General features: G+C 50.7%; 54 protein-coding genes and 1 tRNA gene (1 of these 55 running past the window's edge). 24 read left to right on the top strand and 31 right to left on the bottom strand.

What is annotated here, in order from left to right; genetic code table 11:
* The 5 genes in view from cobM to AB1611_05565 are tightly spaced (at most 12 nt apart) and all read left to right on the top strand, a layout consistent with a single transcriptional unit that may run on beyond the window.
* A protein-coding gene (gene cobM / locus AB1611_05585) for a precorrin-4 C(11)-methyltransferase (GenBank protein ID MEW6379062.1) crosses the window boundary here: on the top strand, positions 1–539 show its 3' portion. 283 nt of this gene lie to the left of the window's left edge; 539 of the gene's 822 nt are visible here — the last part of the coding sequence; the start codon falls outside the window, past its left edge; it ends in the stop codon at positions 537–539.
* Positions 529–1,596, top strand: coding sequence for a cobalt-precorrin 5A hydrolase (locus AB1611_05580; protein MEW6379061.1), 1,068 nt, complete (start codon positions 529–531; stop codon positions 1,594–1,596). Before cobM ends, AB1611_05580 begins: the two co-directional genes overlap by 11 nt.
* 5 nt (positions 1,597–1,601) lie before the next feature.
* On the top strand, positions 1,602–2,351 hold the full coding sequence (cobJ, locus tag AB1611_05575) for a precorrin-3B C(17)-methyltransferase (GenBank protein ID MEW6379060.1): 750 nt from the start codon (positions 1,602–1,604) through the stop codon (positions 2,349–2,351).
* Positions 2,326–3,729 carry a cobyrinate a,c-diamide synthase gene (locus tag AB1611_05570; GenBank protein ID MEW6379059.1) on the top strand — a complete coding sequence of 468 codons (1,404 nt, stop codon included), beginning with the start codon at positions 2,326–2,328 and terminating at the stop codon, positions 3,727–3,729. Before cobJ ends, AB1611_05570 begins: the two co-directional genes overlap by 26 nt.
* A gap of 12 nt (positions 3,730–3,741) precedes the next feature.
* On the top strand, positions 3,742–5,256 hold the full coding sequence (locus AB1611_05565; protein ID MEW6379058.1) for a cobyric acid synthase: 1,515 nt from the start codon (positions 3,742–3,744) through the stop codon (positions 5,254–5,256).
* A gap of 287 nt (positions 5,257–5,543) precedes the next feature.
* On the opposite strand, the gene AB1611_05560 is transcribed toward AB1611_05565, so the two are convergent.
* Genes AB1611_05560 through AB1611_05530 form a run of 7 tightly spaced genes read right to left on the bottom strand, consistent with a single transcriptional unit; the run spans position 5,544 to position 14,137 of the window.
* A complete protein-coding gene (locus AB1611_05560) occupies positions 5,544–6,653 on the bottom strand; it encodes a Wzz/FepE/Etk N-terminal domain-containing protein (GenBank protein MEW6379057.1) in 1,110 nt (369 codons plus the stop codon).
* The gene (locus tag AB1611_05555) at positions 6,640–8,091 is read right to left on the bottom strand and encodes a hypothetical protein (GenBank protein MEW6379056.1); all 1,452 of its coding nucleotides are present in this window, start codon (positions 8,089–8,091) and stop codon (positions 6,640–6,642) included. Before AB1611_05555 ends, AB1611_05560 begins: the two co-directional genes overlap by 14 nt.
* Positions 8,082–8,939, bottom strand: a complete 858-nt coding sequence (locus tag AB1611_05550; GenBank protein ID MEW6379055.1) for a glycosyltransferase family 2 protein — start codon at positions 8,937–8,939, stop codon at positions 8,082–8,084. Before AB1611_05550 ends, AB1611_05555 begins: the two co-directional genes overlap by 10 nt.
* 2 nt (positions 8,940–8,941) lie before the next feature.
* Positions 8,942–10,105 (bottom strand): glycosyltransferase family 1 protein, encoded by a 1,164-nt coding sequence (locus AB1611_05545; protein MEW6379054.1) that lies wholly within the window; start codon positions 10,103–10,105, stop codon positions 8,942–8,944.
* A 9-nt stretch (positions 10,106–10,114) separates the two neighbouring features.
* Positions 10,115–11,317: a glycosyltransferase gene (locus tag AB1611_05540; GenBank protein MEW6379053.1), complete on the bottom strand. Its 1,203-nt coding sequence runs from the start codon at positions 11,315–11,317 to the stop codon at positions 10,115–10,117.
* Positions 11,286–12,851, bottom strand: coding sequence for a lipopolysaccharide biosynthesis protein (locus AB1611_05535; GenBank protein ID MEW6379052.1), 1,566 nt, complete (start codon positions 12,849–12,851; stop codon positions 11,286–11,288). Before AB1611_05535 ends, AB1611_05540 begins: the two co-directional genes overlap by 32 nt.
* Positions 12,788–14,137: a flippase gene (locus tag AB1611_05530; protein ID MEW6379051.1), complete on the bottom strand. Its 1,350-nt coding sequence runs from the start codon at positions 14,135–14,137 to the stop codon at positions 12,788–12,790. The genes AB1611_05535 and AB1611_05530 overlap by 64 nt, the downstream gene beginning before the upstream one ends.
* Positions 14,138–14,737: 600 nt before the next feature.
* On the opposite strand from AB1611_05530, the gene AB1611_05525 reads away from it, so the two are divergent.
* Positions 14,738–15,187, top strand: a complete 450-nt coding sequence (locus AB1611_05525; GenBank protein ID MEW6379050.1) for a ferritin-like domain-containing protein — start codon at positions 14,738–14,740, stop codon at positions 15,185–15,187.
* Here AB1611_05525 and AB1611_05520 read toward each other — a convergent pair.
* On the bottom strand, positions 15,171–17,336 hold the full coding sequence (locus AB1611_05520; protein MEW6379049.1) for a penicillin-binding protein activator: 2,166 nt from the start codon (positions 17,334–17,336) through the stop codon (positions 15,171–15,173). The two genes, AB1611_05525 and AB1611_05520, sit on opposite strands and share 17 nt — an antisense overlap.
* A 163-nt stretch (positions 17,337–17,499) precedes the next feature.
* Positions 17,500–18,759, bottom strand: a complete 1,260-nt coding sequence (locus AB1611_05515; GenBank protein ID MEW6379048.1) for a serine hydrolase domain-containing protein — start codon at positions 18,757–18,759, stop codon at positions 17,500–17,502.
* 395 nt (positions 18,760–19,154) lie between these two features.
* Between AB1611_05515 and AB1611_05510 the strand changes: the two genes are divergently transcribed.
* The 12 genes from AB1611_05510 to AB1611_05455 all read left to right on the top strand — a co-directional run bounded on the left by AB1611_05510 (position 19,155) and on the right by AB1611_05455 (position 31,283).
* Positions 19,155–19,640: a prepilin-type N-terminal cleavage/methylation domain-containing protein gene (locus AB1611_05510; protein MEW6379047.1), complete on the top strand. Its 486-nt coding sequence runs from the start codon at positions 19,155–19,157 to the stop codon at positions 19,638–19,640.
* Positions 19,641–19,725: 85 nt separating this feature from the next.
* Positions 19,726–20,088, top strand: a complete 363-nt coding sequence (locus AB1611_05505; GenBank protein ID MEW6379046.1) for a hypothetical protein — start codon at positions 19,726–19,728, stop codon at positions 20,086–20,088.
* A gap of 8 nt (positions 20,089–20,096) precedes the next feature.
* A complete protein-coding gene (locus AB1611_05500; GenBank protein ID MEW6379045.1) occupies positions 20,097–20,711 on the top strand; it encodes a prepilin-type N-terminal cleavage/methylation domain-containing protein in 615 nt (204 codons plus the stop codon).
* Between the two features lie 245 nt (positions 20,712–20,956).
* Positions 20,957–21,871 (top strand): AAA family ATPase, encoded by a 915-nt coding sequence (locus AB1611_05495; GenBank protein MEW6379044.1) that lies wholly within the window; start codon positions 20,957–20,959, stop codon positions 21,869–21,871.
* A 6-nt stretch (positions 21,872–21,877) separates the two neighbouring features.
* Positions 21,878–23,371: a type IV pilus assembly protein PilM gene (pilM, locus tag AB1611_05490; protein ID MEW6379043.1), complete on the top strand. Its 1,494-nt coding sequence runs from the start codon at positions 21,878–21,880 to the stop codon at positions 23,369–23,371.
* A 3-nt stretch (positions 23,372–23,374) separates the two neighbouring features.
* A complete protein-coding gene (locus tag AB1611_05485; protein ID MEW6379042.1) occupies positions 23,375–23,983 on the top strand; it encodes a hypothetical protein in 609 nt (202 codons plus the stop codon).
* A 1-nt stretch (position 23,984) separates the two neighbouring features.
* Positions 23,985–25,019, top strand: coding sequence for a type 4a pilus biogenesis protein PilO (gene pilO / locus AB1611_05480; protein ID MEW6379041.1), 1,035 nt, complete (start codon positions 23,985–23,987; stop codon positions 25,017–25,019).
* 9 nt (positions 25,020–25,028) lie between these two features.
* Positions 25,029–26,642 carry a secretin N-terminal domain-containing protein gene (locus AB1611_05475; GenBank protein ID MEW6379040.1) on the top strand — a complete coding sequence of 538 codons (1,614 nt, stop codon included), beginning with the start codon at positions 25,029–25,031 and terminating at the stop codon, positions 26,640–26,642.
* 65 nt (positions 26,643–26,707) lie between these two features.
* Positions 26,708–28,438 carry a type II secretion system ATPase GspE gene (gene gspE / locus AB1611_05470; protein MEW6379039.1) on the top strand — a complete coding sequence of 577 codons (1,731 nt, stop codon included), beginning with the start codon at positions 26,708–26,710 and terminating at the stop codon, positions 28,436–28,438.
* A gap of 6 nt (positions 28,439–28,444) precedes the next feature.
* Positions 28,445–29,692: a type II secretion system F family protein gene (locus tag AB1611_05465; protein ID MEW6379038.1), complete on the top strand. Its 1,248-nt coding sequence runs from the start codon at positions 28,445–28,447 to the stop codon at positions 29,690–29,692.
* A gap of 74 nt (positions 29,693–29,766) precedes the next feature.
* Complete coding sequence (locus tag AB1611_05460; protein MEW6379037.1) at positions 29,767–30,063, top strand: hypothetical protein; 297 nt, start codon at positions 29,767–29,769, stop codon at positions 30,061–30,063.
* A gap of 128 nt (positions 30,064–30,191) precedes the next feature.
* On the top strand, positions 30,192–31,283 hold the full coding sequence (locus AB1611_05455; GenBank protein MEW6379036.1) for a LysM peptidoglycan-binding domain-containing protein: 1,092 nt from the start codon (positions 30,192–30,194) through the stop codon (positions 31,281–31,283).
* A gap of 68 nt (positions 31,284–31,351) precedes the next feature.
* Here AB1611_05455 and AB1611_05450 read toward each other — a convergent pair whose 3' ends face one another.
* The 8 genes from AB1611_05450 to AB1611_05415 form a co-directional block, all read right to left on the bottom strand.
* Entirely contained in the window at positions 31,352–33,364 is a 2,013-nt protein-coding gene (locus tag AB1611_05450; GenBank protein MEW6379035.1) for an HD domain-containing phosphohydrolase, read from the bottom strand.
* Between the two features lie 143 nt (positions 33,365–33,507).
* Positions 33,508–35,580, bottom strand: a complete 2,073-nt coding sequence (locus tag AB1611_05445; protein MEW6379034.1) for an ABC transporter ATP-binding protein — start codon at positions 35,578–35,580, stop codon at positions 33,508–33,510.
* 39 nt (positions 35,581–35,619) lie between these two features.
* Positions 35,620–36,591, bottom strand: coding sequence for an ABC transporter permease (locus AB1611_05440; GenBank protein ID MEW6379033.1), 972 nt, complete (start codon positions 36,589–36,591; stop codon positions 35,620–35,622).
* Positions 36,592–36,605: 14 nt separating this feature from the next.
* On the bottom strand, positions 36,606–37,583 hold the full coding sequence (locus tag AB1611_05435; GenBank protein ID MEW6379032.1) for an ABC transporter permease: 978 nt from the start codon (positions 37,581–37,583) through the stop codon (positions 36,606–36,608).
* A 21-nt stretch (positions 37,584–37,604) separates the two neighbouring features.
* Positions 37,605–39,755: an ABC transporter substrate-binding protein gene (locus tag AB1611_05430; GenBank protein ID MEW6379031.1), complete on the bottom strand. Its 2,151-nt coding sequence runs from the start codon at positions 39,753–39,755 to the stop codon at positions 37,605–37,607.
* Between the two features lie 139 nt (positions 39,756–39,894).
* Complete coding sequence (gene secG / locus AB1611_05425; protein ID MEW6379030.1) at positions 39,895–40,305, bottom strand: preprotein translocase subunit SecG; 411 nt, start codon at positions 40,303–40,305, stop codon at positions 39,895–39,897.
* A gap of 165 nt (positions 40,306–40,470) precedes the next feature.
* Positions 40,471–40,944 (bottom strand): hypothetical protein, encoded by a 474-nt coding sequence (locus tag AB1611_05420; protein MEW6379029.1) that lies wholly within the window; start codon positions 40,942–40,944, stop codon positions 40,471–40,473.
* The gene (locus AB1611_05415) at positions 40,913–41,293 is read right to left on the bottom strand and encodes a nucleotidyltransferase domain-containing protein (GenBank protein ID MEW6379028.1); all 381 of its coding nucleotides are present in this window, start codon (positions 41,291–41,293) and stop codon (positions 40,913–40,915) included. Before AB1611_05415 ends, AB1611_05420 begins: the two co-directional genes overlap by 32 nt.
* A 236-nt stretch (positions 41,294–41,529) precedes the next feature.
* Here AB1611_05415 and AB1611_05410 point away from each other — a divergent pair, with 236 nt between their 5' ends.
* A complete protein-coding gene (locus AB1611_05410) occupies positions 41,530–42,078 on the top strand; it encodes an epoxyqueuosine reductase QueH (GenBank protein ID MEW6379027.1) in 549 nt (182 codons plus the stop codon).
* Between the two features lie 18 nt (positions 42,079–42,096).
* On the top strand, positions 42,097–43,119 hold the full coding sequence (gene queA, locus AB1611_05405) for a tRNA preQ1(34) S-adenosylmethionine ribosyltransferase-isomerase QueA (protein MEW6379026.1): 1,023 nt from the start codon (positions 42,097–42,099) through the stop codon (positions 43,117–43,119).
* A 78-nt stretch (positions 43,120–43,197) separates the two neighbouring features.
* On the opposite strand, the gene AB1611_05400 is transcribed toward queA, so the two are convergent.
* From AB1611_05400 to AB1611_05345, 12 genes are all read right to left on the bottom strand, one after another.
* The gene (locus AB1611_05400; protein ID MEW6379025.1) at positions 43,198–43,599 is read right to left on the bottom strand and encodes a nucleotidyltransferase substrate binding protein; all 402 of its coding nucleotides are present in this window, start codon (positions 43,597–43,599) and stop codon (positions 43,198–43,200) included.
* Positions 43,565–43,897: a nucleotidyltransferase domain-containing protein gene (locus AB1611_05395; GenBank protein ID MEW6379024.1), complete on the bottom strand. Its 333-nt coding sequence runs from the start codon at positions 43,895–43,897 to the stop codon at positions 43,565–43,567. Before AB1611_05395 ends, AB1611_05400 begins: the two co-directional genes overlap by 35 nt.
* A 49-nt stretch (positions 43,898–43,946) precedes the next feature.
* On the bottom strand, positions 43,947–44,780 hold the full coding sequence (locus tag AB1611_05390) for a prepilin peptidase (protein MEW6379023.1): 834 nt from the start codon (positions 44,778–44,780) through the stop codon (positions 43,947–43,949).
* Entirely contained in the window at positions 44,744–45,220 is a 477-nt protein-coding gene (locus AB1611_05385) for a phosphatidylglycerophosphatase A (protein MEW6379022.1), read from the bottom strand. Before AB1611_05385 ends, AB1611_05390 begins: the two co-directional genes overlap by 37 nt.
* Positions 45,221–45,252: 32 nt before the next feature.
* Positions 45,253–45,750, bottom strand: coding sequence for a 3-isopropylmalate dehydratase (locus AB1611_05380; protein MEW6379021.1), 498 nt, complete (start codon positions 45,748–45,750; stop codon positions 45,253–45,255).
* A 21-nt stretch (positions 45,751–45,771) separates the two neighbouring features.
* Positions 45,772–47,028 (bottom strand): 3-isopropylmalate dehydratase large subunit, encoded by a 1,257-nt coding sequence (locus AB1611_05375; GenBank protein MEW6379020.1) that lies wholly within the window; start codon positions 47,026–47,028, stop codon positions 45,772–45,774.
* A 132-nt stretch (positions 47,029–47,160) separates the two neighbouring features.
* A tRNA-Met gene (locus AB1611_05370) sits at positions 47,161–47,237 on the bottom strand.
* 187 nt (positions 47,238–47,424) lie between these two features.
* A complete protein-coding gene (locus tag AB1611_05365; GenBank protein ID MEW6379019.1) occupies positions 47,425–47,640 on the bottom strand; it encodes a cold-shock protein in 216 nt (71 codons plus the stop codon).
* Positions 47,641–47,670: 30 nt separating this feature from the next.
* The gene (locus AB1611_05360) at positions 47,671–47,823 is read right to left on the bottom strand and encodes a hypothetical protein (GenBank protein MEW6379018.1); all 153 of its coding nucleotides are present in this window, start codon (positions 47,821–47,823) and stop codon (positions 47,671–47,673) included.
* A 130-nt stretch (positions 47,824–47,953) separates the two neighbouring features.
* Positions 47,954–48,550 carry a PilZ domain-containing protein gene (locus AB1611_05355; GenBank protein ID MEW6379017.1) on the bottom strand — a complete coding sequence of 199 codons (597 nt, stop codon included), beginning with the start codon at positions 48,548–48,550 and terminating at the stop codon, positions 47,954–47,956.
* 31 nt (positions 48,551–48,581) lie between these two features.
* A complete protein-coding gene (locus AB1611_05350; GenBank protein ID MEW6379016.1) occupies positions 48,582–49,598 on the bottom strand; it encodes an HD domain-containing phosphohydrolase in 1,017 nt (338 codons plus the stop codon).
* 11 nt (positions 49,599–49,609) lie between these two features.
* Entirely contained in the window at positions 49,610–49,882 is a 273-nt protein-coding gene (locus tag AB1611_05345; GenBank protein ID MEW6379015.1) for a hypothetical protein, read from the bottom strand.
* 487 nt (positions 49,883–50,369) lie between these two features.
* Between AB1611_05345 and AB1611_05340 the strand changes: the two genes are divergently transcribed.
* The 4 genes from AB1611_05340 to AB1611_05325 all read left to right on the top strand — a co-directional run bounded on the left by AB1611_05340 (position 50,370) and on the right by AB1611_05325 (position 56,592).
* On the top strand, positions 50,370–51,986 hold the full coding sequence (locus AB1611_05340) for a flagellin (protein MEW6379014.1): 1,617 nt from the start codon (positions 50,370–50,372) through the stop codon (positions 51,984–51,986).
* A gap of 138 nt (positions 51,987–52,124) precedes the next feature.
* Positions 52,125–52,499 (top strand): flagellar export chaperone FliS, encoded by a 375-nt coding sequence (fliS, locus tag AB1611_05335; protein MEW6379013.1) that lies wholly within the window; start codon positions 52,125–52,127, stop codon positions 52,497–52,499.
* Positions 52,483–55,470, top strand: a complete 2,988-nt coding sequence (locus AB1611_05330) for a 6-hydroxymethylpterin diphosphokinase MptE-like protein (protein ID MEW6379012.1) — start codon at positions 52,483–52,485, stop codon at positions 55,468–55,470. Before fliS ends, AB1611_05330 begins: the two co-directional genes overlap by 17 nt.
* 84 nt (positions 55,471–55,554) lie before the next feature.
* Positions 55,555–56,592 (top strand): Gfo/Idh/MocA family oxidoreductase, encoded by a 1,038-nt coding sequence (locus AB1611_05325; GenBank protein ID MEW6379011.1) that lies wholly within the window; start codon positions 55,555–55,557, stop codon positions 56,590–56,592.
* A 289-nt stretch (positions 56,593–56,881) separates the two neighbouring features.
* On the opposite strand, the gene AB1611_05320 is transcribed toward AB1611_05325, so the two are convergent.
* The gene (locus tag AB1611_05320; GenBank protein MEW6379010.1) at positions 56,882–57,289 is read right to left on the bottom strand and encodes a hypothetical protein; all 408 of its coding nucleotides are present in this window, start codon (positions 57,287–57,289) and stop codon (positions 56,882–56,884) included.
* A gap of 4 nt (positions 57,290–57,293) precedes the next feature.
* The gene (locus AB1611_05315; protein ID MEW6379009.1) at positions 57,294–57,587 is read right to left on the bottom strand and encodes a hypothetical protein; all 294 of its coding nucleotides are present in this window, start codon (positions 57,585–57,587) and stop codon (positions 57,294–57,296) included.
* Between the last annotated feature and the right edge of the window lie 84 nt (positions 57,588–57,671).

Here is a 57,671-nt window from a genome sequence, read left to right as displayed (position 1 = left end):
AGCAGATGGCGCCTTTGGTCAGGGCAGGGATTCCTTTTGAGGTCGTACCGGGGGTAAGCTCGGTTTTTGGCAGTGCCGCTTCCCTGCGGCAGGAGCTGACCTTGCCTGAAGTCTCCCAAACCCTCATCCTGACCCGCAGAGGTGGCCGCACGAAAGTGCCTGCCTCGGAATCCCTGTCAAACCTGGCCAGGGCGGGAGCGACAATGGCTGTTTTTTTAAGCATTTCAGCTATCCGGGAGGTGGTGGATGAGCTCCTGGCCGGAGGATACCGGAAAGAAACACCGGCAGCCGTAGTTCAAAGAGCTACCTTTCCCGATGAAAAAATAGTGCGCGGCAGGCTGGAGAATATCGCCGACCTGGTCCAGGCTGCCGGTATTCAAAGTACAGCCCTGATCCTGGTGGGAGATGTATTAAAAGCCACAATCAGTCTGCAAGATGAGACGACTCCCTCTCAGCTCTATAATCCTGCGTTCAGCCATGAATACAGGAAGGGGATTCGCACGGAACCCGAAGAAGGTGAAGATGAAGGTGGAAGGTAGAAAGGAGCTTGCTCTCTATGCGCTCACTCCCGGAGGCAGGGATCTGGCTCTGCGCCTGGCCGGGGCATTCCCCCAGGCCGAGGTTTTTCTTGACGAAAAAATCGCAGCCACCTGGAGTGGCAAATGCCGAATACATCTCTTTTCCGAAGGGATCGGGAAGGTAGTAGCCCGCAATTTTCACCTTTTCCGGGCTCACGTTTTTATCATGGCTACCGGGATAGTGGTAAGAAGCATAGCTTCTCTTCTTACGGATAAGTGGCATGATCCGGCGGTGGTGGTTTTGGATGAACGGGGGACCTGGGCCATCAGTCTTCTATCCGGGCATTGGGGAGGTGCCCACGATCTTGCCAGGGAGGTTGCCCATAAGATCGGAGCACTGCCTGTTATCACGACGGCTACCGATGTCGGCAACAAGACGGCCATAGAGGTATGGGCCAAAAGGGAGGGGCTTCGCCTTGAGAATGTTTCTCAGGTCACGGCCTTTAACGCTGCTCTGGTGAAGAATATCCCGCTGTTTTGCTGGAGCGAATACCCACACTACCTCAGCAGGCTCCCGGAGGGCATGAGCGCATGGAATGGCGAAGCATCTCATCCTGTGGATTTTCTGGCAGTCGTCTCTCCCCGCACGGATCTGCCCCGGTGGCCAGCTCAGCACTTTTTACTCCTGCGGCCCCCGGTTCTCTACCTTGGCCTTGGCTGCAACCGAGGTACTTCAGAGGAGGAGATTTATGTCAGTGTTAAGGAGATACTGGAGGAACATGGATACTCGATGCTCTCTCTGGCCGGGGTGGGCACGATCGACCTTAAGGCTGATGAGCCGGGGTTGCAGGGCTTTGCCAGCAGGTTTGGGCTGGAAGTTCACCTTTTTAGCCGCGAAGAACTAAATCGTCTTGATCCTCCCAGCTCACCATCGGACTATGTAAAGAATATACTCGGAGTAAAAGGAGTTGCAGAATGTGCAGCCATGCTTCTTTCGGGCCACCAGGATCTTGTGATAACCAAGGTCAAACGGGGCAATGTAACCGTAGCCCTGGCCTCCCGAAAAAAGGAAGATTAGCGGTTATCGGCCTTGGGCCGGGGAAAAGAGAGTATTTTACCCTTCGGGCACTGCAGGTGCTGGAAGAGTCTGAGGTTATTATCGGTTATGAACGATACCTCGCTCTGGTCAAGGATTTTTGGCCAGGGAGGAGGGTGCTGGCTTCGGGGATGAGAAAGGAGCTGGCACGATGCCGGGAGGCAATATCACTGGCCATGCAGGGGCAGCGGGTGGCTCTGATCTCCGGCGGCGATTCGGGGATTTATGGCCTGGCTGGCCCTGCCCTGGAGCTTTTCCTGAAAGAACAGGGACTGGATGCGATCGAAGTTGAGATCGTTCCCGGCCTCTCGGCGATGTGTGCGGCAGCCTCGGTCCTGGGAGCGCCACTCATGAACGACATAGCCATAATCAGCCTCAGTGATCTCCTGATACCCTGGTCAGTGATTAAAAAGCGTCTTCAGGCTGCGGCTTCGGCGGATTTTGTCACTGCCCTGTATAATCCCAAAAGTAAAAAACGCACTTCTCAAATCTTAGAGACTCAGGCTATTTTCCTGCAATTCCGGCCCCCCGGTACCCCGGTGGGAATAGTGCATAATGCTCTGCGGGATGATGAAGAGAAAAAAATCATAACCACGTTGGAAGACTTTACCAGAGAGGAGATCACCATGCTCTCTCTGGTGATCATCGGTAACTCGCAAACCCATATCCTCAAGGGGAAAATCATCACTCCCCGGGGATATGAAAGGGTCTATGAGCAGGGAAAACTCTCAGAATAATACGCCCAAAATCCCCCGCATCCTGATTGCAGGCACTAACAGCGGTTCGGGCAAGACCACCCTGACTCTTGGTCTGCTCCACCTTTTGAAAGAGCAGGGCCTTACGGTGTCGCCGTTTAAGGTCGGCCCGGATTTTATCGATCCAGGCCATCACAGCCGCATCAGCGGCCTGGCCTCACGAAATCTCGATGGCTGGATGCTTTCCAGGGAATATAATCTCAAGACCTTTGCTCAACATGCCCAGGGAGTGGACCTGGCCCTCATTGAAGGGGTTATGGGCCTTTTTGACGGGCTCAGCGGCCTGAGTGAGGATGGAAGCTCGGCTCAGATAGCCAGGTGGCTCAACTGCCCGGTAATCCTGATCGTTAACTGCCGCAGTATGGCCCGCAGTGCAGCAGCGCTGATTCAAGGGTATGAGCGCTTTGACCCCGAAGTTCCTCTGGCTGGTGTCATCCTTAACCAGGTGGGCAGTCCCAGACATTTTGCCTACCTGAAAGAGGCTATTGAGACCTATTGCCACACCGAGGTACTGGGCTGCCTCCCCCGTGATGAGTCGCTGATTATCCCTGAGCGGCATCTTGGGCTGGTCACAGCAGAGGAAGACCCTCTCCCGCAGCCCTTCCTGAGCAGGCTTTCCTCTCTGCTGGAAGAGCAGGTAAATATTGAGCGGCTGCTTGCCATTGCGCGGAGCGCTCAAGATATAGGGCTATCTGGAGAAATATCTCAGATTCCGGCACTCTCCCCTCCTCAAAGGAAGATCAGAACCGTGGGCATAGCCAAAGACGAGGCGTTTTGTTTCTATTACCAGGATAATTTTGATCTTCTCAGGCAGGCCGGGGCAGAACTGGTCTTTTTCAGCCCCCTGCGGGACCGCTCGATACCTGCCTCCTGCGAGGCTCTCTATCTTGGCGGGGGATACCCTGAGCTGTATGGCTTGCAGCTTTCCCAAAACCTGAGCATGCTCGACTCGATTCGAAGTTTTATTGAGGATGGAGGACAGGTCCTGGCCGAGTGCGGCGGATTTGTCTATCTGAGCAGGGGCATTCAAACCTTTGATCACCAGTTTTTTCCCCTGGCTGGCATATTTCCGGTCTGCCCGCGCATGGGAAAAAAGGTTCACCTTGGCTATCGTGAGATTCACCTTGCTGAGGATTGCCCGCTCGGTCTTTCGGGGAATAGACTCAGGGGCCATGAATTCCATTATTCAACCACGGAGAGAATGCCCGATACGATACCAAGAGTTTATTACGGCCTTGACTCGAGGGGCACGAAGGAGAAAGTCGAGGGGTTTCGCTATAAAAATTGTCTGGCCGGCTATCCCCATATTCATTTTGGCTCTTATCCTGAGAGTGTTCACTATTTTCTCCAGAAATATTGAGGGCGTCCTCTTATGAAAATGAAAAAACCATTACAAATCATGTTCCTTGGCACAGGATCGGATGTAGGCAAAAGCATTACCGCAACAGCCTTTTGCCGGATATTCAAAAACCGGGGCTTTCGGGTGGCGCCTTTCAAGGCACAGAATATGTCCAACAATTCTTTTGTTACCCTTGAAGGAGGAGAGATCGGGCGGGCCCAGGCAGCCCAGGCAGAGGCAGCGGGGCTGGCTCCTTCTATCCATATGAACCCGGTGCTCCTCAAACCGAGTGGCCAGACAGGTTCACAGGTAATACTCCAGGGCAGGGTCTATGGCAACATGACGGCCAGGGAGTATTATGCCATTAAGCCTGGAGTGAAGAATCTGGTTATGGGGAGCTACCGGCAGCTTGCTCGAGAGTATGAGGTTATTGTCCTTGAAGGCGCTGGTTCGTGCTGCGAAATCAACCTGAGAGCCCACGATATCGTGAATTTTGAAATGGCCCTTTCTGCCGGTGCCCCGGTCATCCTGGTGGCGGATATTGAACGGGGCGGGGTCTTTGCTCAGATTATCGGCTCTCTTGAGGTTATCTCGCCCAGGGAGAGGGACCTTGTCCAGGGTTTTATCATCAATAAATTTCGCGGCGACCCCGATCTTTTCAAGGATGGAATCGCCTGGCTGGAGCAGCGGACCGGAAAGCCGGTTCTGGGGCTGGTTCCCTATCTGCCCGAAATGGTTATCGACCGGGAAGACAGCATGGCCCTCGATGCACAGGTACAGATACGGCCAACAGAAGATCATAAAATCAATATCGCGGTCATACGGCTGCCCCATATCTCTAACTTCACTGATCTGGAGGTCCTGGAGCGGGAGCCGGAGACCATTCTTAACTGGCTATCTTCGCCAGTCGAGCTTTCTTCCTATGATCTCCTGATCCTTCCCGGCAGCAAAAACAGCCTGCATGACCTGGTTTGGCTGCAAACGTCCGGCTGGGCGGAAAAGATACGGCAGTTTGCCGGGACTGACAAGTGGATTATCGGCTTATGCGGAGGCTTTCAGATGCTGGGAAAAGAAATTACCGATCCCGGCAGCCGGGAGGGAAATTTGAAGCAGGTTGAAGGACTTGGCTTGCTCGATGTCAGCACGGAAATTCAGCCCATCAAGGTCTTACGGCGAACCGAGGGAAGAGACTGTTTTTTTGGTGAAAAGGTTGCCGGGTATGAAATCCATATGGGAGAAACCCGCATCTTCGGCCACACTCAGCCCTTCTTAACGATAGCGATGGAGGACCGCCGCTTTGATGGGGCGGTGAGTGAGCGGGGCAATGTGATAGGAACCTACCTCCACGGTCTGTTTGATGCAGCAGGCTTTCGAAGGCACTTCCTGAACCTGATCGCTGCCAGGAAATGCATACCCTTTGAGCCTTCCACAGGGCAGGGAAATTTCTGGGAAGCAAAGGAGAAACAATACGATCTCGTGGCAGCCCATTTCCTCCGCTATACGGACATAAACCAGATTATCCGAATCATGGAGGAACATTCCCGGTAAACTGAGTCACCCCCTTCAGCCATCTTCAATTGTGCCTCTTCGTGGTTCACGGCGGCCTTGTATGACCCTTCAACCATCCTCCGTAAGCGGGAATTACCCGTCCGGTTTGGTTCAACGACGCCCCCTCACCCCGACCCTCATCCGTTGGTGGAAAGATCCGGGATATCATGAGGCTTCGCGTGGTGTGAGTTTTACCTGACTCAAATTATCAGTACATTCGCTCTTAGGGCGGTTCTCTGCTACCAGCCGGGGGATGTCAAAAGTCTGTTCCCCTTCCCCCCTTCTCCTTACCTTTCCAGGAGGAGCGCAAGGACAACACCAACGAACAGGGATGCTCCGGCAGTGATGAGAACCGAAAGCATCCGGCGGGGACGGATTTTTTGATGCGGGGGTATGGCGCGATCGATAATCTGGAACCTGAGCTCTTCTTTGGACTCCTGAATTCTGGCCAGGATAAGCTGCTGGGTAAGCATTTCGTAAACCTGCTCAAAGGTGGCGATGTCCCGCTTCAGCCTGAAGTAGCTCACCTCCAGCTCAGGGGCATGGCGCAAGGCTGGCAATGAGTCGGGCTCCTGCCGCTCTTCCATCAGGCGCAGTTGTTTTTTAAATTCACTCACTTCAGTACCGAGCCGGATAACTTCCGGATTATTCGGGGTAGCGAAGCTTTTCATGGCATCGAGCTGGACGGTTTTATTGATGATCTGGGCCTTGAGCTCTGAAATGGCCGTAACAGCCGCTTTCGATTGTTCATCGATGGAGATGATTTTTTTCTGCATCTGGAATTCTTTAAACCTCTCCTCTGCATTCCTGAGCTTTTCACTGTAAAGGGCCAGTTGTTCCTCGATAAACAGACGGTTTTTCTTCGTCAGCGAAAAGGCATTTTCCTGGAGAATTTTTTGCAGACAGGAAGCGTGGCTATTGGCTATAGCCGCAGCCAGATTGGGATCGGTATAGTGAGCAGTGATGAGGATCAGCCCCTGGTGATTATCTTCAATGGTTCGCAGATTGCGCAGCTTGCGAAGCGTGCCTGCCCAGGGGTCAGGCAGTGCCGGATCTTGAAAAAATACGGCCTGCAGGTTGAGCTGGCGCGCTACCTCCTCACACAGGGTGCGGCTTTCCAGAAGGTTGATGATCTTTTCCGTGGTCGATTTTCCCCCCAGTCCCGTCAGGGAAGGAATATCGATCATGGAGCGGAAAGATTCACTGATCATTGGACCAAGACCCGATGGAGGGGTCTCCAGGGGCATGAGGGTGACCGTGGCCTCAAACACATCGGGCAGGAAAAAATTCACGACCGTTGCTCCGAGGGTGCAAAAAAGCAGAATACCGAGGATCATCTTCCACCGTTTTCGGAGAATCTGAAAGTAGTCTTTGAGTCCGGTTTCAGTTTGTTCCATCGTCGCATCCCCTGATAAATGGCACATTCACCGCCTCCGGGCAGGAGCTGAGGACCTGGGGGATAGTGGAGGTCAGGCCGAGAGATACCCAAAAAACGAGTGAGTAGTAGCTTCCATACCGAAACAGAACCCTGATAACCACCCCTATGGTCGAGATCAGGAGGCCAATGCACAGGGGAACCAGGGGGGCAGCAGATGCAGAGGCTTTTTTCTCCGCTTCCTTGATTGCATGGAGCGCACGGCGGATTATCCCCCAGATAAAGAGCAGAAACAATGAAAGCCCGATCAGGCCGGTTTCGGAAATAAGGCGGATTCCCAGACTGCCGGCATCTTCCTTACACAATTTCAACAGGATGGGATACCTGGCTGTCCATACGGGTGCATATTGTGCAAAAGCAAACGGATGGCCGCCAATGCCCCAGCCGGTGAACGGATTGGCCTTCAGGGCCTTCAATCCAACCTCCAGGTTCGAGGCCAGAGCCAGAGCTGATAACGCATCAGAAGTAATATCTTTATCTCCCGTGGGCATGATCATTTTTATGGTGATCATCTTCTGGGCTATTTTCCCCTCGGTAGCGGTGTTCATCGCCGTCCATATCCCAAAGAGCACGAGAATAAACAAAGCTCCTGTAATCACAGAGTGTTTTTTCTCGAAGAATAACCCTCCATAGGCAGCGATAATCACCATCAGGCTCACGATAGCCAAAAGGGAGAAGCTCAGGATATAGGCAAGGACAGTGCCCATGCAGAGCGCAAGAGAAGGCAGGAGGTCTTTCCACCCGCTCCGTTGAAAACCCTTGTGAGGAAATATCCTGATAATCGTAAGGCCGATTATCGAGGTCAACATCATGGCGTACTGGGCCGGTTCCGGTGCAAAGGAGTGAGCGCGGTACAATCCTCCCATCTCGCCGCACCTGCGCCATCCGGCGCCAAGGGAAGGATTCAACCCCTGAGCCCACGACCAGTCCGCCAGGAGGCGGATACCGGTAAAATTCATGGCCAGAAACTGCCAAAGGCCAGAAAAAGCAAGACATCCCATACCGGCGACAAGAAACCGGACCATGCCGGAGAATTCATCCGGGGTGCTGACAGAGCGATGAATGACGAAAAATACTGAAGCTGCCTCGAATAGCCCGGCTAACTGCTTGATTCCCTTGATCTCATGTCCCATGAATTGGAAAAGATGAAACCCTATGGCAAACGAAATAACAGCCCCGCCCAAGAACAGGAGTAAATACCTCTCCGGCGCATCAAGACCGGCGGCACGCCCGTCTTTCAGAACAAAATCCCTCAGCAGGAAAACTAAAGCGAGGGTAAAAAACAGATGGCCTGTCTCGATACCTTTCCCTGACACGGGAAGAGCAAAGACCTGGAAGGGAATTGAAAAGGCCACCAGTTTGAGGAAAAGGAGAGTAACTTTCTTACCCTTTACCACCATCCCTGCCCCTTTCTGAGAAATTTCCTGAGCATAAGGGGAAAGTTAGCCAGTTTTATCCGGCACTCTCCGAGATACCGTCTGAGTATACGACCTCGGGTGCAGCACAGGAGATGGTGTTTCTTTCGCATTCTCGCTAATTCCTCCCGCCGCACGGCACAATGGCGTGCGCTTTGGGAATTGCGGTGCAGTCGAAAGGCAGCGATTTGTTCTCTGAGGTAATCGATCCGAAACCGCTGTCCAACCCGCAGAAAAAAATCGAAATCCCCAATCATCCGAAAACTTTCGTCAAAATAAATCCCGGCCCGGTGAATCTCGCTTTTCCAGAAGGTGGCAGGCTGGGCAATACTGCTCCAGTTCATGGCCGCATACCGGTGCAGATTGAATGGCAGGTAGCGGTACGTATAGAGAGGATATCCCTGCTCGTCGATAAACAGGCAATCGCCATACAGGAGAGCGGCTTTGGGCTGCCGGTGAAAGTGCTCCACCACGACCCGGAAGGCATTCGGCAGATACAGGTCATCCGAATTCAGGTAAGCTATAATTTCGCCGGTGGCGATTCGCAACCCCTTGTTAATGGCCTGATACATCCCGTTGTCCGGTTCACTGAGCCACGAGGAAATATGACGCTGATATTTTTTGATAACTTCCCCGGTCCCGTCCGTTGAGCCGCCATCGATAATGATATATTCAAGATCGGGATACCCCTGATTCAGGACGCTGAGAATGGCAGACTCCAGAAACCTGGCCTGATTGCGGGTGGGAGTGATAATAGAAATCCTGGGGCAGGAAGAGAAACTCCACCGCCTGTTTGTTGATGCTCTTTCAGAGAGACTGGGAAAACCTGGCATTATCAGATGGAGAGTGGAGAGCAGGCCAGGATTTTTCCCGGCAGCATGGTCGATAATTTCTGGTAAACATGATATGTCTCCAGAGCACAGCGATCCCAGCTAAACTTTGCGACCTGCCGCAAGCCCAGGCTGATAAGCTCATCGGACCTGGCTGGCGAAAAAGCGACACGCTCCACGGCGTTCATGATGTGTTCAACGTCATCCGGGTTGAACAATTCCGCAGCTTCCCCGACAACTTCAGGCAGAGATCCTGTGTTGCTGCACACTACCGGGCACCGGAAGGACATTGCCTCGAGGGGAGGAATGCCAAACCCCTCATATATCGATGGGTAGACAAAGGCCGCCGCATGGGCGTACAAACCGGCAAGCACCTGATCTTCACCGGATATCTGAAGGATCCGTGCGGGATCAAGGTGCAGATCGCCGATAAACCTGACCTCCTGAGGGGTAAAAGCCCCTCCGCCAAAGCAGAGCAGGCCGAAAGTATCCTTTAGCCGCCGTGAACTGGCATATGCCTTCAGAAAATTCCGGAAATTCTTATGCCCGGTGCGCTGGCCTACATACAGCAGATAAGGCCGGGTGATTCCGGGTTGTTCTCGTACCGGATTATCCAGCGGGGTCAGTGAGCAGCCAAGGTGCACGACTGAGACTCTTCCGGGATCGACCGGATAGCACTCCAGTAGATCATTCCTGGTATTGTGCGAAACGCAGATGATATGGTCTGCACGGCTGATGGCGGCTTTTTTCAGCGAGGCGGTCCTGTCCCGGCGGGGAGCAGAGCCGGGAAACCGTTCGTGAATCATGTCATGAACGGTGATCACCGTTTTCACGTTCCGGCTGTTCATGGACCCTGGTGCATAGTAGGTCTCATGGGAAATATCCGGCTGCCAGCTTTTCAGGCAGCCGCTTGAAAGGATGCTGTTGCAAAATTGCCTGATTTTGCCGGTCTTCGGAATATGCGGAATATACAAGCCGATCACCGGGCTGCACCCTCCGCCTCCTGGCCGATGTGACTGTCGTACATGCGAGTTTCGGTGTACAAGGGCGCACACCAGGACATTCGTCCCCGGGAAAAGAGCCATCCTTGTGGCAAGCTCAGAGAAATAGCGGGAGATGCCGCCATGAGATTGCAGAGAGAATATCTGATAATCGTAGAAAATCTTCATAGAAAATTTTCATACCGGGAGAGTGAGGCCGTCTTCCTCGATGACGCTCTTGAGAGCATCGGTCAGCGTGCTGCGAAAGCGCTCCACAGAGTGATCCATCACGGTTTTTCTGGCACAGGCGAAGCTTCTGTCCTGTAATTCAGAGGGGCCAAGAGCCATCGCTTCAGCAAGGGAGCGTTTTATGCTCTCCCCGCTGATATCATGGATCCTTATTCCAAAACTGTCCACCGTAATGCCCGATTCCCGAGTCACGATCGGAATAAGCCCGGCATTGGCCATGACATTGATCACTGCGCTCGGCTCACCTTCCGAGCAGGAGGGGAAAATCACAAAGCCGCACCGGCTGACCAGGTGTTTGAACAATTCGGACTGTAAATTGACGAATCCATAGGTATGGATATTTTCCGTGCAGTAAAGCTCCTGATAGTAACACTTTTTGAATCCGGGCTCACGGTCGATCGGTCCGCAGATATGCAAATGCCTATCAGTCAATTCCTTAAATACTTCCAGTAATACATCCAGGCCCTTATGAACAAGACCGGAGCTTCCAAACCAGAGAACGTGCTTTTGGGCCTGCCGGAAGTCCTTGCCTGCCAGGACGTCTTCAAAGTCCAGAACCTGGTAATAGGTCACGGGAAGACAATAGATCTTTTTATGAAAATAGGGCCGGTATGAATCCGCTACCGTTTCGTTTCCCAGAGTGATAATGGCATCTACCAGGGTTGTCTGAACGGTCCAGGACTTGTCAACGATTCTCCCCGACTCCAGCAGCCATTCTCCCTTCTTTCGGTATACCTCCGCTATCCGCTGCAACGTGGCATGGTTCTGATGGCAGACATGCATGCCCGTTCCGTAAAAAACCGTGAGCTGATGCCTGTTCCTCCGGTAAAAACTTTTTATCAATGGCTCACCAAAGCCAAAGATAAAGTCATAGGGTGAGTAATCCAATCCTCCCCGGTACTGGTAATTTACGATATCGACCGTAAATCCGAGATTATGAAAGACCCTGGCGATTTCAACGGATTCTCTGGTATTGGTATGCGACAGGCTGATGCCTTTCCTGAACGGAGAGGTAATGTATGATATCAGAACATGGCGAGGATAATTTGTCCGGAAGAAATTCCGTACCGGCATATCCAGAAACGATACCCTGATATCTCTTACGATCTCTTCGATGCTTTCAGGAATATATCCTCTCAGTGCCTGTATCATTTCTCTCCTCGCTCTTAGAGGGCATGATCGAACTGGAGAGTTCACTCAAGGAAGGGCGATCAAAGATGCCCAGAACCATCAGAGAGACTGCACCTGCACAAGCTCCACCACCTGCTGCATGGAAGAAGGCAGGCAGCATTCCTCTGAAAAGCCGGTTCCAGACTGCCAGACTCAAACCGGCACAGGCAGCCATGAGCGCTGGCCAGGCCACAACTGCAAACAGCTCCTGCAAAGAGCCACCCAGAACAACACTGATTGCTGCATACAGGGTGGGCACAACAATCATGCCATAACCGATACTATACCCGATCGCCACTCCAGACATTCCCCAGGAGAGGCCGGATACTATGCCGGCACAGATGGCAATGGCATTGATCGTCCCGATCTTCAGGAGCATGTCCGTCCGGTTGCATGCCTGAAACACGATATCCGTCGATGAAACCACTGGCTGTACCAGGCCGACGCTAGATAATATCCGGAAAACCCGGATGCAGGGACTCCACTGCTTCCCCCATAACGTCTGGACAATCTCCGGTGCCAGGAAAGCCTGTACTATCACCAGAGGGAAACAAACCATGGAGATATATTTCACAACCTGCAAAAATGCCACTCGCACCTGCACCCGGTTTTCCTGAATCCGGGCCAGGGCTGAATGCAGGACAGGATTAATAACCTGGTTTATCAGGCATAAGGGAGCCAGCATAAGGTTATAGGCATGGCTGTAATACCCCAGCATTGACGACCCCCAGAATTTACCGATTAAAATATTATCCGCATTCCTCGCCCAATAGTTGATTGCCGAAAAGGAGGTAATATCCGTTGAATACCGGAAAACCTTTTGTATTGATTTCAGTTGGAATGAAAAAGCCGGCAGCCATTTGGCAGCATAAAAAAATAATAAACCACAACAGGCAGCATATACGATATGTTGAATAACCAGGGCCCAATAACCGGCACCGGTCAAAGCCAGATAGACAGCCACAATTGCCGCACACAATGCAGAGATGAGCCGTATGAAGCTGATGGATTTAAAGTTTAACTGCCGCTGCAGGAGAGCCAGGGGAATCTCTCCCGGTGCCTGAAACAGAAACGTCAAACCCATGACTGTGGCCACTGGCCGCAAGATCGGCGTCTTATAAAAAAGAGCGATGTAGGGGGAACATCCCGCCATGATCAGGAACATCAAAAAACCTAAGCATAAGCCAAACCAGCAAATACTGGATAAATCCTTATTATCGAGATCCTGGTGCTGCACAATAGCGGGGATCAGGGCGGCCTCAGGAAATATTGACATAAATCCGCTCAGTACCAGGACCATGGCCATGATGCCGTAGTCCTGCGGACTCAGTAACCGGGAGAGAATAGCTGACACCACAATTTGCAGTCCCTTGTGGCTGTAACTGCCGAACGCATTCCATAATACTCCCTGTACCGAGCGTTTTTTCAGGGAAGTTTCAACCGGAATGCAGGTCAAATTACCCTCAATACATACCGGATCGGGGAAAAGAGAGCCAAGGTCTGCATGTAGGCGCACTGCAGCGCAGGCCTGAAAAAAAAGGAGCTCAAATAGGCTGAGACCCCATGTGCTGCTACCGTAGCTATAGCAGCGCCAACACCGGCATACTTCGGTATCAGGATAAAATTCAGCACCATATTGATAACTGCTCCGATAGCGGTGGAAAAAAAGGAGAACTTCAGCAGCCCTTCATTTACCAGGTACTGCCCGCGGCTGATACCAAGGAATACAAATAATCCTGCCCAGATATGGATGGCGAAAATTCTGTCCGCTCCCTGGTAAGCACTCCCATACAGCGTATTCAGAATGAAAGGAGCAAACAGTGAGAAAGGGATAGCCAGTCCGTAGGCCAGAAGGGCGCTGAGATCGAAATAGGATTGCAGCCTGGTTAGGTACGTTTTACCTCCGGCCTTTTTACTTTTCACCAGGGAGGGAAAAACCGATGAGGCGATCACGGTGGGGATAAAATACCAGACTTCTGAAAGACGCACTGCTGCCGCGTAAATACCGGCAGCATTTTCCCCGCTCATCTCCAGCAGCATGATCTGATCTATCTTCATGTAGATCATGATGGCAAACCCCGAAATGATCAGCGGCCAGGCCTCGGCAAGCAGCCGTTTTGCACATTGAACGCTCGGCTCCCAGAGAAAAACGCTCTTGCCGCTGCGGTGGTAAAAGAAAATCTGGCTGATCATGATTTCAATCACCTGAAACAGATAGGCCAGAGCAAAAAAAACGAGCGATGCTCCTCTGAGAATGAGTATCACCTTGGTGAGCGACAGAACAATGAACGAAGTGATCTCCGAGATGACCGTATACTTGGACTTCACCTGAGACTGGAACCATAAATCAATGGACTTGGATGACTGAAAGATCAGCCCGAAAGCGATGATCCCTATTACCCAGCGAAGATGGCTTTCCTTCGGGTGCATAACTCTGGAGATGGCAATAACTGCCATAAAGGCCAGGCTGCCGCCGAAAAGTTGGAGCATAAAGGCGCTGCCCAGAATCTCGTTTCCTCCGTCCGGATGGTTGACCAGATCCCGGACCACGATCCCGTCCAATCCCAGACCGACCAGTACAGAAAAAAGCCCAACGAAAGCCAGGGCATAACTTAACATTCCAAATTGCGCGGGTCCCAGATACCGGGCCAGCCACACACCGACACAAAGCCCTATCCCCATACGCAGGAATTCGTTGGCCAGCAGCCAGCCCATATTGGCCACAGCCTTCTGAAAGCCCGGATGGTTTTCCAGATGAGCGCGCAGGGACTTGACGCGGGAAGATACAAGCTTCGATATCATTGATAGGGCCTTTTTGTGGGGTTTTATCCGGGAAAGCCGGAGCGGTCTGCATCTGGTTGCTGATAGTACGAAAAGGAGTCAGAATCCAGGAGTCAGGAGAAAAGACAGCCTTTATTCTGACTCCTGACTCCTGTCTCCTGACTTCTCAAAAAAGCATAGCTTCGCCCTGTGGATTCCCTGACTTTCCAGCTTCAAATGATCAAAAAAGTATTATTTTTGTATATCGGATAAACTATCCTGATTGTTGACATAAAATTTAAATTTAGCCAAATTATCGCCATTAGCTTAACAAGATTGCTGCCCTTGTTGAAAATTTCCCTGATCCGTAAAAACAGAGAAAAAAACCGATGTACAGGTTAAATTGCTATTCTTTAGTACAAATTGACAGTAAAAAATTCAGCACAAAAGAACTTTCAAGCAGTCAGCACAAGAGGGATAAGAAAGGGAGTGATCACTATGGGTACAGCCAGAAAAATGGCCCAGCGCGTAAGGATAAATATTGATGAGTTATTGGACTTGCTTGCTCGATGTGCAGTCAGAGAGTGGGAAATATTTTACTATTACACGGTATCTGGACCCCGTTTGGGAGATATAGGGGGAGTGGCATTACAGAACACTATCGAGAGGGCCCGGATGGAGGATTGCAGTCATTTTGAGCAGTTGGTGTCATTCATTTCCGAGATGGGAGGTGAAGTTCCGCTTGATTTCAGGGAATTTCCCAGGCTTTTCGTCAATCCGCAGCCACCCCTTTCTTCCCCCCTGGAGCAGTCGGATGAGCGGGCGATTCTCCGGGCGCTCAGTGAAGCTGAAAAGGGTGCTTTGCAGGCTTACCTGAATATCTACCACCTGACTGAAGGGAAGGATGCGCATACCAACCGTCTGGTGTCTTCCCTTCTGGAGGATGAAACGCGGCACAGGCGTGAGCTTCTCGCCTTCCTGCCGACCGGCGCCGGACATTCAAGGAAGGCGAGCCTGGTGCAGAGTCCTTCTTCAGCTCTCAGTTATGGTATTCCTGACCTTAATCTTCGGACTTTTAAGGCGGGCACATAAAGCGATGATCTTTGATCGTTAAGATAAATGTCTTTTTGGCAGCCTCTCCTGAGGGGGAAAAACTTGTCACTCCGGTAACTCCGGAGAAATCGCGCGTATGGAAAAGAGCTTCGCGAAGGCCTTCGTGAGTCAGTCTCTCGGACAGGAGGGCCAGAAGGAGGATATTGGTGGTATCATAAGCTTGAGCGGAGAGAATATCCGGAGGGTGGCCGTATTTTTTCTGGTATTTGTTGATAAATTCCTGAATGGGGGGATCCTGGCTCTCTTTGAAGAACCCTGTAGTAAATACGGCCCCCTCGACATATTCGCCTCCCTGGGAGATAACTTTCTCCGAATACCAGCCATCGCATCCGAGTAATTGCATGGCCTGCTTTTTCCCGGCCTGATCGGGGGCGGCTTCGGTCTGAGCGGCTGCCGGGGCGCCTTGAGCCTCTGCTGTCCGATCTGCCTGCTCGTGCGGTGCTTCTTCCTCAAAGTTGTAGAATGGAACCTGCGGAGCGATGAGAATTATCTCTTCAGGGTAGCCCGGGATAAAGAGCCCGTCGGGGTGAATCCGGTTGATTCGCTCCAACTGAGGGCGAAAGTCTGTCTCTCCCTCCTGGTAAGGTTCGACGATCTCGACAGTTCCGCCCAGGGACTTGACCTCACGGGAAAAGATCTGCATCAATTCGATTCCGTACGGATTGTTGGGGTGGAAAATGCCAAACCGCCTCAACTGGAGAGTATTGACTGCATATTGCGCTATGGCCCTGCCCTGCTGCTGGTTGGTCAGGCAATTGCGGAAAAAATAGGGACTGCTTTCCGGGATCCCCTTTCCGGCAGCGGTAGGAGTAATTGTACAGACCCTCAGCTTATCGATAACCGGAGCCAGCGCATAGGCTTCGGAGCTGAGCAAAGGGCCGATAATGGCTGCCACATGCTCCTTTTCCACCAGGAGTCTGGCCCCGTTTTTTCCGTATTCGGGATTTCCCTTGGAGTCCACCGGAACCAATTGAATATCGGTATGGTTGTGGAGATTGTACTCCTCGATTGCCAGTTTGACTCCTTTGAGGACCTTATCACCATAGACAGCGAAATCGCCGGTTGTGGGAACAATGCAGCCTATTTTTGTGCTGCCGGCCGCAAGTTTTTGATCAAGTTCCTCCAGACCATTGCTGATCGCCCCCTTCCGGGGATGGTCCGGAAAGCTGATCAGAAACTGCTGCCAGACCTGTTTGGCTTTGGACAACTGCCGCTCTTCCTGCCAGGCATATCCCAATTGGATCAGAACAAGATCGGCAGGAAAATTCCGCCCCCATTTTTCGGCCAGGGTTTCAAGATCCTGCCGGGTGAGCTGATCTTGAATGATGGCGGCAATCTTCTGCTCGTATTGTGCTGCTTCCTGAGCATTGTGTGCGTATTGACGGGCCTTCAGCAGGTTGTCCAGAGCCTGTACAGGATGCCGGAGCATCAGATTGGCCTGGGCCAATGCCTGCTGAATTTCGGCCTGGTGAGCGGCTCCGAACTCGGTGCCGAGCAGACTGTTGAGCTGGGCAAGAGCCTGGTCGGGGTGCCCTGAATGTATCTGGCAGAGGCTGGTCTGATAGAGGATCCTTGGGTCGTGTTTTTTCTGAGGATCAAGCACCTGGAGGAGATTGTATTCACCGAAGGCCTTATGATATTCCTTCAGGGCAAAATAGGAGTCAGCCAGCAGCATGATCGCCTCGGCATCCCTGGCGGGATGGCTGGAGCTCAAATATTTCTGGAACAGGGGAACAGCTTCGGAATAGCGGTGAAGATGGAAGGAAGAGATCGCGGCCTCAAGCTGTGCTTCCGGGATGTACCTGCTCTGCGGATGCTGCTGAATAAGCTCTCCAAAGCGAAGCAGGGCTTTTTGATACTGCTTTTGCTGCTGATAAATCTTCCCAAGACGAAAAAGGACCTCATCGGCCAGAGGGTTCTGCGGGGACTGCATGAGAAAGTCGGTATAGAGTTTGGCAGCCCGGTCATATTTTTCCTGGCTGTAGAGCTGGTTGGCCATCGTATAAGAGCCCTGGGTAGATAAATTCTTCGGCCCGCAGCCCAGCAGGAGGAAATACAGCCCGAAGACACAGAAAACTGTCCGCAGGATGCGGGAGGATGGCAGATAGGTCATGATTTTATCAAACACTGGATTTAGCCTCTTTCCATGAGCGATAGGGACTTGGAGTATGCAGTTATAATAGAGCAAAAGAGAAAAGTTGTCAAATTCCCCGAACAGTCCTCACCCCAACCAGGAGAGAGAGGGCTCCCCCCCCCGCCGCGACCTTGAAGCCGCACTCTCCTGCGGTTATTTATGCTCCGGCCTCTTTGAACAGGCGGGTTTCGAGCTCTTTGATGACCTTCTCATCGAAGAGCGTACAATCTCCATTCATGAGGAGAATGACACCTACGCCATCTTCGGGCCGGAAGAACATTTCTGAGGTTACTCCGATATCCGCGCCGTTGTGACCAAGCAGTTTCCAGCCGGCCAGCTCTTTGTAAAACCAGAGTATTCCCTGCCGGGGATCGACCGCAGGATTCTGCACCCTTCGCATCTCCTCAACGGTTTCTCTGTTGAGAATCCTGACTCCTTCAAGCTCGCCATAGTTGATAAACATGGTCAGGAAACGGGCAAGCTGGGGTGCGCTGGTTTTCAATAAACCATCAGGGTAGTCAGGATAGGCATAAAAGCCGTAGGGGTAGTATCGTCGGCGTAATCGGTCATAGCCGTAAGGCATGGCAATGTGATCGTTATCCAGGTCGGCGAGCCGCCAGGAAGTCTCTCTCATTCCCAGAGGCTGAAAAATTTTCCGGTTGCAGTAAGTATCAAATGGCATGCCGGTTGTTACCTCGACGAGATATGCGGCCAGGGCAGCGCCGATATTTGAGTAATGAAAGACTGTGCCGGGATTTTCGGCATAGAAATTCAACGCGGGATGGTAATTACGTCCCCCCGGAGTGAGGTAGCCTTTCAGGAACTCACCGAGGCTGATCGGAGAATCCCTGTTCCAGACATAAACTGAATCCATGGTATTTCCCTGATCACGAACAGTTCCGGTATGAGTCAGCAGCATACGGGGAGTAATCGGCTTTTCGGAGGCAAAGGGATTTTTTACTTTAAAGGGGAGGTAAGTATTAATATCTTCGTCAAGGTCAAATGCCCCCTCCTCCCAGGCTTTCATTGCCGCTACGGCCACGACGGTCTTTGAGACGCTGGCAACCTGAAAGAGTGTGTCACTGGTAACCGCCTGTCTGACAATCCGTGACCAGCCATAGGTCCCGGTCCAGACAATCTTGCCGCCCTTGACAATTACTGCCGAAAGCCCCGGGATATGCGCCCTGTCCAGCCTTCTCCTGATGTAATAATCAAGGTCAGTCTCTTCACGCAGGGCATCGGCTGATTCCGCTGCGGCCTGAGGCGGGGCAGACTCCTGAAGCCTGGCCGCATCCGCAAGGCCGGTGTTTCCATCCTTTTCACTTCCCCAGGTCAATCCCGGCACACTGATGAATACGAAAAACAGGAGCAGAGTTCCAATTACCCACTTACCCATTCCACCCATTCCTTCCGACATACGAGCTACCTCCTCTATTGAATTGGAACGACAAGGAAAATGTGTCCGGATTTTATCCGACCCGGATTGCTGAAGTCAAGTTATTTAACCGTACCAGATGAAATTGTCCAGCTTTTTTACCTCCCCTGGATAAGGCCGGGTCAGGATATTCCGCCTAGATTGGAAGGAATGGTAATATTCCTTTCCATTTCTTGACAAGAACATGGAAGAATGATATATATTTTAGATATACAATATGTTAAATATTGATAAGGAGGGGGGAGAGGCAGGGATAATTGAATTTTTCAGGTGCAGACAGCAGTTATAATCTTCGATAAATCATATTATTGGTTGTTGTTTCCAGTTTTAATCATTCTTCTTTAAAGTATAAAAATTCCAAGAAAAGGAGAATTCCAATGTCGAGAACTCTCGAAAGAAAAAATACACAAAGTGGTTTTACGCTTATCGAAATTATGGTTGTTCTGGTTATCCTGGGTGCCCTGGCCATTATTTCCGTTCCGGTTTATTCAAATTACGTCAACAGAGCTAAAATCAACGAGGCCATTTCCAATGTCGATGCACTGGCCAATGCTATCCGGATCTACAAAATGGAAAATGGAAGGTGGCCGACTAAAGATACTCTCACGAAAGATGATACCACAGGAGGCACCGTCAAGGTGGTTGATATTAATGAGACCTATTTCGATATTACCTGGAGTGTGCCGGCACCGACTGCTACTTTGATTATGAATATTACTCCAAAAACCACCTCCGGTCTCTCTGGCAATGGCCTCATCATCTATGAGATATCACCGGAATACAGGGGGACATGGAAACAAAATCCAGCTAATAACGGATTGCTGACCAAATATGCCCCATATCTTTTGAATACTGCATCGTAAGAAGCGGTTGGATGATTTTGCACTATTGACACTTGAATTCTCGGTGCAAGGGGATTTTTTTCTCTACTGACGGATTGCAGGTACTATGAGCTTATCAGACAGTCGGGGATTCAGCCTGATCGAGGTTATCGTTTCTGTTGTTTTTCTCCTGATTACCATTTCGGGGCTGCTGGCGAGCTATAACTACATGAGCTCACGGGCCGATAAAATGCGGTGGAAGCGAAGCGCCCTGCGGATAGTTCAACAGAAAGTTGAAGAATTCATGGCCAACCCGCAGAATGGTTATAGAGCGAATGAGGAGATAGATGTATCCATTACCCCTCTTTACAAGATCAGGAGTACGGTAACCGTGAAAGAAAACCCTGCTGATCAAACCCTTGAGTGGAGGATTACCTGGAACGAGAGGCAGGACATTTCAATCTCGCTCACGACGATTGCAGGAGAGTAAGGGTGCATATGTGCGCGCGGTTCTGTGCCCGACGACGATTCCAATTCCGGGCTGAGAGCGGAAGGCTGCTGCCGGAGGAGGGGCTGACCCTGGTTGAGCTGGTCGTCTCTCTGGTGGTTGTGGCCATCCTTCTGACGATGTGGGGGAAGTTTCTGATAGATTTTTATGCAAACCGCGAGGCGGTCAAGGTGGCGATAGAGTTGCAGGAGCAGGCTGAATTTGCCATGGACCATATGGTCTATGGTTTTATCGATCCGGCTGGATCCTCCGCAGAGGAGGCGCATCGAGAGGCAGGCATTATCTGGGCCTCGGATTGCAGACGTGACAGTGCCACGAAGCTCTCTTTTTTGGATCCATCCTCCTCCTCATGGATTGTGTATGAAGAGCGGGAAAAGAAACTCGTCAGGCATCCGGCTTCTTCCTCTTCCCCTGCCCGGGATTGGATAACCATTATCCCTTATCGTGACGGGTATCAGGAATATCGGAAAAGTCCTTATGAAGTAGCTGTTAATTTCGATGTTAGACCGGATAAGAGCGTGACAATTAAAGTGACCGTGACCAAGGATCGTCTATCCTCAGAGTTGAGTACAACGGTAACTCCGAGGAACTGGGCAAGGGAGTGAATAATTTTTTGGCTATTGCCTGGGTAGATAGGCTATAATAGAGAGCAAGGTGGATAAGAGTATGCGGTTTTTGATTCAGGTATTTATACCAGGTTTTTATTTCTTGTCAGCGAAATGAAGCATAAATTAACACTTTTGTTTAACAAAGTATATATTTAAAAATTTTATTGTAATTTTTCCATTGATTTATTGAACCTTTCATGGTAATATTTTTAGCAAGTGTGTTATAATCTGCGCAGGAACTTATGGAATATTATTCATTGCTTGGCCTTCAGAAAGAGCCTTTTTCCAATTCTCCAGACCCGGGATTTTTTTATTATTCGCCTGAATATCAGGAGTGCTTGCAGCGGCTTGAAATTTCCATTCGGCTCCGCCGGGGGCTGAACATTATCCTTGGAAACATTGGCACGGGAAAGACAACTATCAGCAGGATTCTGGTGAACATGTTCAAGAAGGAGAAAGACAGGTTTTTGTTTCACCTGATCCTCGACCCTTCTTTCCGCTCGGAATTCCAGTTTTTGTCCTGTCTGAACGACACCTTCGGTATCGCGGCCCGTGTCCGGTCAACGGTTGGATATAAGGAAGCCTTGCAGGATTATCTCTTTCAAAAGGGCGTTCACGAAGAGAAGATCATCGTTCTGCTCATTGACGAGGGGCAAAAATTGACCTCCCCTTATATTGAGATACTGCGAAATCTCTTGAATTTTGAGACAAACGAATATAAGCTGCTTCAGCTTATCATTCTTGCCCAGATGGAGTTTCTGGACATTGTGGCCGAGCATAAGAATTTCATGGACCGGGTAAATATCAGCTATACCATTAATCCGTTGTCCCTTGCGGAAACCAGAGATCTCATTCGGTACCGTCTTCAGAGAGCGGGACTGCCTCCAGAAAATACCCTGTTCGATGATGAAGCTATTCAATATATCCATCTCCAGACTCAAGGGTATCCCCGCAAGATTATCCAGTTCTGTCATCATGCTCTGGTCATGACGTTAATTCATGAAAAACGGATAGTTGATCTGGACATTGTGCAGGCTGTCCAGGAAAAGAGTATTTTTTCGGATGATGAACTTATCCGCTTTAAAAAAAATCTTCAGGGGCTTTCCCGGAGCTATGCCCAACTGCAATCGCATCTGCATTCCATCAATAAGGATTAAGTAGGGGTGAAAAAAGAAGACGAAATCGCGGCTACTAATAAGCTCTTACGGTTGATCAGAGGAGAAAAGGATCCGTCGGAGAGCACGCCCCCCCGGGATATTCCGAATGCCGGGAAGGATGGTGGCTCTGATGAAGAGTTACCGGAAAGATCCCCGATCCTGAAAAGTAACGAGTATGATGATTCCCCTGAACTTTCCGGGCCTTCGGCTCTGGAAGAGGAGGAAGAGTCTCGTTTCGCTGACGGACTCGCGGACAGTACTCACCCGGATTTCCCGGCTGATCCGAACCGGGGAGAAGGCATTCCCGATCGGCAGGAACCTCCTGATGTTTATACTCTTCAGGATACCCAGAGAAAGCGCAAGCCCCGATCGGAACGCACAGAAGAAGACGCTTCCGACAGCGTTTCCTCATTTCCGTCATCCCAGTCCCAGCAGTTTCTGTCGGCTGCGGCTCAGCCTGGGGAGGAGATTTACCGCAAGCAGGGGGAAATCAAGGGGAACAATAAATTCAGTCTCGGTCTGGACATCGGTTCCCGATACATTAAATACGTCCAGATACAGCGCAGGATGAATAAATGTCATCTTATTGCCTGGGGAATCATTAAAAATTCCCACCATACTCCCGGTGACTGGTCTTCGGTGGCCGGTACACTGAGGGGTCTTTTCGGCGGGAATTCACTTGCTCATTCCAGGATCATCAGTGCTGTTGGCGGATCGTCGGTCATTGTCCGGCATATCAAATTTCCTCCTCTCTCGAATAAAGAGATCGAGGAGTCGATCCGGTGGGAGGCGAAAAGTTATGTACCCTTCCCCCTGCGGGATGTCAATATCGATTATCAGATCCTCGGCAGGTCAACTAAAAACAAGCAAACCGATGTGCTGCTGGTGGCAGTGACCAAAAAACTTCTGCAGGACCATCTGGATATGCTGCAAAGTATTCAGATCAAGCCAAGCGTTATCGATATCAACTCTCTGGCCCTGGTCAATGCGTTTTCGGCCAATAATCCGGGCCGGGATGAACGGGCAGTGGTCCTTTTGGACATCGGTTCTTCAACCACGATCCTGAATATTTACAAAAAGGATGATCTCTACCTGACGAGAGACATCCCGATTGCCGGGGATGCCTTTACCCATGCCATCCAAAAGGAAAAACGACTCAGCTTCGAAGAGGCGGAAACGGCAAAACATGACAAAAAATTTGACCTGAATATCATCCGGCCTGTTTTGGACAACCTGACCAGGGAAATCAGACGGTCTCTTATTTATTACGATAATCAGACTTCACGCCGGGGGTTTGGCCGCATCGTTCTGACCGGTGGCAGCTCCCGGCTGTCCGGCCTGCTTGGCTACCTTTCGGAGGAGCTTGGACTGGCTGTGGAAATAGCCAATCCCTTTCAGGCGGTTCAGATCGATCCCAGGAAGTTTACGCAGCAGGATGAGCTGCAATTTTTTTCTCCGCAGATGGCGCTCGCTCTCGGGCTGGCAAGCAGGGTGGCCTAAATTATGAACAGTACATTCACGATAAATGTTTTGACCCCGGGACAGAGAAAGGTCCGATATGCAGAGGCCAACAAGGTGCTCTTTTTCCTTCTGCCGGTTGTCATCTGGGCTGTGCTGGCTTATGGCCTCTATGCAGGCATTTATTTACCCATCTGTCAGCAGATCCGGGAGCAGCAGACAACCCTTGGCGAGCTCAACCTTGAATTGACCCGGTTGAATTCCCAGCAGAGTAAACTTAAAAGCCAGCAGGATCTCTGCCTGGCCGCGTCCGGGGAGCGGATCGACTGGAGCGCAAAATTGGTATCCTTCAGCCTTCTGATTCCCGAAGACATCTGGATTACCAGGGTCCTTTTTGCCGAAGAGGAAAAATCTGCCGATAAGCTTCCTGCGCTTGAGATTTACGGGCAAACGGTTTCCCGGTCAAATCGCGAGTCTTTGGATAAAATAGCCATCTTTATCGAGGAAATGAATAAAGACGATTCTTTCCGTCAGGATTTTTCTCCGCTGGAATTCGTTTACTCGCAATTGCAGAACGAGCAGAAGAACATTGTGGATTTCAAGCTCTCCTCGTTAGCCAGGACAGCTCAAGTGCAGGGAGGAGATAAGCAGTAATATGGCCTATTCCATACCGAAAACATCGATGGTTATTACACTCGGAGGATGTCTGCTGATTGCCAGCCTGTTTTTTTACTTTCTCTACATGCCCAACCGAAGGGTTTTTGACCAGAACCTGGGCCAAATGGGAGAGATGGAGCAGAAAATTCAGGTTCAATCTATCGCCGCCAAAAAGCTCCAGCGGGAAATCGCCTCCTTCAATACCCATAATACCCAGGTAAATTATTTTAACCGGCTGCACATTCAAAAATCGGAGCAGGTTCCCTATCTCCTGAAAAGTCTGACTCAAGAGGCCAATGCCCTGGGTATCAAATTCCTCTCCATTGACCCCTTGCAGCCTGAGAACAAAAAATTTTACCAGAAACGTATCTTCAAAGTCGAGGCACGGGCAACCTATTCGCAGATGCTTCGCTTTTTAAACTGCATTGAGAATAAACTGAAGCTCAATATCGACAGGTTCGACCTCAGCCAAACCGAGCCAATAGTGACTGCCCAGAGTGATCTGGCCAGCCAGACCCGCCCTTCTGACCAGGTGACAGCCAAAATTCATATTAATACCCTGGAAATGGAAGATGAGCAGTTGAAGGATTTCGAAAACCTGGCTCAGGTGCGGGATTTTTATCTTGATCCGAACTCAAAGGGTACTGCGCCGGCTGCTCCCTCCCCGCAATTGGAAGAGACTGAGCAGGAAACCCTTATTGCCCAGGCCGCAGAGAATGATCCATTTCGTTCGGAATACCTTATGGCTTCATTGGGAGGCAGGCGGCGGGTAGACTATGACCGGCCTGTCCTGGTTGTTAAAAAAGATGACAAGGAACTGGTTGTCAACGCCATCATTGATTTCCAAAAAGAACGGCGCGCCATCCTTGGTCAGGACGTAGTCAGGAGTGGAGATACTCTGGAAAATGCACAAGTAGGCGACCGGAATGTAAGTATGAAGGTTCTCAGCATTGGAGAGAATACCGTAACCCTGGGAGACGGGCAGGAAAGATATACCCTGAAGCTCTCTCCCAATCCGGTCCAATTTAAATAGGAGAAGTGTATGAAATTTCAGAGGAGAGAATATTGGCTATGGATGCCGTTCCTCTTGGTCTTAGTGTGCAGCGGTCTTGTATCTGTCTTTGCCTTCAGCCCCAGTTGCCAGGCGGAAAGAAGAAAACCTTATGATTCCGATATTTCCGACCATGATTTCCCGTATGAGAACTGCTCCCTGAGAGCTGTCGATGCTGATGTCAGAAACGTATTGCGGGCCTTTGCCGACAGGTACCGGCTGAGCATCATCATGAGTGAAGATGTTCAGGGAAAGATCAGCATCATCGTTAATGATATCCCGGTCAAAGAGGCTTTTAAAAGCATCCTGAACTATGCCGACCTGGGGTTCATTAAAGAAGGGGACATTTACCGGATCAGGCCGCTCGAAAAGCTGCTCGCCCAGGAGACCTCGAATCAGAAAGTTGAGGAGCTTCGGACCGAGATCATCCCCCTGAAATACGCTAATGCAGAACGGCTGATACCCAATTTATCCAAGTTCAAGACCAACCTGCCTGAAACCGTTGTTGAGGCAGATAAGTGGACCAATTCAGTAGTTATCAAAGATACGGCCGAGAAAATCGAAGAGGTCAAAGCTCTTATCAGTAAACTGGATATCGCTGAACCGCTAAAAGATATCAAGGAAGTGACGCAATCTACCAAAATCGTCAAGCTTCGCTACATCAAGTGTCTGGATGTGGCCCAAATCAAGGCCCTCGAGGGAAAAGTCAGTGCTCATGAACCAACCAATTCGGTTATCATCACCGATCTGCCGGAAAACATTGGCCGGTTGACTTCAATTATTGAAGACCTGGATAAACCGGTCTGCCAGATCATGATCGATGCCAAGATCGTCGAGACAACCAAAAGCTACAGCAACAGCTTCGGCATACAGTGGGGAGGCCGTTCGCATTTCAGTCCTCCATCGGGAAAAACGATGCCGACCATATCTATCGGGGGCGCTATGGGAGGGAGCAATTTCGACGGCAGCTCTTCCAACTATGCGGTAAATGTGCCCACAACAACGAACGCCTACGGCGGGGTCGATCTCATGCTGGGCCACATCAAGGACAAGATGGCCCTGAACCTCCGGCTATCGGCCATGGAAGACAGCGGAAACGGGCGGATCATTTCTCAGCCGCGGATTATGGCCCTGGATAATACCCAGGCCACGATCAGCAGCGGTGAGATCATTCAACTGCCCCCTATACTGTATACCGGCACAACGATCGTGACTGGCGGTGCAAATCAGGAAAATAGTACCGCCACCGAAAAGGAGGCAAAAACCAAACTGGTTGTCACCCCGCATATTATTTCGGATAATCAGGTCCAGCTTACCATAAACATCAGTCGTGATACACCGGATTTCAGCCGCACAATCAACAATGTGCCGGTTATTTATACCCGCGAGGCGGAAACGGAGCTTATTCTCAGTAATGGCGAAACCGCTGTCATCGGCGGGCTGGCGATTACCGATACATCCCAGCAGCAGTCGGCCATCCCCTGGCTCAGTAAGATTCCTCTTATCGGGTGGTTATTCAAGGGAAAAACAAACCGGTCCCAATATGGAGAGCTGCTGGTTTTTATTACTCCTCATATTGTCCAGGCCCAACAGGCCAAAAATTAAAGCCCGAAACCCTAACAGCGGTCAGGGAGATATAAAAGGGATCTTGAGAAAGCTAGGAAATTCATATGCCGAAAGGATATCGTCAAGAATATGACCTCCTTGGAAACCTCCTGACCAAGGGAAATCTGATCACCAAAGGGCAACTGGAAGAGGCCTATCGGAAGCATAAACACACCGGCGAGCGGCTGGGTGACATCCTGCTGAACATGGGATTGATTTCCGAAGAGGACCTTCTGAAAACCCTGGCTAAACAACTGCATATCGATTATATCGATCGGGAGGGACTCAGCCACATAAGCCAGGCACATGCCCAACTGATCCCGGAATCAATGGCCCGGAAGTATCTTGCCTTCCCTCTTTCCATTGACGAAGACGGTCTTACGGTGGCCATGTCAGACCCCTTCGATCTTCTGGCCATTGATAATATCCAAAAAGTCACTCAGCGGGAAATCAAGCCGGTAATCGCCTCCAAACGGGATATCGAGGATTCGATCAATCTTCTCTACAAAAAGCGGGAAGAGGCCCAACTGCTGGAGGTTCTGGAAGACCTTCATGCTCAGCACCTCGAAGTTCAGGAACGCAAGGAAGAAGAAAAGATCGACCTTGAATCTTTGCGGCAGCAGGTCGAGGATGCTCCGGTTGTCAAGCTGGTCGATTATGTCATCAGCAATGCCATTTCCAAAAGAGCCAGTGATATCCACGTCGAACCGACAGAAAAAGAACTGCTCATCCGCTACCGGATAGATGGGGTTTTGCATAAGATACTCTCGCCATCCAAGCAACTGCAATCAGCCATTGTCTGCCGCATTAAGATCTTATCCAATCTGGACATAGCCGAGCGACGACTCCCCCAGGATGGAAGGTTCACGGTCAAATTCGGCAGCCGGGAGATTGACCTTCGGGTATCGAGCATTCCGACGATTTTTGGTGAGAAGATCGTCTTGCGACTGCTGGAAAAAAGTTCCTTCAACTTTCGTCTGGAAGAGCTGGGCATGGATAATCATCAACTGAAAATCTTCCGGCACCACATGTACTTACCCTATGGGATGATTCTTCTGACCGGCCCTACGGGAAGTGGAAAATCGACCACGCTCTATTCTATTCTCTCCCGGATCCGGTCTCCGGAGAAAAATATTATTACGATCGAAGATCCGGTGGAATACCAGATCGAGGGCATCAATCAGATCCAGGCAAATTTCAAGATCGGCCTTTCTTTCGCGCAAGGGTTACGGTCGATTCTGCGCCAGGATCCCGATGTGATTATGGTCGGAGAGATTCGCGATCAGGAGACCGCGGAGATCTCGATCCGCTCTGCCCTGACCGGGCATCTGGTCTTCAGCACGCTCCACACCAATGATGCGGTCGGAACCCTTATCAGGTTGATTAATATGGGCATTGAACCTTTTCTGGTCTGTAATTCCCTGTCCCTGGCTGTGGCTCAGAGACTGGTACGCCGTATCTGCAGTCATTGCAAGGAAGCCTATACTCCCAGCGAAACTCTGATCGAAAGCCTCGGCTTGCAGCCGGACCGCAATGAAAGTGTTGTCTTCTACCGTGGCCGGGGTTGTGAGAAATGCAATAATACGGGATACTTTGGCCGGATTGGCATATTTGAGCTTCTGGTCGTCAATCAATCGATCCGGAATATGGTCTTACAGAACGCCCTGCCCGATATCATTAAACGAAAGGCTATCGAAAACGGAATGACAACCCTGCTCGAAAGCGGTCTCCATAAAGTCATTCAGGGAATTACCTCGATTGAGGAAATCCTCAAGACCTGCATGGAGGAAGATTAATAATCTATGCCTGTTTTTCAATATAAAGCCAGGCGGTTTGATGGGAAAACCATAGCCGGTGTGATCGAGCTGGACAGTGAAATGACGCTCATCGACCGGCTTCACCGCAAGAACGCTGTTTTGCTGTCAGCCACCCAGGTGGAGGAGGGCAGGCAGGCCAAAATTCCTCAGCCCGGATTGAGAGATAAGCTCCAGACCAAATTGAAAAAGACCTTCAACTCTATCTCCTCCAATGAGATTTTACTCTTTACTCACCAGATGGCCGCCATGTTCGGGGCTGGAGTCCCCCTCTCCCGCTGCCTTGAATCCTTAGGCAAGGATTTAAAAAACAAAAAATTCCGGGATATCATTTCCGAAATCCACCGGGATATCGAAAGCGGGGATGATCTATCCGAGGCTATGGCCAAGCATCCTCATGTTTTCAGCAAGCTCTACATAAATATGATTCATGCCGGTGAATCGAGCGGAACATTGTCAACCATTCTCAGCCAGCTCTCCTTTTACCAGGAAACGGCCATGGAGGTGCGGGGCAAGCTCAAGGCTGCCCTGGCCTATCCCGTTGCCTTGATCTCTTTCACCCTGGTAGTCGTCCTCACCCTGCTGTTATTCATCATTCCCCAGTTCAACCAGATTTATACCCGGCTGAATACCCCCTTGCCGCTGCCGACAAAAATTTTAATGAATATCAGTACGACCATCAAGTATGGATATCACTGGTATCTGATCGGTTTCTTCAGCCTGTGGGCAGTATGGGGGCTTATCCTCCAGACATCATGGGGAAGAAATACCTGGGACAGAATGAAGCTGCGAATTCCCATTATCGGGCCTATTCAGGTCAAAGGCATTTTTACCCAGTTTTCCAGAACCCTTTCCATTCTCTTGAAAAGCGGTTTGCCCATTATTCAGTCACTCCGGATTATCAGTGAGTCAACCCCCAATTCCTATATCAAGAAAAAAGTCGAGGAATGCTCGGTCAAAATCCAGAAAGGGGCCACTATCTCCGAGGCCTTCAGCGAAGGGAAAGTTTTTCCTGAGCTTATGCTGCAAATGATTTCATCGGGGGAGGAATCAGGAACCCTGTTCGCCATGCTTTCCAAGGTGGCCGACTTCTATCAGCAACAGGTAAATACCACCGTGGCAACGCTTACCTCCATTATCGAACCGGTGCTCATCATCGTCATGGGCCTGATTATCGGCTCAATTGCCATATCCGTCTTTCTGCCGATCTTCAAAATGGGAGGAGCGTTCCACTAAGGGGAAATTACCCCTAACCCGGAAGGGTCATACCCCCTTCTGACCAGAATGGAAGGACGCCGGTTTATCAGCTTATGGTGGAAATTCGTAAGTATCCAATCAAATCCAAGAAATTAAGCTTAAAGGTAGTTATCTTCACTTCCGATACGAAAATTATCGGGATTATTCATATTCCAGGAGGAAGACTGACTGATTTTCTCAACAGCAAGGGAAATGCAGAAAGTGAGCTGTTTATTCCGATAACCGATGCTTCGATCTACCCGAAGGATTCGGACAACATGCTGTATTTCGCAAAGTTTTTAAGCATCAACCGGGAGCAGATTACCTTTATTTTCCCCCTGGATGATGACTCCGAAGTGGCGATGGAATAGGCAAAAGCTATTCTATTGCCCCATAGACATAACATTTTTAAACTGAGGAGGCGCTGCTGGCTCGAAAAATGGTGGACAGAATTACTTCTACTCACATCAATCTCACCCATGAAAAGGAGGTTGCACCTATGGCCGGGCAAAGGAAAAGTTTATCATGGTTGTTCATTAGCTTTCTTTCTGTTTTTTCTGCCATAGCGGTCTACTCACCTCTGACAGCGGCAGAACAGGCTCCGTCAGTGTACATCGTTAAAGAGGGCGACACTCTCTGGGATATTTCGAACCGCTATTTTGCTGATCCTTCCACCTGGCCTGCCCTTTGGGGAAAGAATAAACATATCAAAGATCCGCAATGGATCTATCCCGGGCAGCCCCTGCTGCTCAAAGAAAAGAGCCCGGTCCCTGACAATCCGGCCCGCTCCGGGCATCCGGCCCGGGCAGTCAAGATTTCTTCACCGCAGCCTGCCGAATTACCACCGGCAGCCGGATTACAAGCCGCAGCACCGGCTCCCGAATACCTGATCAATCGTGATCAGATAGATTCCTGTGGCTACATTCTTTCCAGGGCAGAGCTTGCGGCCAAGGAAAAGCAGGAGCAGTGGGGATCGATTATTGATGCCAAGGAAACCAAAATCAGCTACAGCTACCCGGACCTTATCTACATTAACAGGGGGAAAAGCCAGGTTTCACCAGGAGCACAGTTTACCGTGTTCCGGCCTCATGATCAGGATATGATTCTCCATCCGGAGACCGGCCTTGAGATAGGCTATCAGATTCAGATTCTTGGAGTCATTGAGGTGAAGGAGGTCTTTGAGCGGACTGCTCTGGCTCAGATTATCCGCTCTTTTTCCGAAATACATCTGAATGACAGAATCAGAACCTATCAGCGAATTCCCCTGCCCGCCCGGAACGAACCCAAGGAGAAAATCCAGGGAATCGTCATTGCCGGTGAGGATGGACGTATCAACCTGGCCACGTATAATATCGTCTTCCTCGACCAGGGCAAAAAGCAGCATATCCAGGCCGGGGATTGCTTTTCCATTTACCGCAGGGATTCGATCATCGATGAGAATTTTCAGAGCAGTGAACAGCGGTCTGAAACCGTCAATGATATAGTTGGCGAATTAATGGTTCTCAAGGCAGAAGATGATACCAGCACAGCCTTGATCACGAAAAGTAAGGACGCAATTACGGTTGGCACCCGGTTTTCAACCTTGCCTTGATTGAGGCCAGTGTGATCAGTGGTCAGTAAAAGACAATGCAGTCAGGGATCAGGAGCCGGAAGGTTTGCTTATTCAGGATATTGGCTTCTGATCCCGGTTTTTTCGCTGCTCTTTATCTCCTCCTCTTTGAGTGAGCCGGATAATTTGCTCATTTTTTTCCAGACCCTGATGAATACATTAACAATTGCAGGATCAAACTGGGTACCGGCACACTTTCGAAGCTCCTGGAGCGCCTCCTCAGCTCCCTGAGCCTGGCGGTAGGGTCGATCGGAAGTCATGGCGTCAAAAGCATCGGCCACAGCGAGAATCCGGGTTTCGATTGAAACCTGACTGGGACCAAGGCCATCAGGATATCCTCGCCCATCATACCGTTCGTGGTGGTGCTTGATTCCCTCCCTGACCTCTTTCAGAAAGCCGATGTGATCGATGATCTTGCTGCCGATCCGCGAATGCTCCCGAACCAGGGCCACTTCATCAGGGGACAGGGTCATATCTTTGTGAAGAATATTCAAGCTGACCCCGATCTTGCCTACATCATGCAGGATGCTGGCATGCCGCAGGACTTCCAGGCTTTTTTCCGGCAATCCGAGCTCTTTGGCAATCAGCAGGCTTAATTCCGTGACCCGCTCCGAATGTCCGAAGGTATAAGGATCCTTGGCTTCGATGGCATTTACCAGAGCCCGGATGGTGTCAAAATAGCTTTTCTTCAAGTCGTTGTATAAGTTGAAATTTTCAACAGCCACCGCAGCTTCGTTGGCAATGGTGGTGAGCAGTTCCAGATCGTCAAGGGTAAAGGGAGTGTTCGATTGTTTATCGATCATGCCGATGACTCCCATAATCTGGTCCTTGGTGTAGAGAGGGACATAGAGGACAGACCGCGGCATATGGTTCCGGATTTCTTCGATATGGAACCTGGTATCCTGCGAAAAATTGGGGATTAATACAGCCTTTCCGGTATTGAAAACATGCTGGGCAATCTTCTGGTTCAATATATCCTCTCCGTGATTGATGTCAGGGCGCAGGGTATGGGTTGCTTTCAATTGCTTCAGGTCACGATCAAAGATCGACAGGTAGCCTGAAGCCCCATTCAGGATATTACCGGTCATCTTGAGAACGGAGCTCAGCAATTGATTAATGTCGATGACGGATCCGATTTCCTTGGCGATATTATTCAAGGTGGTGAGAATATCGATTGTTCTTTCGAGCTGGATGTTTTTCTCCTCGATCTGCCGTTTGTATTTGAGCTCCTCCTCCGCTCTGACCAGGGCCTGTTCACGTCGCAGGTCCCGCTCATGCAGCTCGCTGATCTCCGAGACCATATAATTGAACGTATGGCCCAGCTTCCCGAGCTCATCCGTAGTGTCCAGAAGAACGCGGGCATCCCAGTTGCCCCGCCGGACAATATTCATCACCTCCATCAGCGAGTGGACCGGCCTGGCAACCAGTTTCGAAAGCAGGAAGTATACGGAGATGCCGATCAGGAAAAGGGTTACCACGGCTGAAAGGATAATGAAAAACCGGCTGGCCATCAAAGGGACCTTCATCCAGGCAATCGATACCTGGACATGGAGAATGCCCATAATTTCGTTTCCACGGCTGTGACAGGTATAGCAACTGCTTTTCCCGGTAATCGGCTTCAGCATGGAAATTCTGGTATAGTCCGGGTCGATCTCGATCAGCTCATTTTTCCCCTGGCTGATGAAGGATAAATCCACATTTGGCAGGTAATTGTTTACTTCAGTGACATCACCGGAGGCAACAATCTGTTTTTGGTTATTGAGGATCCGGATGGCCTGCATATCGACCTCATTGGCGATATTGATCAGTAAATCCCTGACATCCTCATGCTTTCCGATCAGCATGGAATGGACAATGCTGTTCTCAAGGGTTTGAGCGAGCAGCAGGATACGCTTTTGGGCTCCATCCAGAAAGTACCCTGTTTGCGTTACCAGGCTGATATAGGTGGATATGCCTATCCAGACAGCGACAACCAGAATGGTGGAAAGAATGATCTTGAATTGAAGCCGCTGGCGGGGGCGGTGAAGGAGATAATCAGCTAGGAACCGTGAAACCCTTACCATGCAGTTAAAGACCTCATATTTGTGTTGAGAAATCAGGAGTCAGGAGTCAGAATTCAGAATTCAGAATAAATACTCTTTTCTCCTGACTCTCGGTTTTTATCTGCTCTCTACTGATCACTGACCACTGGCCACTGACCACTGCTTTAACACAACCAGCATCTTACCCAGTGGTCCTTTTCCTTCTCAAGTAATTCAGGGTTTCCCTCCTGGCATTGTTTCTGCGCTCGGGGGCAGCGCGGGTAAAACCGGCATCCCGGCGGGAGGTTGATCGGCGAGGGGACATCCCCGGTTAAGGGAGCCTGTCTGCCCCGCTGGGAGGGGTCGGTTACCGGATTGGAAGAAAGGAGGGCATGGGTATACGGGTGAGCAGCGTTTTTCACCAGCTCGTGAGCAGGAAGCTGCTCCACAATTTGCCCCAGATACATAATGGCGATTTTATGGGAAATATGCTCGACTACAGCCAGATTATGAGCAATAAAAAGATACGAAAGATGTAATTCCTCCTGCAACTGCTGGAGCAGGTTAATGATTTGAGCCTGTATGGAAACGTCCAGAGCAGATACTGCCTCATCGCAGACGATAAATTCAGGATTCAAAGCCAGAGCACGGGCGATACCGACCCTCTGGCGCTGTCCTCCGGAAAATTCGTGGGGGTAGCGGTTGAGGTAGGAAGGCGATAAGCCAACTCGGGAAAACAGGTTTTCAACTATTGCCTTTCGTTCGGTGCCGCTGGCAAGGCCATGAGCGGTCAGTGCTTCGCCGACAATGTTGCCCACTGTCAACCGTGGATTGAGCGAGGAGTAGGGATCCTGGAAAATGATCTGCATTTTCTGCCGCAATTTCCGGAGAGGTTCCCCCTTGATCGAGTACAGAGGGGTCCCTTTGAATACGACCTCTCCCGAAGTCGGTTCCATAAGCCTTAGGATTACCCGGCCAGCCGTGGTTTTTCCGCAGCCTGATTCACCGACAAGCCCCAGGGTCTCGCCGTGGTTAATGGTGAAGGACAGGCCATCGACAGCCTTGACAAATGCCCTGGTTTTGCTCCAGAGTCCCTGGCGTACGGGGAAGTACTTTCGCAGGTCTTTAACTTTCAGTATGCTCTCGGAAGAGGGAGCATCCGCATGTCCTCTCTCCGGTACCGGCTTTTGCCTGTCCTGAACCTGGACCGGGGAGGAGACAGGGGTTTTCCCCTTGCCGTTCGGCAGCGGGGATTTGCCTTTTGGCTGGCCGCTGCCAGAGCCGTTTACTCGCCAGCAGGCCACCCATCGCTGGGTGTCGGCCTGCTCCAGAGCCGGCTCCTCTTCCCGGCATCTTTGATCGGCGAAGGAGCACCGGGGCCAGAATTTGCATCCTGATGGGAAATTCAAGGGGTTTGGCACCTGGCCCTGAATGGCCTCAAGAATCCGCCCCTTTCCCCCCAAGCGGGGCAGCGAATGGAAAAGGCCAAGGGTATAAGGATGGAGGGGCTGGCGGAACAATTCCTCAACATCGGCCTTTTCCACTACCTTGGAGGCGTACATGACCACCACCTGATGCGCCATCTCGGCGATGATGCCAAGGTCATGAGTGATCAGCAGGATCGACATGCCCATTTCCTGCTGCAACTGGTAAAGAAGATTGATGATCTGAGCCTGCATGGTCACATCGAGGGCTGTCGTGGGTTCATCGGCGATCAATACCTGCGGATTGCAGGCAATGGCCATGCCGATCATGGCCCGCTGCTTCATTCCCCCTGACATCTGGTGGGGATATTCATCGATGCGAATGTGCGGTGAGGGAATACCGACCTTGGACAGAAGCTCGAGGGCGTGCTCTCTGGCCTCAGCCTGGCTATAATTTCTGTGGGTAATAAGAGTCTCCATGATCTGATCTCCAATCCGGAAAACCGGATTCAAAGAGGTCATGGGCTCCTGAAAGATCATGCCGATATTATTACCCCGGATTTTCTGCATTGCCTGCTCAGGCAGGTCCAGAAGATCATCTCCCCGGAATATCACCTGTCCCCCGGCAATCCTTCCTCCCGGGGGCTTGATCAGGCGCATGATCGATAGTGAAGTTACAGTTTTTCCGCAGCCTGATTCTCCGATAATGCCCAGGGTCTCTCCCCGGGACAGGGTCAGGCTGATCCCGTCTACGGCTTTGACATCACCCAGAGAGGTGCGAAAATAGGTTTTCAGGTCTTTAATTTCCAGAAAAGTTTCTTTATGTTGGGACATATTCTATCGCTTTACGTGTTGCTGAGTATTTCGCTCTCATTACCGCTCTCGCAGCCTGGGATTCAATGCCTCGCGCAATCCCTCCCCGAACAGATTAAACGCCAGTACCGTAACCAGAATGGCGGTGCCGGAAGCAAGAAACAGCCAGGGAGCATCAAAGATGAATTCCTTCCCATCGGACAGGATATTGCCCCAGGAGGCTGCCGGTGGGGGAACGCCAAAACCCAGGAAGCTTAAGCTTGATTCAGTCAGAATGGCGCTGGCCACGTCAATGGTTGCGGTAACCAGGACCGGCGCTATGGCATTGGGTACCATATGGACAAACATGATCTTCGGCTTTGAAAGGCCAAGGGCCTCGGCAGCGACCACGAAGTCCTGTTTCTTGAGGGCCAGAAATTCGGCCCGGACAAACCGGGCGATCCCCGGCCAACTGGTCAGTCCGATGACAATCATAATGTTCCAGATGCTGGGCGGCAAAAGGGCTACTATGGTCAGAATCAGGAAGAACGATGGGAAGCAGAGCATGATGTCAACCGCCCGCATGATGATCGAATCGACAGTATTTCCATAATAACCGGCCAGGGCCCCCAGAATGATGCCTAATACAACGGCAATGCCCACCGAGATAAAACCTACCAGCAGGGAGACATGGGCTCCCTGGAGCATACGGGCCAGAACATCCCGGCCAAGCTTATCGGTACCTAAAAGATAGATGCCGAACACCGGACGGTCCTCCGGTGCCAGAATAGCCTCGTTGGCCCTGCCCAGAGGAGGCTTCAGGGTATCGACCAGCCTGACCTTCTCCGGATCCATGATCGGATTGCGTCCCATGGTCAGGATAATGCCAGCCGCAGCAATGATGAAAAACACTGTTAAAAGGACAAGCCCCCACAGGGCCAGAGGATTGCTCTTCAGTTGCCTCCAAAGGCTGCTCAGGCCGCTCACCTGGGGGAGCGGCAGCTCATGCTCTTCCCGTGCCGGGAGGTTTTGAGCTGGATCATTCCTTACCATGGATTATCTCTCCTTCAGCTTTTTGGTTCCGACATGAGAGAGATCCTCGGATCCACTACCATGTAGAGAATGTCGGAAAGAAAAGTCCCGGCCAGGACCAGACAGGCGGCGATAAAGTTCAAGCTCAGAATTACCGGGTAATCTCTGGCTAAGATGGCATCGTATCCAAGCCTTCCCATTCCCGGCCAGGAGAAAATCGATTCAATGATCACTGACCCGCCGATCAGACCCGGAAGCGTCAACCCGAACATGGTGACAAAGGGAAGCAGCGCATTCCGGAGGGCATGCTTATAGTAGACCGTATCCGGGGGCAGACCTTTTGCCAGGGCAGTGCGGACATAATCCTGCTCGATGACTTCAAGCATCTGGCTCCGGACATAGCGGGACAGAATGGCTATTCCTCCGATGGCACTCAAGACCGAGGGAAGCACCAGGTGCCAGATGCGGTCGTTGGCAAGATACCACCAGGTTGAGGATTCCCGGCCAAAGGTCTGCAATCCGATGACCGGTACATGAAAGACCTTGACAATGAAGATAATCAGCATATAAGCCAGGAAGAAGGATGGCAGGGAAATAAACAGATAGGAGAAGAATGTGGTTGAGCGGTCGAAAAAGGACTGCCGGCGCAGGGCAGCCTGAATACCCAGCGGGAAAGCCAGACACCAGGTCAGCAGGGTACCTACCAGAAACAATGGCAGGCTGTTCCAGAACCGCTCCATGATTTTCTTCAATACCGGCTGATTATCTTTATACGATAGCAACTTATTCGTCAACAGCTTCCTGTAGAAGAGGTAATACTGAACATGCAGGGGCCTGTCAAGATCAAACGCCTTGCGGATCCGCTGAATGTCCTCTTTGGTAAACTTGGGGTTCATCGGATCGATTTCCGAGGGATCTCCGGGTGCCAGCATCACGACACTGAACGAAATTACGGAGATAAAGAACAGGGTGATTAACTTTTCAACCAGATTTCTCGAAAGAAAAGAAAGCATGGCTGCCTATTACTCCTTGTATTATTCAAATCCGGTGCTGAAAACCGGGGCCTGCGGAAACTTGATCCACTTGTTGAAATAAAAGCCATAACTGCCCGTTTTCGTCGGGGTAATCCTCTTGACGATATCCCGTCCCTGTCCATCCTTCTCCAGAATGGCGATCTTTTTATCCAAAAGGGCTGTCCACCGTCCGACATAGAGGAAGGTGTATGGCTGGTCATCGTAGATAATCTCATGTAATTTATGGCAATACTCAATCTGTTTTTTTTCGTCATACTCCTGGCGGATTTTCAGAATCAGCTCATCAGCCTGCGGGTTCTGGTAGCCGACAAAATTGAGCTGATACTGTCCTGTCTGGCTGGAATGCCAGACCTGATATAAATCAGGGTCTATGCCCATGCTCCAGCCCAGCACCACGGCATCGAAATTGCCCACATCAACGTGTTTTTCCAGAAAGACCGACCATTCCACCCGGTCAGCGGATACCTTTATCCCCAGCTTTTTCCAGGCATTCTGAGCAACAATCAGGATGGCCTCGCGGTATGGGTTCCCGTTATTGGTAATCAGGGAAAACTCGAAATATTTTCCGTTCTTCCGCAAAAACCCCTGTGAGTCACGCTCCCATCCCGCTTCCCGCAAAAGCCGCAGGGCTCCTTCAGGATCGTAGGGCAGCGGTTTGACCTCTGGATTAAAAAAGTCGGTCTGCTGGAGAAAAGGCCCCGTGGTGGGTTCACCTTCTCCGTAGAGCACATACTGGATAATCTCCGGGATATTGATGGCCATAGTCAGGGCCTTTCGCACCCTTTTATCCTGAAAAAGCTCCCGGCGCAGATTATAGCCGATGTAGGTATAACTGAAGGACAGGCCGGAAAAATTTTGAAACTTGTCATCTTTCTTGAGCCGTTCTACCTGATGCGCCCGGGCCTCGTAATGGTCGGTCGCTCCGGCATAAAACTCAAGCTCCTGGGTCAGCATGTCCGGAATCACCCGGTAAACGAATTCATGGTAGTGGGGCGGACCTTCCCAGTAATTCTCGTTTCTCACCAGTTTGATGTACTGATCCGAGCGCCACTCCTGAAAAGTGAACGGCCCTGTTCCCACGGGCCGCAACTTATTGAAATCACTCTGGCGCAGGGTAAAATCCGCCGGATCGAGGGATTTTTGCCGCGCTTCCCTGGCCAGGCATTCTTTATTGAGCAGATGCTCCGGCAGCATGCCGATACCCCAGGCGGTAATGGCCGGTTGAAACAGTCGTTTGTAGGTAATCTTCACCCGGTATTTATCCAGCACTTCCAGGGTCTTGACCGGCTCAAAATCAGGGATTCGCGGCGAGCGGTTGGCAGTATCCATAATCGACTCGTAGGTGAACCGCACGTCATTGGCGTCAAATTCATGCCCATCGGAAAACCGCGCTCCCCGGCGAAGGTTGAAGATAATGACCGGATTATGTTCAACCGCCGGAAGATACTGGTCCAGGTAGGCCGCCCGGCGCTCAGGTATATCGTGGGGCGAGGCGATTGTTAACCGCGATGACAAGCGGTCTTTCTGGTTGAAATAGCCTGAGCCCAGGAGGGGCTCAAGTTGCGTAAAGAAATCCTGGTTCACTTCACGCAAAGTCGCCTTGATCCGGGGCGGGTGATGAATGGTGACTTTGACCTTGATCTCTGTGACCTCCCCTTTTGTATCCGGTACCTGCTCGGATACGATTCGCTCTTCAGTGGATGGGGGTACGATCTCAAGGTTCTCCATGCCGCTCAGGAAAGAATATTCCGGTTGATTGGAGGATGCCGCTCTTTCAATGGCCTCCTTTACCGCTTCAGGCGTTGCCAGCCCCTTCCCGGCCCAGACAGGGTCATCGTTGAAGGAGAAGTAAACCTCTTCGGAGATTTTCCAGTCCGTAGCCAGCCGTCCCCGCAATTTAAGGTTCTCATCCCGATCGATTAATCCATCGAATATCTTGTCGCAGATTTCGCTGCTGGCGGAGTCCGCATTCAGGACAGGATTGATGATAGCCACATCACCGATCGAAGCGGAAATATATTGGGTGAGTCTTTGTGGATTGCCTTTCGTCTGGTTATCATAGTTTGGAACCCAGAAATACGACTGGACCAAAATGGCCAGAACCACTATTGGCAAAATGATTAAAATCCGTTTTGTAAGGATGCCGCTCATCGACTTTCGGGATTTCCCCCGGTTCCCCGGTTTTTGATCAGAGCAAAAAGAGCCTAATTTTGTTAGTTATATCGGCTCTATTGTAGATAACTTATTCCCAAAAGTCAAAATAATTCCATCAATTATAACCACTCCGAGCCTAATTCCCCGGAGTGGCCGGAGGTGCTGCCGGGGCCTGCACTGGTGCAGATTGACCCTGAGCTGGAGCTTGAGCCGGTGCAGTTTTACTCTGCGCTGGAGCCGGAGCCTGAACCGGTGCAGACTGAGGGACACTCTGCTCCACCGGCGGCGGAGCGACATCCTCAACCAGGGATTTTTGCTTGTTCGATGACAAAACAGCCAGAGAAAGCGAAGTTACCATAAAGATCACGGCACAAACAACCGTTGTTTTTTCCAGAAATCCTGCAGCGCCTTGGCTTCCAAAAGCCGTTTGACTTGCTCCTCCTCCGAACACAGCTCCCATCTCACTTCCCTTGCCGGACTGGAAAATAACCACCAGGATCATGATAACGCTGACAATCAAGTGAACAGCAATGAGGGCACTATACATAATTTTTCATCCTTCCGTATGAATGTAAAGTTTCGTATTGAATTATCTTGCATTCCTGCCAATTTAATCAGAAAAAGCACCCATCATGATACCAGATTTCAACTTGTTTTTCCAGCAGAATTTTACACAAGTCTTCTGCCCTTTCAGTGCTCATCCATTAGGCCGTTATTCCATCAGCTTGTCCAGGAAAGCGGAGAATCGCTCTATCTCCCTGCCGAACAGCCCCTTAATCCTGTAAACCTTATCTGCAACAATTTTAAATTTTTCCTTATCGATATCGGCGCCATAAGCATGGTGGAAAAAGTGCCGGAATGCTCGTAATTCATTCAGACATTGATAGCTTTCTTCTGAAACCAAGGCCGGTCTGATGCCCTGGATATCTAAACTTATCCTTTCCAGCAGGGACTTATGCCAGTAATCCTTCTCTATGGTGTTTTCGAAGGTTCCGGCTATGTTTTTGAAAATGTTTTCAAAGCCGCTGTAAATCTGATTCACATAAAACGCAGACTCGACCAGTTTGGAATATTCCTCTCTGCCGAGAAATTCACTGTAGGATTTCTCAAATTTATCGAAAAGGATATTTAACCGCTTATAATCCCTTTCCATCTCACTTTTCAGTATGGCTATTCTCTCTTTCATACACGACAATACCTTCTCGTATCACCTTCTCGGAAAAAGGTAATTCCTTTAATAATCTTACATCGACTTCCCGTTTAAAATGCCGGTTAATTTCAGAATAGAGCCTGAGCTGCTCTTCAAATCCAACCTCCGGCTCAATCGCCAGATCAATATCCGATCCGCGATGAAAAGTCAAATCGGCGAGCGAGCCGTATAAGAAGACCCTGTCAAGCTGATACTTTCTCCAGATCATGGTCAGTGCCTGAAGCCCGGAAACGATTTTATCCCGCTCTTCCTGCCTTGAACAGGCCCTTGACCGCTCTCTTTTTAAAAGGTAGTCTCGTATATCGCCGATATTTATCTCTGCCATTTCATCTCTCCCGTGGTTATTTTCATTTAAACCCGGCATAGCCTCCAAAGTCAAGCTAAAAGTCCTCAGTGTATCGATGAATTTTAACTGCCAGGTTAAAAAGCACAAACAGATAGCTCTGCGGAAGTAACTGAATGTACTGAATGTACTTGACAACCGCACGACAAATTGGTAATTTAGAGTTCACATCTGGAATAAGAGGATCTACCGTAAGCCCAAGGAGAGACACACAAAAAATGAAAATCCTGGTTCATGTCTGCTGTGCTCCCTGCTTTGTCTATCTCTGGAAGGTGCTGCTTGAGGAAGAGCATGAAATAATCGGCTTTTTCTTCAATCCCAACATTCACCCCTACCAGGAATACCAGCGCAGGCTGGTAACAGTTCAGCAGTGGGCCAAGTCGCAGGGCGTTCGCATGGTCTACCGGGATGAGTACCTGCTCGAAGACTTCCTGCGGGAAATTGCCTACCGGGAAAGCTCCCGGTGCCTGACCTGCTATCATATGCGGCTGGAGGCAGCGGCGCAAATTGCGGGCAAGGGGAAGTTCGATTACTTTACCTCTTCTCTGCTGTACAGCAAGTTTCAAAACCATGAGGCCATTGCCCGAATCGGAGCCGAGGCAGGGCAGCGATATGGAATACCCTTTTTCTACCGGGACTTTCGGCAGGGATGGAAAGAGGGCATCTCCCTGTCGAAAGAATTCGAGCTGTATCGGCAGCAGTACTGTGGATGCATATACAGTGAAAAAGACCGCTATCATCGATCGCAGGGGAAGAAAACCGCTTGATGGAAGGAATCACATCCCGTGCAGCTTTCTGACTTCTCCTACGATCTTCCGCCTGAAAGGATCGCTCAGCATCCCCTGCCACACAGAGACGCATCCCGGTTGATGGTGCTCCACCGCGGCACGCAAACAATCGAGCATCGCCTGTTTCCTTCAGTCTGTGAATATCTGCACCCTCAAGACCTTCTGGTCCTCAATGACACCAGGGTCATTCCCTGCCGTCTCTTTGGGCAAAAGCAAACCGGCGGCAGGCTGGAAATCTTTTTTCTCAAGGCCGTCGCGGATAACCGGTGGGAAGTCCTTATCCGGGGAAACCTCAAAGTCAACGATTCCTTCCTGATTGCTCAGGGAGCGCTGACCGGCCGGGTTGTCGAGAAAAAAGGCCAGGGCCGCTGCATTGCCTCCTTTTCGGGGGAGATGACCATTGACCAGGTCCTCGAAGAGTATGGTCAGGTGCCGCTCCCCCCCTATATCAATCACTTCCAGTCGCCGACTACTGAGGACCGGGACCGCTACCAGACGGTCTTTGCCCGGCAAAAGGGGGCGGTGGCAGCCCCTACAGCCGGACTGCATTTTACCGATTCGCTGCTCGATGCGATCCGGAACCAGGGAGTGCAGATTGCCTTCGTGACCCTGCATGTGGGTCTGGGAACCTTTCAGCCGGTCAAGGCAGAAAACATTGAAGAGCACCGGATGGAAGCTGAGTATTACGAGGTCCCGGAGGACACGCTGCGCAAAATCACCGAGACCAAAGAGAAAGGAGGCAGGATCATTGCCTGCGGCACAACCTCCACCAGGGTCCTGGAATCTTTGGGGCAAAACCCAGACCTGCCCAGACAGGGATGGACCGACCTGTTTATCTACCCCGGCTTCACGGTGCGGATGGTGGATAGCCTGATAACCAACTTTCACCTGCCAAAATCCACCCTGCTGATGCTGGTGGCTGCGTTTGCAGGACGTGACTTTGTCCTGGAAGCCTACCGGCAGGCTGTGGCCAGAGAGTATCGGTTTTACAGCTACGGCGATGCCATGCTCATTCTGTAGCGGTGGTTCCTTGGCCGTAACAACTCAGGTTCACTGGAGTGCGCTGAGAACCTCATGGCAAACAAAGGGAAGGTTTGTTCATTGCTGGACGCCGAAGCGGTGGCAGAGGAATTGATATGTTCGTTCCATCTCCGGGAAGTAATCTCTGATGTGGCCATAAATTCGTCTTGCCGTTGCCTCATCGTAGATATGGGAGGTTTCATTCCGGTCTCTCAGCATTTGCAGCCAGGCTGTTTCATCCGAAAGCCAGTTAGCCTGAAATGCACGCTGGAGAGACTCTCTCGGAGTATAGGTTTCAATCCCTTCCGAAGCTAAAAGGCGCTTGAGCATCTTCCAATACAGCTCGATTACGAACTCAAAGCGCTGAATAGTGCCATCGACAGCCAGGCTGTTACCTTCAGGCTCCTGAAGCGCTTCCCTGAGCCGTTGCAGGGCGTTTCCGAGGTTACGAACGCTTTGGACTGCTTGTGGATCGTTCATACAATACCCTTCCCTCCACCTGTATCCGTCGCTTCAATACATCGGATGCCTCTTCCCATCGAACTGCATGAATGGGCAGCAGGGTGTCGATTTCCTCCAGACGAAAGAGGATTTCCAGCCACTGCCGCTGCAAAGCACCCGGTGCCTCAATCGAAAGATCAATGTCCGAGCGCTCCTCTGCATCCCCACGGGCGCGGGAGCCGAACAGAACGACTCTCTCTACAGCAGACTGCGCCGATAACAAGCGCACGAGCTGCTCGTGCACCAGAGGAGGCAGATAGAGGTTTCTTTTTATCATGAAGAAAAACTCCCGTCACTGCATCACTGAAAATCGGGCTGCCATAGCCTTACCAAAAGCCCGCCTTCCCTATGGTAAGATGAAGGTACCAGTTGATCATGGCCTGGCCGTAGAAGAGGCTGATCAGAGCGCCGATGCACAAGAACGGGCCAAAGGGAATCGGATCTTTCCGGCCTTTGCGCTTGAGCAGCATGAGAGCGATACCGACTATTGATCCCAGTAAAACGCCCAGGAAAATGGTCAGCAGGCATTTTTGCCAGCCCAAAAAAGCCCCGAACATGGCAATGAGTTTGATATCTCCTCCCCCCATCCCTCCTTTACTAATCACCGCCACCAGGTAAAAGAGCCCTCCCCCGATCAGCATGCCCGACAGGGCATTGAAAAAGGTCAGGGGTGAGCCCGGCAGGAGACTGGCTGCCAGGCCAAGACCGATTCCCGGCAGGGAGATGACGTTGGGGATGATCTGAACCTTGAGATCGATAACCGAAACCACCAGACTGACCGGAATCAGGACAAGAGCAATAAATGTATTCCACTGCAAGCCAAAGCGGATGACAGCCAGGGCAAACAGAATTCCGGTGGTCAGTTCCACAATAGGATACTGCCAGGAGATTGCGGTCTGACAATAGCGGCACTTCCCCCGGAGAAACAGGAAACTGAAGATTGGGACATTATCTGCAGACTTCAATTTGGTATTGCAGGCTGGACAGTGGGAGGCCGGGAAAACAATCGATTCATTCCGGGGAAGGCGAAAGATGCAGACATTCAGAAAGCTTCCGATGCACGCCCCGAAGAGAAAAAAAACCACCGGAAGAAAGCCGGCGGGCAGGTTGAGAAATTGCAGGGTCAAATCCTGGGGAAACAAATTCTGGGACACAGCCATACTCGCATTCCCTGGAGAAGCAGGTTGGCATATATGCCAACACCTGCATCATCCAGCATGATGCCTAATCCTCCCGGCAGTTTTTCCGCGCTTCGCCAGGGGAAGGGTTTGAGAATATCGAAGATTCGAAACAGGACAAAGGCAGCCGTCATCGAGAGCCAGTTCCAGGGCAGTAAAAATGCCGTGATCAGAAAACCGACGATTTCATCGATCACGATGAAGCCGCTGTCCTTCTCTTTGAATACGGCCTCGGCCCGATCAGCCGCCCAGATACCCATGAAGAAGAGACCGGCTACGGTTATGAGGTACAGATGCCAGGGAAGCAGGTGAAGGAGCCCAAACAGCGCGACCCCACCCAGACTGCCGACGGTCCCGGAGACAATGGGGGAATACCCAAGGCCAAGGCCGGTGGCGATCCACAACTCAACTTTTCCGGTCATCGGCAGGGCCTCCTTGAATCCCCTGGCATGGGCTAGACCAGATTAAATCCGCCATTTTTTTGGATATGAGGCACCAGGCCTCCGTCGTTTAAAATATCCACCATGATCTGCGGGAGGGCATGAAATGGCAGGGATATCCCCTGGGTGAGGTTTTCCACGGTCCCCTGCAAAACATTGATCCGCAGATGGTCTTCAGCCTCAATCCGGCTGGTATCGCATTCAAACACGGGAAGGCCGACATTAATGGCATTGCGAAAGAAAATCCGGGCCACGGATTGGGCGAGAACCGCTCCGATCCCGGCAATTTTAATGATTGCCGGTGCATGTTCGCGGCTTGAACCCAGACCGAAATTCCGTCCGGCGACAATAAAGTCCCCTTTTTGAATCTTTTCATAAAAATTGGGCTCAGCATCCTCTAAAACATGTTTGGCCAGCTCCGGCAGGTTATTCCGAAGGTGGAAGAGCCTTCCGGGAGCAATCAGGTCTGTACTGATATTATCTCCGAATTTTTTAGCATGTCCTTCTAGAATCATTGAGTTACCTCTCTCCTGTTATTTCACTATCTCTCTGGGATCGGCGATTTCACCCTTTAAGGCTGAGCAGGCAGCCGTAGCGGGTGAAGACAGGTAGATAAATCCGTCCGGATTGCCCATTCTCCCCAGAAAATTCCGGTTCTGAGTGCTGAGGCAGGCCTCGCCGTCGCCGAGAATCCCCTGATGTATCCCCACGCACGGGCCGCAGCCGGTGCTGGTTACGGCAGCTCCAGCCCTGATGAGCTTTTCGATAAGGCCGCTCTGCAGGGCTTGGAGGTAAATAGCTTTTGATGCCGGAGTCACGATGAGCCGCACTCCCGGAGCGACCTTCCGCCCGTCGAGGATTTTGGCGGCGATTTCAAGGTCGTCCAGTCGTCCATTGGTGCAGGTCCCGATAAAGACCTGGTGGATTTTGGTTCCGGCAACCTGCCGGACAGGCTTGACATTGTCCACCGTATGAGGAAGGGCGATCATGGGTTCCAGGTCCCCGGCCTGAATGGTGAGAACCTGTTCGTATTCAGCCCCGGGATCCGGGGCAATTTCGCGGAACCGATCTCCTCTGCCCTGCTTCATCAGATAATCGCGGGTGATTTCATCAGTGGCGATCAGGCCGGTTTTGGCTCCAGCCTCAACCGCCATATTACAGAGGGTGAACCGCTCTGACATGCTCATGCCCGAGATGGCCGGTCCGCCAAATTCCAGGGCCTTGTAGGTAGCGCCATCTGCGGTGAGTTGGCCGATTACGGAGAGAATCAAATCCTTGGCATATACGCCGGGCCGGAATGCTCCACTGACTTCAATTCTGATGGTTGGGGGAACCTTGAGCCAGACCTTGCCAAGAGCCATGCCAATAGCCACATCCGTAGAGCCCATGCCGGTGGAGAAGGCTCCCAGAGCACCGGAGGTGCAGGTATGGGAATCGGCACCGATCAGAAGGTCTCCCGGACTGATGAAGTCTTCAACCATCCGCTGGTGGCAGACCCCTTCCTGAATGTCGGAAACAATGGCCCCGGTTTCCCGGGCAAAGGAGCGGATCTGGAGGTGTGCATTGGATAGTTCCTTCCGGGGGCTTGGTGCCGCGTGGTCAATGAAGAAGATGACCCTTTTCGGATCGAAAACCCTGGTGAGTCCCGCATCCTGCAGCCGCCGGATGGCGAGCGGTCCGGTCCCGTCCTGAGCAATGGCCCAGGAGATGGCGCAGACGACAATCCGTCCGCTCCTGGCCTCACAGCCGCTCTTTTCACTCAAAATTTTTTCGGCTATGGTCATGGGCATATGTCGAGTACTTCCTTTCGTCAGGGGTTAAAAGATTAAAATCCAAAGCGAGCTTTTCATAGTTTTATTTCTCTAGTGGCTGGAATAAAAAAAATGCTGTATAACAACTTCAGTTATACAGCAGGCATAAATTGGTAGCGGGGGCTGGATTTGAACCAGCGGCCTTTGGGTTATGAGCCCAACGAGCTACCTGACTGCTCCACCCCGCGTCTTTTCCTTATTATCGCAAGTAGGATACAACAAAAAGGATTGAATGTCAAGGGGGCAATTTTCCCCGAGCCGGGGTAGCTCCCGCGAAAAATTTTATCCGTGGCAGTAAAAAAAGAGGAGATAACGCTGGGTCGTTATCTCCCCCCTTGAAATATTCCTGTCAGGAATTATTTTTCAAAAACCGTATCAAAAATTCTGGCTCTTCACGACATTCAGTGCCTGGGGCCCTTTCGGCCCGTCAACCAGCTCAAAGGATACCGATTGCCCTTCCTTCAGGGTCTTATATCCTTCTGCCTGAATAGCACTGTAATGAACAAAGACATCTCTTCCACCTTCATGTTCGATAAAGCCGTAACCTTTAGCATCGTTAAACCATTTTACCGTTCCTTCACAACATCCCATAAATACGTTAACCTCCTCTACAAAAATCAGTTATTCCCTGGGAACAGTGGCCGCAGCGGCATGTTCCTTATCCCTGGTTAATACTCCGGCTGGAGTAAACTGCTTCCGGGATTTTCCGTTTTTCTCTACCTTCCCGTTATTAATCTCATGATCAGTCTGATAGTAAATCCTTCGGGGGATCAAACCTGTGTTTTAGGAAGTAAGGATGTAAGCTCCTTACAACTTTTCATTTCTCCATCCGCTTTTCCCCGCCATCTTCTCGGATGTCTTGCAAGAGGTCGAGAAAATTGACAGGATATCGATACCTGTTTTTTCAACTTTTTGCCCTGCTTCGCAAGATATCCCGCTGTCTGGTGAAAATATGCTTGATGATCGCTTCCCGATCATCCTCGTGGATATCCAAAAACAAAATCCCTACTTCAAATCTCTTCACCTCCCCTGTTTGTTTGGCTGTGACCCAGACCACCTTGCCCAAGGTGGTAATTAAAACCTGAGGATTCTGGGGCAGGAGCATTCTCACCTTAATATACGCTTCCATGGGTATGTGCTCGGAGCTGCAAAAGCCGATTCCTGCCGCACCGAGGCTCACCTCCTGCGGGGGCGTGCGATAGATGCTCACATCCCCTTCTTTTCCCTCCAGATGAGATAAGATCAAATCAACCTTCTCATTCAGGCCAATGATAATTTTCAACAATCCCCGAATGAGCTCAGAATCTCCGCTCCCCAAATTCTCTCCTTCCTGCCCGTTGGGCAGAAGGTGGGCATACTTGTCTTTCAGAGTTCGTACTCCGCTTGGCTGATTTTTCAAACGGAGCTTCTCCGCTTCATATTCCCCGGATGAAAGAACCTGGTACTCAATGGCTAGGGTATCCTGAATCCGATAATCTTTTCGCTTTTCTCGATATGCCAAAAAATTGTCCTCTATCATTAGATCGGCATTTTCAGCAAAAAGCCTCGATACGAAAAATAACTTTTTTTAAACTATTCACCACATGCCTGTCATATTTCTCATTTGCCAGTTCTTCCAGCTCTTCGAGAGCATCCGCATAAGATTTCGCTTTCCGGTAAGGGCGATTGGAAGTTATGGCATCGAAGGAATCTGCGACAGCAATAATTCTGGTACACAGGGAGATTGCATCTTCCTTCAGACCGTCCGGATAGCCGCTTCCATCCAGCCGCTCATGATGATGCCGGATGATCGACCGTTCCGAGGCTAAAAAGTCCAGGGGACGCATGATATTTTCAGCAACCAGGGGATGGGTTTTAATCACCTCAAATTCATCATTGGTCAGGTGATCTTTTTTATTCAGGATGGAATCTGGAATGCCGATTTTTCCAATGTCGTGCAACAGGCTGGTCAGCCGCAGGACATCTTTATCCTTCTGGTCAAGGGTAAGGTCGTCAGCGATGGCCAGAGCGAATCGGGTAACCCGCCGCGAATGGGAATAGGTATACCGGTCCCTGGACTCCAGCATATTGACCATGGACAGCAATGAATCAATCAGGTCCTGATGCACCCGTTTGTATAACAGGTCGTTTTCGATTTTCAGGGTAGCCTGCCGACTCAGCAGAAGGAGCGAGAACAGGTCTTTGGAATCAAACTTCTGGTTATTCTGCTTGTTCTCAACCCGCAAATAGCCGAAGGGGTCTTTCAATCCCCGAAGCATCAGAGGAATGACAATATAGGAATCCGACCGGCAAAAGTTATGGAGTGAAAAGGAGTCATCCTTGTTTTTTGAATCCGAGGATGGAATATCCATCTTTTCCGTGAAAATCACCAGGGAGGAATTGCGGGCAGATACGATCCTGGCTCCTGTATCCACAATGAGCTGCAGGAAATGCTCCATATTGGCCATAGTATCAAGTTTCGTATTGATGATCGAGTAGAGCAGAGGAAAGATCTGCGCTTCCGCAGCAGCCTGACTTTGGTCAGTATTCGTAGATTCCTTGTTTATCATACAGGTTCCCTTTATTTCCCGGATGTTTGCTTGTTCTCGAATCGCTTGTTTTTCAAATCGCTGACGAGCCTGGAGACGACCTCTTCCAGAATATGAGCGCTTTTTCTCTGTGCGCAGGTGTGAAGAGTATCGATTTTTTGAGCCTCCGTCTGTTCCTGGTTTTCCTGAGTCAGGCAGTTATCACTATCAACCGAAGAATCGGTGGATTTATCGAATAATTCCTGCTCTGCCGCAGGGCCGCTGAGAGAAACTGCCGACAGTGGATATTTTTTGTCCTTTTCCATATTCAAACCTTATTGCCTGATCCGCATTCCGGACAGTAAAGAAGCGAAAGGTGAAATGCCCCTCTCCCCTCTCCATAAACAGGGTACACCAGTTTTTTCGGTTCCAACCGCTGCTTCCTTCGCCGCCCTTTCTCCCCGCAAGCCCAAAAGCGTTATAGAATCAACAAAAAAGAATGATTCCGAAAAACATATCCCGAAGTGTTTTTCCCCTTGGCCGATAAAAAGAGTAGAATGCTGAATGAGCAATAACCTGCGGAAAAAATTATTAAAATTTTACCGTGGAGTTAACTATGGGCCTCTGTTTCGTCTGACATTTTGGTTTTCCATAAAAGAGGTGATATGCAGCATAAAAGATACTGATCGTTGCCAGAACTGAGCCTGCTGACGAATATGACTTTTTAGGCACGGGGCCGATAACTCTTTTTTAACGACCGCTATTTCCTTGTGGAGCGCTATCTTCTGAAATCTTAGTTGGGGGGCATATACCATGTCGATTTACGGAAAACTTGGCGTAATCAACACGAACCTGATGGCAAACTCGGCCTACCGGGGGCTGGAATCAACCAATAGCCTGCTGAACGTACACCAGAGCCGGATCGCTACCTTGAAAAGGGTCAACACTTCAGCGGATGACCCGGCTGGCTATATTCATGCTACCGGGATGAAAATTGATCTGAATGGTATGGAAATGGCTGGCAACAATATCGGTAATGCCCAGAACATGATCAACACCGCCAATGATGGCGCAACATCCATCAAGAGCCTGCTCATGGAAATGCGGCAAAAAGCCCTGGAGGCCAGTGACGGTTCCAAAAATTCCGCGCAGCGTGCGGCCATTCAGGACCAGATCGCTCAGTACATCAATGAAATTCAGGATACGGTAACTCAGACCACCTGGAATGGCGAACTCCTTCTGGATGGGAATGCCGCTTTCACCTTTCAGACCGGACCAAATGTCAATGACACTACCGACCTGGCTATTGACCTGAACTTCCGCCTCGGATTAAAGCAGGCTACCCTGGCCAATGGATTGAACAACGGTGATGTCATCTTCAGCAACACTACAGCCGTGGCTGATGATGGAAAGCCGACAGTCACCAACGCTGACAATGTCATCGATGCGGACTGGACCATTGAGTTTACCGGAGATAACTCCTACAAGGTCAGTTATACCACTACTGACGGTGTTTCGTATGATTATGAAAGCACTTTTTACCTGACTGACGGCCAGCAGTTCAGCGGCCGGGGTATCAGCCTGAGCGGCCTCAGACTGGCCAGCAGCGTAACGGATAAGAAGTTTGCCGAGGGAGATATCATTACCTTCAGTACCAAAAAAACGGTAACCGGTGATGTCTATGGTCTTGGCTGGTCCGTATCGGATAGTGATAACTATGGAATGTCACTTGCCAGCATGGTCACGGCCAGCGGCGATACTGGTATCGCCGGACTGGCTGAAGCCGGAGACCTGATCGAATATGAAATCAGAGTCGATGACGGGGCCACCTTAAACAGCGGTGCTACCTCTGCTGCCCTTCAGATTCGTACCCGCGTTGACAAAGGAGATGGCAAAGGATGGGGGGACTGGACCGACTGGGAAGATGAAAAAACCATCAATGCCAGCGGATCCGTTACCTTTGACGGCACCACACATCATGCTACCGGTCTCCAGCTATCCTTCAGCGGCAACGATGTCCTGACCGAAGGCGATATTTTCAGAGGGAAAATCCAGACCTCCCAGGTCGGGCACGTGACCAGCGGCAGCGTCAGCGTAGATGGTCTGACCGGCGCCGGAGGAATAAACCTGAGCACGGTCAATGGTGCCAAAGCATCTTTACGCAAGCTCGATAAGGCCCTGGAGAGGGTGGATGCCGAACTGGGCAACATCGGGGCCATGACCAAGCGGCTGGATATGAAATCAAGTCTCCTCGAAGGAAGGAAAACTCAGTCAACCGCGGCTATTTCGCGAATCGAAGATGCCGACCTGATCAACGAGCAGATGGAGATCTCCAAGCTGACGATCCTGCAGCAGGCCAATATGTCGCTTCTGGCTCAGGCCCAGCAGGCACCGAGAATGGTCCTCGGCATCCTTGGGCTGGGAGGGTGATCTTTCAGCCAATCGTGAAATCTGATAGAGAGTCTCCAGTAATTTATTATACTTTATTATCGAATCATACATTGGACCAATTCAAAGGGGAGATCAACAAACCGATCTCCCCTCTTTCACTTCTCAAAGGTTGACTCCATGAATATGCTGAAGGCGTACGAACAGACAAACCGGACCACCGCCAGTCCCAAGCAGGCACTCCTGCTCCTTTACGATCATGCAATCAGTAATCTTGCCCAGTGCGAACACATTGTAGTCAGCAATCAGGGCCGGGGTGCCTACAAGCATCTAGTCAAAGCCCAGGAAATCATCACCGGCCTGGCCAACGGGCTCTCCTATGAAGGCAAATTGCAGGAAATCAGTACCCGTCTCTTTTCCCTGTATCAACATATGATGGTAAAATTATCCAGGATCAATCTGGAAGGGGGGGATACCTCCATCCTGGCCGAAGTCCGCAGAATGCTGGAAGAGCTGCGGGAAGCCTGGGGAAGGGCAGATGCCAGACCCCAGTAAGCTCAATAAGCTCAAAATGGCGAATCCATCCGAAATCTGGCGGGAAAACCGGGCCGCGCTGCAGGAGAAATCCCCGGAATTTCTCTCCTGGTGGGAAAACCTGCCACATCAAAGAGAAGTAGAGCTCATCTACACGCTTTCCGGATTAGCGGACCTTCAGGTCGAATCGGATGAAGGCAAAAAAATCGCCCTGTACAATCGGGATAACCCTTGTGAGCTTATCGACAAGGATATTGACAGCCGCGAATTCTTTCAGGAAGGGGTCACCTTTCTCTTCGGCCTGGGACTTGGATACAAGGCAGCCCGGATCATTGAAAAGATGGAACCCGGCCACATTCTGTTCGTTATCGAGGAAAATCCCCGGATACTCCATTTTGCCTTCAGCCTCCATGATTTCTCAGAGGCCATCAGGCAGGAGAAAATGGTCTTCTGCATTCCGGAAGAAGATCATATCCGTCGGCTGATCAGTCAGCAGAGCCCAAAGCTGCTGGATGGGAAGATCGGCCTGGAGATGGAGAATTTTGCCCCGAAGATATCGTCCTCCTATCCTGCCCTGTACAAGAGCTGTCAGCGGCTGTGCAATACGCTGTTTCTGTCCTACAATACCTTTGTCGCTCTCAGTGATACCTTTGTCATCAACGAATTGAAAAACCTGCCCAAGATCGTTCCAGGCTGCTCTACGGAGGGTTTTTGCCGGGGAGACTTCAGCCATGTTCCAGCCATTCTGGTGGCTACCGGGCCCTCGCTGCAAAAAAACATTCACTTGTTGAAGGAGGCTCAGGGGAAAGCCATCATCATTGCCGTAGGCCAGGCCCTTCGGGTCCTTCTGGCCTATGATATCACACCGGACATTATCTGCTCCATCGATTTCGGGGAGTCCAACTTTCTTGACCTTGAGGATGTCATTCAGGATGCAGCCATGCCCCTTGTGATCGACAGCCGGGTTTATCCTAAAATTGCCTTTGAATATCAGGCCGATCTCGTCACTCCCGTCTGCAGTGAGGATATTCTGGCTTTGACTGAAACCGACCGACAGGAAAAGGTTGGCCGGGGTAAAACCGTAGCCCAGCTCGGTCTCAATCTGGCCCTGGCTATGGGCGCAGACCCGATCATCTTCACCGGTCAGGACCTGGCCCTGGGTACCACCAGCCATATCTGCGGAGCCAATGCCGATACCAAGGTGGAGCTCCGGGGCAATCAGATCTTCGAGTGGAACAGCCGGGGGAAAATGGTCAACGAGGCCTACTGGGTGGATGGCATCTATGGAGGGAAAGTGCTGACCACCAAAGTGCTGATGGGATATCTGGAGGATTTCGAGAACACGGTCAAAAACTTCCCCGACCGCTGCTTTATCGATGCCACCGAGGGAGGCGCGCTGATTCGGGGCACCAGGATCATGACCCTGCGGGAAGCCCTCGATCAATACTGTCAGCAGGACCTTGACCTTTCGCATCGTCTGAAAAAAGCCCTGACCCCCTTGAATCCTGATCTTGAAAAACTAACCGCTGATCTTGAATCGGTGAACCTTCTGGTTAACAAGATACTCCGGATCAATAAAAAACTTGAAAAACCTGTCGGCATTCTGAAAAAACTGGTACCTGCTGACGAAGAGGAGTCGTTCTCGGACAGCCGGAAAAAACGATTCGAGGAACTCAGCCAGAGGATCAGTTGCGGCTTTGAGCAAATCGCCAGAGCCATCAATTCTCACCGGATTATCCGAAGCGCTCTGGGCAGGGTCAGGCATGTTCTGATGCAGAGGGAAAATAAATATCAGACCGGCAAGTCCCTGTATGAAAAAGCAAAAATCACCGCCCGACGCTACGGCCTGGCCTATAAGGGATTCGAAACCACGATCCGGCTGCTTAAGGGAGTCATGGACGAAATCCTTCCTCCTCTCAGGGAATACTCCATTCTCATGAAGGCCGGGCGGGAAGGAGGCGGCAGGAAGCAGGAGCCCGATTTTCATTTCCGGCTGGGGATGTGCCTGAAAAAAATGGGGTACCTGAGACGGGCTATCCTGGAATTTGAGCAGGCCAGAATGAGTGGACAGAAAAGTGAGGAAGCACTCCGCCAGCTTGCCGAAATTCATCTGACCCTTGAGCAGTTTGACAAGGCGCAGGAGTGCCTTAAGGGAATCCATTCCGACCCGTCCGATCTCCAGGGAGAGGAAAAAATCCACAACAAGATCAGGGCCAGGAAAGAAAAGTGCCTGGAGAAATATCTGATTAAAGCCCGGGAGCGATCTTCGGAAGGGGATTTCGTTAACGCCATTATCTATTCCCGGAAAGTCCTGGCCATTGACCCTGAATCAATCCCGGCCAGAGAAATCCTGGAAAAATCCCTGGAGCAGCGAAGGCGGAAAATCGACTCCACTCAGGAAGAGGTCCGGCAATTCAAGGAGGAGAGTGAACGCAGGCAGTATCTTGCCGATCGCCTGAGTGAAGGCAAAAGGCTGATTCTGGCGAATGCTTTCGATGAGGCTGTCAGGGTCTATCAGGAAATCCTGGCCACTCACCCAGATCATCCGGAAATTCACTTCGGGCTGTCCCGCGCCTTTCGGGGACAGAAGGCATGGGATGCGGCCCGAAAAGAGCTCCAATGGCTTGCCGAGCGATATCCCAACAAGGCCCAGATACATGCGGATCTGGGAGACGTTTTCCTCTCGGAGGCCAACTATCCCGAATCGTTCCAGGCATACCGGAAGGCGATCGAGGCGGATAAAAATTTTGCCCACCTCTACCTGAAGATGGCCAACATCTGCACTCGCCAGGGAAAGCTCGAAGAGGCAATTACCCACTACGAAAACTACCTCAACCTGATCCCGGGAGATTACCGCTCCCTGGTCAGACTGGGAGACTGCTATCTCTTGCTGGGGGCCAGAGAAGCAGCGAAAGTAGGTTACCAGGCGGCTCTTCGCATTCAACCGAACTACTCACCGGCTATGGAAAGAATCAATCGACTGTCTTTGTAACTCGATCTCTACTACGAAACGGAAAATCATCGACCAAGCGGAAATTCAACAACGAGCGGAAAGTTCGAAGGAGGCACGAAACCAATGAGATTCTTAGTCATAGGACTGGGCTCCCTGGGTAAACGCCGGATCCGGAATCTGAAATACCTGCAATCGGGAACCATTATCGGGTGCGATCCCCGTCTGGACAGAAGAGATGAAACTTCCCAGCGGTACCGAATTCAAACCTTTGAAGACTTCACCGAGGCCATGTCCCATGACCCTGAAGCCCTCATCATTTCCGTGCCTGCGAGTATGCGGCTTTTCTATGCACTTGAGGCAGCCGCGGCCAACAAGCATTTTTTTGTCGAGGTTTGCCCGAAGGATGGGCAAATGACCGAATTAATTACCTGGATCAGTGAGAGAAAAATTGTGGCCGCACCCTCCTGTACCCTCTGTTTTTACCCCGGCCCGAAAAAAATCCGAAAGCTCCTGCACCAGGGAATCATCGGCCAGCCGCTGACCTTCACCTACCATTGCGGGCAATACCTGCCGGGCTGGCACCCTGCGGAAGATTACTGGCCCTTCTCCGATTCCCGGCCAGGCTCTACAGCCTACCGCGAAATCATCTCCTTCGAGCTGGCCTGGCTCAGCAGCCTGCTTGGCGGCATCGAAGCAATATGCACTTCCCGCAGATGCGTCAGTCGTACACGGTCCGGGGCCGATGCGGCAGCCTCCTCCTATCATCTGCTGCTCAGGTTCAGGAATGGAGTCTGCGGCCACCTGCTGCTGAACCCGACCTCCAAGGCCCCGATCCAGCATATGCACTTCGTCGGAAGGGAAGGCATCATCGACTGGAATAACAGCGAGCAGCTCATTAAAATCTACTCCACCGACAATACCCTGAAACACACAGAGCCGCTGATTCGCGGCTGCGTGGAAAACATGTACATCAACCCGGAAGAGCCCTATATCGATGAGCTGCGCTGCTTCCTGGAAGCCGTCCACGGAATCTCACCCTTCCCCTATACCTTTGAACAGCATCAGAATATCCTCACCCTGCTTGACCAGGCCGACGATATCGGCCAGGAAGAGCGGGAGCTGATTCACGAACAGGCGGAAGGGGGGGAGATGAGGGAGTGAGGGGGGGATTTTGCTGTCTCCTTCGAAGAACTTACAGTATCTATGTTCTCTGGTTATGTTTGGAACAGGGGACTTAAGACTTGGACTGGATTTGATACCAAAGGTTTGAACTGAGACTTGGCATCAATGATCTAAAGCGGTCTTCTGGCTCAAGGGTTACCAGCTTGTAAGCTATGACTTGATGCAATAGGCATAGGATTTCTTGGTATAAGCTTTTGTCCGGGAAGAATAACTCTCATCCTCCAGCAGGTTGAGAGAGAGAGAACTTTCCCGCAATATTCACATTTTTCTATTCAATTTTTTTGACTTGTGGCTTACCTATTTGCATTACTTTAACTGAATATGAACATACTGTTTGTTCCGCATGAATAAGTGTAAATCCTAATTCACCGGCAGATGGTATGGCGAGACCGCCGATCTCTATTATCAGTCTATTTCTTGTTTTATTTGGGTCTTGAAAATCTGCTGATGTTGGTACTTCGAGGAGTAACTGTTCATTATTATTGACCTTGAGCGTAAGGTCATATCTATTTAAATCAGAATCATCCCTTTCTAATAAGGCAAAAAAGAGTATTCTTGGTATAAATACTGGGAAACTAGGGCTGTGTAACTCTTCTAGGAGATTAAATGCAGAAACATTATTAGTCCGACTATCTATAATGACAGCCTCTGCACAAAAAGATATGATACATTTCATAGGTCTACCCCGAAATCAATTTACTTTTTGCTTTGCATTTAACTTCTAGTAACTTATTACTACTTATAGTATTTTTATCTTCAATAAATTGAGGCATCCGATATTTCATATCCACTGAGACAGTCGTTTCAGAAAGTGATTTAGAAAAGTAAATCTCTTTCAAATAGTTACCCCATTTTATTTGTAAGCTATCAATATCTCTGAAAAAGTCATTCACCTCACTCTTTGGCTTGAACATTAAAGCAATAATTATAGACTCACTACCGGACACATTTTCATAATCTTGCCTCAAAGGCATGATAAAATAATACAGGGATAGGTAATTCCTGGTTCAATAGATAATTATAGAAGCGTAAGCCGAGCTGAAAAAGGCTCAGATCAC

It is taken from the genome of bacterium, assembly GCA_040755755.1.
Classification (GTDB): Bacteria; SZUA-182; SZUA-182; order DTGQ01; family DTGQ01; genus DTGQ01.
The sequence above is the reverse complement of the archived record's forward strand: the minus strand, read 5'-3'. Positions and strand labels throughout refer to the sequence as shown.

Excerpts from the sequence above, each read along its gene's own strand:
- pilO (MEW6379041.1), top strand. The coding sequence starts at position 23,985 with ATGGCCTATTCCATACCGAAAACATCGATGGTTATTACACTCGGAGGA.
- AB1611_05350 (MEW6379016.1), bottom strand. The coding sequence starts at position 49,598 with ATGATAAACAAGGAATCTACGAATACTGACCAAAGTCAGGCTGCTGCG.
- fliS (MEW6379013.1), top strand. The coding sequence starts at position 52,125 with ATGAATATGCTGAAGGCGTACGAACAGACAAACCGGACCACCGCCAGT.
- AB1611_05460 (MEW6379037.1), top strand. The coding sequence starts at position 29,767 with ATGGTGGAAATTCGTAAGTATCCAATCAAATCCAAGAAATTAAGCTTA.
- AB1611_05450 (MEW6379035.1), bottom strand. The coding sequence starts at position 33,364 with ATGGTAAGGGTTTCACGGTTCCTAGCTGATTATCTCCTTCACCGCCCC.
- AB1611_05455 (MEW6379036.1), top strand. The coding sequence starts at position 30,192 with ATGGCCGGGCAAAGGAAAAGTTTATCATGGTTGTTCATTAGCTTTCTT.
- AB1611_05465 (MEW6379038.1), top strand. The coding sequence starts at position 28,445 with ATGCCTGTTTTTCAATATAAAGCCAGGCGGTTTGATGGGAAAACCATA.
- AB1611_05530 (MEW6379051.1), bottom strand. The coding sequence starts at position 14,137 with ATGATATCGAAGCTTGTATCTTCCCGCGTCAAGTCCCTGCGCGCTCAT.
- AB1611_05375 (MEW6379020.1), bottom strand. The coding sequence starts at position 47,028 with ATGCCCATGACCATAGCCGAAAAAATTTTGAGTGAAAAGAGCGGCTGT.
- AB1611_05555 (MEW6379056.1), bottom strand. The coding sequence starts at position 8,091 with ATGGTGGTAAAGGGTAAGAAAGTTACTCTCCTTTTCCTCAAACTGGTG.
- AB1611_05415 (MEW6379028.1), bottom strand. The coding sequence starts at position 41,293 with ATGGCAGAGATAAATATCGGCGATATACGAGACTACCTTTTAAAAAGA.
- AB1611_05445 (MEW6379034.1), bottom strand. The coding sequence starts at position 35,580 with ATGTCCCAACATAAAGAAACTTTTCTGGAAATTAAAGACCTGAAAACC.
- AB1611_05430 (MEW6379031.1), bottom strand. The coding sequence starts at position 39,755 with ATGAGCGGCATCCTTACAAAACGGATTTTAATCATTTTGCCAATAGTG.
- AB1611_05340 (MEW6379014.1), top strand. The coding sequence starts at position 50,370 with ATGTCGATTTACGGAAAACTTGGCGTAATCAACACGAACCTGATGGCA.
- AB1611_05475 (MEW6379040.1), top strand. The coding sequence starts at position 25,029 with ATGAAATTTCAGAGGAGAGAATATTGGCTATGGATGCCGTTCCTCTTG.
- AB1611_05495 (MEW6379044.1), top strand. The coding sequence starts at position 20,957 with ATGGAATATTATTCATTGCTTGGCCTTCAGAAAGAGCCTTTTTCCAAT.
- AB1611_05565 (MEW6379058.1), top strand. The coding sequence starts at position 3,742 with ATGAAAATGAAAAAACCATTACAAATCATGTTCCTTGGCACAGGATCG.
- AB1611_05400 (MEW6379025.1), bottom strand. The coding sequence starts at position 43,599 with ATGAACGATCCACAAGCAGTCCAAAGCGTTCGTAACCTCGGAAACGCC.
- AB1611_05345 (MEW6379015.1), bottom strand. The coding sequence starts at position 49,882 with ATGGAAAAGGACAAAAAATATCCACTGTCGGCAGTTTCTCTCAGCGGC.
- AB1611_05435 (MEW6379032.1), bottom strand. The coding sequence starts at position 37,583 with ATGCTTTCTTTTCTTTCGAGAAATCTGGTTGAAAAGTTAATCACCCTG.
- AB1611_05540 (MEW6379053.1), bottom strand. The coding sequence starts at position 11,317 with ATGATACAGGCACTGAGAGGATATATTCCTGAAAGCATCGAAGAGATC.
- AB1611_05560 (MEW6379057.1), bottom strand. The coding sequence starts at position 6,653 with ATGGAACAAACTGAAACCGGACTCAAAGACTACTTTCAGATTCTCCGA.
- AB1611_05550 (MEW6379055.1), bottom strand. The coding sequence starts at position 8,939 with ATGCCAGGTTTTCCCAGTCTCTCTGAAAGAGCATCAACAAACAGGCGG.
- AB1611_05395 (MEW6379024.1), bottom strand. The coding sequence starts at position 43,897 with ATGATAAAAAGAAACCTCTATCTGCCTCCTCTGGTGCACGAGCAGCTC.
- AB1611_05330 (MEW6379012.1), top strand. The coding sequence starts at position 52,483 with ATGCCAGACCCCAGTAAGCTCAATAAGCTCAAAATGGCGAATCCATCC.
- AB1611_05545 (MEW6379054.1), bottom strand. The coding sequence starts at position 10,105 with ATGAAGATTTTCTACGATTATCAGATATTCTCTCTGCAATCTCATGGC.
- AB1611_05420 (MEW6379029.1), bottom strand. The coding sequence starts at position 40,944 with ATGAAAGAGAGAATAGCCATACTGAAAAGTGAGATGGAAAGGGATTAT.
- AB1611_05410 (MEW6379027.1), top strand. The coding sequence starts at position 41,530 with ATGAAAATCCTGGTTCATGTCTGCTGTGCTCCCTGCTTTGTCTATCTC.
- AB1611_05485 (MEW6379042.1), top strand. The coding sequence starts at position 23,375 with ATGAACAGTACATTCACGATAAATGTTTTGACCCCGGGACAGAGAAAG.
- AB1611_05325 (MEW6379011.1), top strand. The coding sequence starts at position 55,555 with ATGAGATTCTTAGTCATAGGACTGGGCTCCCTGGGTAAACGCCGGATC.
- AB1611_05515 (MEW6379048.1), bottom strand. The coding sequence starts at position 18,759 with ATGTCGGAAGGAATGGGTGGAATGGGTAAGTGGGTAATTGGAACTCTG.
- AB1611_05365 (MEW6379019.1), bottom strand. The coding sequence starts at position 47,640 with ATGGGATGTTGTGAAGGAACGGTAAAATGGTTTAACGATGCTAAAGGT.
- gspE (MEW6379039.1), top strand. The coding sequence starts at position 26,708 with ATGCCGAAAGGATATCGTCAAGAATATGACCTCCTTGGAAACCTCCTG.
- AB1611_05500 (MEW6379045.1), top strand. The coding sequence starts at position 20,097 with ATGTGCGCGCGGTTCTGTGCCCGACGACGATTCCAATTCCGGGCTGAG.
- AB1611_05315 (MEW6379009.1), bottom strand. The coding sequence starts at position 57,587 with ATGCCTTTGAGGCAAGATTATGAAAATGTGTCCGGTAGTGAGTCTATA.
- secG (MEW6379030.1), bottom strand. The coding sequence starts at position 40,305 with ATGTATAGTGCCCTCATTGCTGTTCACTTGATTGTCAGCGTTATCATG.
- AB1611_05320 (MEW6379010.1), bottom strand. The coding sequence starts at position 57,289 with ATGAAATGTATCATATCTTTTTGTGCAGAGGCTGTCATTATAGATAGT.
- AB1611_05440 (MEW6379033.1), bottom strand. The coding sequence starts at position 36,591 with ATGGTAAGGAATGATCCAGCTCAAAACCTCCCGGCACGGGAAGAGCAT.
- AB1611_05510 (MEW6379047.1), top strand. The coding sequence starts at position 19,155 with ATGTCGAGAACTCTCGAAAGAAAAAATACACAAAGTGGTTTTACGCTT.
- AB1611_05390 (MEW6379023.1), bottom strand. The coding sequence starts at position 44,780 with ATGGCTGTGTCCCAGAATTTGTTTCCCCAGGATTTGACCCTGCAATTT.
- AB1611_05570 (MEW6379059.1), top strand. The coding sequence starts at position 2,326 with ATGAGCAGGGAAAACTCTCAGAATAATACGCCCAAAATCCCCCGCATC.
- AB1611_05385 (MEW6379022.1), bottom strand. The coding sequence starts at position 45,220 with ATGACCGGAAAAGTTGAGTTGTGGATCGCCACCGGCCTTGGCCTTGGG.
- AB1611_05505 (MEW6379046.1), top strand. The coding sequence starts at position 19,726 with ATGAGCTTATCAGACAGTCGGGGATTCAGCCTGATCGAGGTTATCGTT.